The 57,671-nt window shown below is 65.2% G+C and carries 47 protein-coding genes (2 of these 47 cut by a window edge); 21 read left to right on the top strand and 26 right to left on the bottom strand.

Annotated features, from left to right (window positions below):
- Together AB6730_RS15590 and AB6730_RS15585 are read left to right on the top strand one after the other, a co-directional pair.
- Positions 1–772 carry the 3' portion of an AGE family epimerase/isomerase gene (locus AB6730_RS15590; protein WP_371024526.1) on the top strand. 449 nt of this gene lie to the left of the window's left edge, so only the last 772 of its 1,221 coding nucleotides appear in the window; its start codon lies beyond the left edge, outside the window; it ends in the stop codon at positions 770–772.
- Between the two features lie 197 nt (positions 773–969).
- Entirely contained in the window at positions 970–1,887 is a 918-nt protein-coding gene (locus tag AB6730_RS15585) for an MBL fold metallo-hydrolase (RefSeq protein ID WP_371024525.1), read from the top strand.
- Positions 1,888–2,145: 258 nt separating this feature from the next.
- Here AB6730_RS15585 and ligD read toward each other — a convergent pair whose 3' ends face one another.
- The 4 genes from ligD to AB6730_RS15565 all read right to left on the bottom strand — a co-directional run bounded on the left by ligD (position 2,146) and on the right by AB6730_RS15565 (position 6,558).
- Entirely contained in the window at positions 2,146–3,039 is an 894-nt protein-coding gene (ligD, locus tag AB6730_RS15580) for a non-homologous end-joining DNA ligase (protein WP_371024524.1), read from the bottom strand.
- Positions 3,040–3,042: 3 nt separating this feature from the next.
- Positions 3,043–3,996, bottom strand: a complete 954-nt coding sequence (locus tag AB6730_RS15575; RefSeq protein WP_371024523.1) for a Ku protein — start codon at positions 3,994–3,996, stop codon at positions 3,043–3,045.
- 95 nt (positions 3,997–4,091) lie between these two features.
- Complete coding sequence (locus tag AB6730_RS15570) at positions 4,092–5,975, bottom strand: CocE/NonD family hydrolase (RefSeq protein WP_371024535.1); 1,884 nt, start codon at positions 5,973–5,975, stop codon at positions 4,092–4,094.
- A gap of 340 nt (positions 5,976–6,315) precedes the next feature.
- On the bottom strand, positions 6,316–6,558 hold the full coding sequence (locus AB6730_RS15565) for a hypothetical protein (RefSeq protein WP_371024522.1): 243 nt from the start codon (positions 6,556–6,558) through the stop codon (positions 6,316–6,318).
- Between the two features lie 314 nt (positions 6,559–6,872).
- Here AB6730_RS15565 and AB6730_RS15560 point away from each other — a divergent pair, with 314 nt between their 5' ends.
- The gene (locus AB6730_RS15560) at positions 6,873–9,782 is read left to right on the top strand and encodes an autotransporter outer membrane beta-barrel domain-containing protein (RefSeq protein ID WP_371024521.1); all 2,910 of its coding nucleotides are present in this window, start codon (positions 6,873–6,875) and stop codon (positions 9,780–9,782) included.
- 55 nt (positions 9,783–9,837) lie between these two features.
- Here AB6730_RS15560 and AB6730_RS15555 read toward each other — a convergent pair whose 3' ends face one another.
- Positions 9,838–10,716, bottom strand: a complete 879-nt coding sequence (locus AB6730_RS15555; protein ID WP_371024520.1) for an EamA family transporter — start codon at positions 10,714–10,716, stop codon at positions 9,838–9,840.
- 246 nt (positions 10,717–10,962) lie between these two features.
- On the opposite strand from AB6730_RS15555, the gene AB6730_RS15550 reads away from it, so the two are divergent.
- Positions 10,963–12,090: an aminotransferase class I/II-fold pyridoxal phosphate-dependent enzyme gene (locus tag AB6730_RS15550; RefSeq protein WP_371024519.1), complete on the top strand. Its 1,128-nt coding sequence runs from the start codon at positions 10,963–10,965 to the stop codon at positions 12,088–12,090.
- A gap of 98 nt (positions 12,091–12,188) precedes the next feature.
- Here the strand turns inward: AB6730_RS15550 and AB6730_RS15545 are convergent, their stop codons facing one another.
- From AB6730_RS15545 to AB6730_RS15525, 5 genes are all read right to left on the bottom strand, one after another.
- On the bottom strand, positions 12,189–12,701 hold the full coding sequence (locus AB6730_RS15545; protein ID WP_371024518.1) for a hypothetical protein: 513 nt from the start codon (positions 12,699–12,701) through the stop codon (positions 12,189–12,191).
- A 60-nt stretch (positions 12,702–12,761) separates the two neighbouring features.
- Positions 12,762–13,535, bottom strand: coding sequence for a YdcF family protein (locus AB6730_RS15540; protein WP_371024517.1), 774 nt, complete (start codon positions 13,533–13,535; stop codon positions 12,762–12,764).
- A 37-nt stretch (positions 13,536–13,572) separates the two neighbouring features.
- Complete coding sequence (locus tag AB6730_RS15535) at positions 13,573–13,917, bottom strand: response regulator transcription factor (protein ID WP_371024516.1); 345 nt, start codon at positions 13,915–13,917, stop codon at positions 13,573–13,575.
- Between the two features lie 126 nt (positions 13,918–14,043).
- On the bottom strand, positions 14,044–14,682 hold the full coding sequence (locus tag AB6730_RS15530) for a response regulator transcription factor (protein ID WP_371024515.1): 639 nt from the start codon (positions 14,680–14,682) through the stop codon (positions 14,044–14,046).
- A complete protein-coding gene (locus AB6730_RS15525; protein ID WP_371024514.1) occupies positions 14,679–16,622 on the bottom strand; it encodes an ATP-binding protein in 1,944 nt (647 codons plus the stop codon). The genes AB6730_RS15530 and AB6730_RS15525 overlap by 4 nt, the downstream gene beginning before the upstream one ends.
- 252 nt (positions 16,623–16,874) lie before the next feature.
- Here AB6730_RS15525 and AB6730_RS15520 point away from each other — a divergent pair, with 252 nt between their 5' ends.
- Positions 16,875–17,444, top strand: coding sequence for a helix-turn-helix transcriptional regulator (locus tag AB6730_RS15520; RefSeq protein ID WP_371024513.1), 570 nt, complete (start codon positions 16,875–16,877; stop codon positions 17,442–17,444).
- Between the two features lie 3 nt (positions 17,445–17,447).
- Here AB6730_RS15520 and wrbA read toward each other — a convergent pair whose 3' ends face one another.
- Positions 17,448–18,047 (bottom strand): NAD(P)H:quinone oxidoreductase, encoded by a 600-nt coding sequence (gene wrbA / locus AB6730_RS15515; protein ID WP_371024512.1) that lies wholly within the window; start codon positions 18,045–18,047, stop codon positions 17,448–17,450.
- 104 nt (positions 18,048–18,151) lie between these two features.
- Between wrbA and AB6730_RS15510 the strand changes: the two genes are divergently transcribed.
- From AB6730_RS15510 to AB6730_RS15500, 3 genes are all read left to right on the top strand, one after another.
- The gene (locus tag AB6730_RS15510; RefSeq protein ID WP_371024511.1) at positions 18,152–18,424 is read left to right on the top strand and encodes a hypothetical protein; all 273 of its coding nucleotides are present in this window, start codon (positions 18,152–18,154) and stop codon (positions 18,422–18,424) included.
- Positions 18,425–18,504: 80 nt separating this feature from the next.
- Entirely contained in the window at positions 18,505–19,419 is a 915-nt protein-coding gene (locus AB6730_RS15505; RefSeq protein ID WP_371024510.1) for a hypothetical protein, read from the top strand.
- A 17-nt stretch (positions 19,420–19,436) separates the two neighbouring features.
- Entirely contained in the window at positions 19,437–19,619 is a 183-nt protein-coding gene (locus tag AB6730_RS15500; protein WP_371024509.1) for a hypothetical protein, read from the top strand.
- Positions 19,620–19,622: 3 nt separating this feature from the next.
- Here AB6730_RS15500 and AB6730_RS15495 read toward each other — a convergent pair whose 3' ends face one another.
- On the bottom strand, positions 19,623–21,191 hold the full coding sequence (locus AB6730_RS15495) for an alpha-amylase family glycosyl hydrolase (RefSeq protein WP_371024508.1): 1,569 nt from the start codon (positions 21,189–21,191) through the stop codon (positions 19,623–19,625).
- Between the two features lie 108 nt (positions 21,192–21,299).
- Between AB6730_RS15495 and AB6730_RS15490 the strand changes: the two genes are divergently transcribed.
- The 3 genes from AB6730_RS15490 (at position 21,300) to AB6730_RS15480 (ending at position 24,266) form a co-directional block, all read left to right on the top strand.
- Positions 21,300–22,955 (top strand): alpha-amylase family protein, encoded by a 1,656-nt coding sequence (locus AB6730_RS15490; RefSeq protein WP_371024507.1) that lies wholly within the window; start codon positions 21,300–21,302, stop codon positions 22,953–22,955.
- A gap of 104 nt (positions 22,956–23,059) precedes the next feature.
- On the top strand, positions 23,060–23,824 hold the full coding sequence (locus tag AB6730_RS15485; RefSeq protein ID WP_371024506.1) for a helix-turn-helix domain-containing protein: 765 nt from the start codon (positions 23,060–23,062) through the stop codon (positions 23,822–23,824).
- Between the two features lies 1 nt (position 23,825).
- On the top strand, positions 23,826–24,266 hold the full coding sequence (locus tag AB6730_RS15480) for a MarR family winged helix-turn-helix transcriptional regulator (protein WP_371024505.1): 441 nt from the start codon (positions 23,826–23,828) through the stop codon (positions 24,264–24,266).
- Here AB6730_RS15480 and AB6730_RS15475 read toward each other — a convergent pair.
- A complete protein-coding gene (locus AB6730_RS15475) occupies positions 24,263–24,892 on the bottom strand; it encodes a homoserine/threonine efflux transporter (RefSeq protein WP_371024504.1) in 630 nt (209 codons plus the stop codon). The two genes, AB6730_RS15480 and AB6730_RS15475, sit on opposite strands and share 4 nt — an antisense overlap.
- Positions 24,893–25,045: 153 nt before the next feature.
- Between AB6730_RS15475 and AB6730_RS15470 the strand changes: the two genes are divergently transcribed.
- Positions 25,046–26,350: a NupC/NupG family nucleoside CNT transporter gene (locus AB6730_RS15470; protein ID WP_371024503.1), complete on the top strand. Its 1,305-nt coding sequence runs from the start codon at positions 25,046–25,048 to the stop codon at positions 26,348–26,350.
- Between the two features lie 273 nt (positions 26,351–26,623).
- Here the strand turns inward: AB6730_RS15470 and AB6730_RS15465 are convergent, their stop codons facing one another.
- Together AB6730_RS15465 and AB6730_RS15460 are read right to left on the bottom strand one after the other, a co-directional pair.
- The gene (locus AB6730_RS15465; RefSeq protein ID WP_371024502.1) at positions 26,624–29,257 is read right to left on the bottom strand and encodes a M1 family metallopeptidase; all 2,634 of its coding nucleotides are present in this window, start codon (positions 29,255–29,257) and stop codon (positions 26,624–26,626) included.
- Between the two features lie 105 nt (positions 29,258–29,362).
- Entirely contained in the window at positions 29,363–30,622 is a 1,260-nt protein-coding gene (locus tag AB6730_RS15460) for a tetratricopeptide repeat protein (RefSeq protein ID WP_371024501.1), read from the bottom strand.
- A gap of 199 nt (positions 30,623–30,821) precedes the next feature.
- Here AB6730_RS15460 and AB6730_RS15455 point away from each other — a divergent pair, with 199 nt between their 5' ends.
- Together AB6730_RS15455 and AB6730_RS15450 are read left to right on the top strand one after the other, a co-directional pair.
- On the top strand, positions 30,822–31,829 hold the full coding sequence (locus AB6730_RS15455; RefSeq protein ID WP_371024500.1) for a zinc-binding alcohol dehydrogenase family protein: 1,008 nt from the start codon (positions 30,822–30,824) through the stop codon (positions 31,827–31,829).
- A gap of 97 nt (positions 31,830–31,926) precedes the next feature.
- Entirely contained in the window at positions 31,927–32,280 is a 354-nt protein-coding gene (locus AB6730_RS15450) for a response regulator (protein ID WP_371024499.1), read from the top strand.
- A 7-nt stretch (positions 32,281–32,287) separates the two neighbouring features.
- Here the strand turns inward: AB6730_RS15450 and AB6730_RS15445 are convergent, their stop codons facing one another.
- A complete protein-coding gene (locus tag AB6730_RS15445) occupies positions 32,288–32,680 on the bottom strand; it encodes a nuclear transport factor 2 family protein (RefSeq protein ID WP_371024498.1) in 393 nt (130 codons plus the stop codon).
- A gap of 312 nt (positions 32,681–32,992) precedes the next feature.
- Here AB6730_RS15445 and cycA point away from each other — a divergent pair, with 312 nt between their 5' ends.
- Positions 32,993–34,375, top strand: a complete 1,383-nt coding sequence (gene cycA, locus AB6730_RS15440; RefSeq protein ID WP_371024497.1) for a D-serine/D-alanine/glycine transporter — start codon at positions 32,993–32,995, stop codon at positions 34,373–34,375.
- A 212-nt stretch (positions 34,376–34,587) separates the two neighbouring features.
- On the opposite strand, the gene AB6730_RS15435 is transcribed toward cycA, so the two are convergent.
- Complete coding sequence (locus AB6730_RS15435; protein ID WP_371024496.1) at positions 34,588–35,082, bottom strand: hypothetical protein; 495 nt, start codon at positions 35,080–35,082, stop codon at positions 34,588–34,590.
- A 340-nt stretch (positions 35,083–35,422) separates the two neighbouring features.
- Positions 35,423–36,760, bottom strand: coding sequence for a lysozyme inhibitor LprI family protein (locus tag AB6730_RS15430; protein ID WP_371024495.1), 1,338 nt, complete (start codon positions 36,758–36,760; stop codon positions 35,423–35,425).
- 247 nt (positions 36,761–37,007) lie between these two features.
- Here AB6730_RS15430 and AB6730_RS15425 point away from each other — a divergent pair, with 247 nt between their 5' ends.
- Complete coding sequence (locus AB6730_RS15425) at positions 37,008–37,832, top strand: restriction endonuclease (RefSeq protein WP_371024494.1); 825 nt, start codon at positions 37,008–37,010, stop codon at positions 37,830–37,832.
- A 12-nt stretch (positions 37,833–37,844) separates the two neighbouring features.
- Here AB6730_RS15425 and AB6730_RS15420 read toward each other — a convergent pair whose 3' ends face one another.
- On the bottom strand, positions 37,845–38,801 hold the full coding sequence (locus AB6730_RS15420; RefSeq protein ID WP_371024493.1) for an AraC family transcriptional regulator N-terminal domain-containing protein: 957 nt from the start codon (positions 38,799–38,801) through the stop codon (positions 37,845–37,847).
- A gap of 169 nt (positions 38,802–38,970) precedes the next feature.
- Between AB6730_RS15420 and AB6730_RS15415 the strand changes: the two genes are divergently transcribed.
- The 3 genes from AB6730_RS15415 (at position 38,971) to AB6730_RS15405 (ending at position 40,690) form a co-directional block, all read left to right on the top strand.
- Positions 38,971–39,705, top strand: coding sequence for an SDR family oxidoreductase (locus AB6730_RS15415; protein WP_371024492.1), 735 nt, complete (start codon positions 38,971–38,973; stop codon positions 39,703–39,705).
- A 168-nt stretch (positions 39,706–39,873) separates the two neighbouring features.
- Complete coding sequence (locus tag AB6730_RS15410; RefSeq protein ID WP_371024491.1) at positions 39,874–40,302, top strand: hypothetical protein; 429 nt, start codon at positions 39,874–39,876, stop codon at positions 40,300–40,302.
- Between the two features lie 115 nt (positions 40,303–40,417).
- On the top strand, positions 40,418–40,690 hold the full coding sequence (locus AB6730_RS15405) for a DUF1778 domain-containing protein (protein WP_371024490.1): 273 nt from the start codon (positions 40,418–40,420) through the stop codon (positions 40,688–40,690).
- Between the two features lie 30 nt (positions 40,691–40,720).
- Here AB6730_RS15405 and AB6730_RS15400 read toward each other — a convergent pair whose 3' ends face one another.
- Positions 40,721–41,089 (bottom strand): DUF4879 domain-containing protein, encoded by a 369-nt coding sequence (locus tag AB6730_RS15400; protein WP_371024534.1) that lies wholly within the window; start codon positions 41,087–41,089, stop codon positions 40,721–40,723.
- Positions 41,090–41,383: 294 nt separating this feature from the next.
- Between AB6730_RS15400 and AB6730_RS15395 the strand changes: the two genes are divergently transcribed.
- Positions 41,384–41,812, top strand: coding sequence for a hypothetical protein (locus tag AB6730_RS15395; RefSeq protein WP_371024489.1), 429 nt, complete (start codon positions 41,384–41,386; stop codon positions 41,810–41,812).
- A gap of 48 nt (positions 41,813–41,860) precedes the next feature.
- Here AB6730_RS15395 and AB6730_RS15390 read toward each other — a convergent pair whose 3' ends face one another.
- The 5 genes from AB6730_RS15390 to AB6730_RS15370 form a co-directional block, all read right to left on the bottom strand.
- Positions 41,861–47,422 carry an autotransporter domain-containing protein gene (locus AB6730_RS15390; protein ID WP_371024488.1) on the bottom strand — a complete coding sequence of 1,854 codons (5,562 nt, stop codon included), beginning with the start codon at positions 47,420–47,422 and terminating at the stop codon, positions 41,861–41,863.
- Positions 47,423–47,532: 110 nt separating this feature from the next.
- Positions 47,533–48,774 (bottom strand): type II toxin-antitoxin system HipA family toxin YjjJ, encoded by a 1,242-nt coding sequence (gene yjjJ / locus AB6730_RS15385; RefSeq protein WP_371024487.1) that lies wholly within the window; start codon positions 48,772–48,774, stop codon positions 47,533–47,535.
- A gap of 115 nt (positions 48,775–48,889) precedes the next feature.
- A complete protein-coding gene (locus AB6730_RS15380; protein ID WP_371024486.1) occupies positions 48,890–49,519 on the bottom strand; it encodes a hypothetical protein in 630 nt (209 codons plus the stop codon).
- A gap of 6 nt (positions 49,520–49,525) precedes the next feature.
- Positions 49,526–50,524: an RHS repeat-associated core domain-containing protein gene (locus AB6730_RS15375; protein WP_371024485.1), complete on the bottom strand. Its 999-nt coding sequence runs from the start codon at positions 50,522–50,524 to the stop codon at positions 49,526–49,528.
- 14 nt (positions 50,525–50,538) lie between these two features.
- Positions 50,539–55,926 carry a hypothetical protein gene (locus tag AB6730_RS15370; RefSeq protein WP_371024483.1) on the bottom strand — a complete coding sequence of 1,796 codons (5,388 nt, stop codon included), beginning with the start codon at positions 55,924–55,926 and terminating at the stop codon, positions 50,539–50,541.
- A gap of 390 nt (positions 55,927–56,316) precedes the next feature.
- Between AB6730_RS15370 and AB6730_RS15365 the strand changes: the two genes are divergently transcribed.
- Positions 56,317–57,078, top strand: coding sequence for a lysostaphin resistance A-like protein (locus tag AB6730_RS15365; protein ID WP_371024482.1), 762 nt, complete (start codon positions 56,317–56,319; stop codon positions 57,076–57,078).
- Here the strand turns inward: AB6730_RS15365 and AB6730_RS15360 are convergent.
- Positions 57,053–57,671 carry the 3' portion of an AraC family transcriptional regulator gene (locus tag AB6730_RS15360; RefSeq protein WP_371024481.1) on the bottom strand. It continues 278 nt past the right edge of the window, so the window shows 619 of its 897 coding nt (coding positions 279–897); its start codon lies beyond the right edge, outside the window; it ends in the stop codon at positions 57,053–57,055. The two genes, AB6730_RS15365 and AB6730_RS15360, sit on opposite strands and share 26 nt — an antisense overlap.

The following is a 57,671-nucleotide window of genomic DNA, read 5'->3' as shown; positions in this document are numbered from 1 at the left end:
GCGCTATTGGGAGCCGTCGTACGGCCTCTATCGCGACGAGGCCGACAAGGACTGGAACTTCACCGGTTACCGCGGCCAGAACGCGAACATGCACATGACCGAGGCGATGATCGCCGCGTGGGAAGCCACGAAGGACGACCGCTTCCTCGACCGCGCGCTGCTGCTAGCCGGGAACATGACCCAGCGCCAGGCCGGCCTGACGCCGCAGAAGCTCGTGTGGGAGCACTACCACAGCGACTGGACCATCGATTGGGAATACAACCTCGACAATCCCAAGCACCTGTTCCGCCCCTGGGGTTTCCAACCCGGTCACCAGACCGAATGGGCGAAGCTGCTGATGATGCTCGAGCGCTATACCAAGGGCACGGCGCGGCATGAGCCGTGGCTCGTTCCCACGGCGAAGCACCTCTTCGACGAAGCGCTGGACAAGGCCTGGGACAAGGAATACGGCGGCATCGCCTACGGTTTCTCGCCCGAGGGCGACGTCTGCGACGACGACAAGTATTTCTGGGTACAGGCCGAATCGCTGGGCGCGGCGCAGCTGTTGTTCGAGACCACCGGCGAGAAGAAGTACGACGAGTGGTACGAAAAGATCTGGGCCTATAGCTGGGAACACTTCGTCGACCACACGTACGGCGCGTGGTATCGCATCCTCAAGCGGAACAACGAGAAGTACGACGACGAGAAGAGCCCCGCCGGCAAGACCGACTATCACACGATGGGCGCATGCTACGAAGTGATGGCGTCGCTGCGGCGGATGCAGGCCAAGTAAAGAGCGCCAGCCGGGCTCCGCTGGAAAGCAGGAGCCCGGCATTCCACGACCGCACATTCTTCCAATACGCCGACAGTCACTGCACGCGCACCTTGCCTGGTGCGTTTCAGGCAACACGGTGACGCGCTCGAAGGACCTACTGACGACATCTCCCGCGACCTAGGATGCAGACGTATCCCCCCCTGGAGGTCTCCCTCATGTCGTCCGTAGCTCCCATCGCGCGTCCCGCCGCGCAGCCCCCTCAAGAACTGGTCCCGTCCCGCTACGCGGTGAAGATCGGCGACATCGACGTGCTCGTGATCAGCGACGGTGTCATGCCGATACCGGCGGTGACCATGGCGGCGAACGCCGCACCCACCGACCTGTCGGACTGGCTGGGTTACATGTACATGCCGCCGGACACCTTCGATTGGCCGCTGAACGTGATGGTGGCGCGCAGCGGTGAACAGACGATCCTCATCGACGCCGGACTGGGCATCCAGTTTCCGGGCTTCCCGCGCACCGGCCACCTTCCGCAGCGACTCGCCTCCGCCGGCATCGATCTCGCCTCGATCACCGATATCGTGATCACCCACATGCACATGGACCATGTCGGCGGCTTGCTGGTCGAGGGCGTGAAGGAGGGCTTGCGTCCGGACGTCCGCATCCACGTGAACGCCGCCGAGGTCGCGTTCTGGGAAGCACCCGATTTCACCCACACCGCCATGCCGCCGGCGGTGCCGCCGGTGCTTCGCTCGACCGCGAAGAGCTTCGCGAACGAATACCGCGATCGCATCCGCACCTTCGACGAATCGTACGAAGTGGCACCGGGCGTCGTCGTCCGGCGCACCGGCGGCCACACGCCCGGACACTCCGTGGTCGCGCTGAACTCACGCGGTGAGCAGCTGACCTTCGCCGGCGACGCCGTCTTCCCCGTCGGCTTCGACCACCCGGAATGGTCCAACGGCTTCGAGCACGATCCCGAGGAAGCGGCGCGCGTTCGCTTGAGCCTGTTCCGCGAGATGGCGGAAAGCGGCTCGCTGATGGTGGCCACCCACCTGCCCTTCCCCTCCGTGGGCCGTGTCGCGATCAGCGGCGATAAGTTCCGCTGGGTGCCGGTGATCTGGGATTTCTGATTTTTCGGGCCGTGTGGGCCAGCCGCGATCTGGCATCGCCAGCAGGCTGGCTCCCACCGAGCCAACACGAATCGCGCCGCTTTGGTGGGAGCCGGCCCTCCGGTGGGAAGCCGCTTAAGCGGCGATAGGTGCTTGCCATAACCTGGCCCGCTGCCGCGGGATCGCCGACAAGGTCGGCTCCCACAAGGGCCCTCCTCCGGAAGCCTTCTATCACCGGAAGCCCTCCTCTCACCGGAGCCTTCTGTCACCAGGGGCTCTTCAACCGGAACTACTCGTGCGCCAGGGCAGCGACTGCTTGAGCGTCGCGATATCCGCCCACGGGTCCGCATCCGCTGAATTCGCGCGTTTCAAGGCCTTCTTCAGATCGAAGGCGGCACCGCCTTTCAACCGTGCGATCTCATCCCAGCGTACCGGCATGGCAACAGGCGCACCGTGCCGCGCGCGCAACGACCAGCCGGTGACGCTCGTCGCGCCGCGCGTGTTGCGCAACCAGTCGATGAAGATCAGACCTTCGCGCTTGGCCTTGCTGGCCTGCGCGATGTAACGCTGGGGTTTGTCCGCGACCATCGCATCGGCGATGCCTTCGCAGAACGCCTTCACCGCTTCCCAGGAAGGCCCGCGACGGAACGGGGCTACCACGTGCAGTCCCTTGCCACCGGACGTGCGCACGAAGCTCTCCATCTTCGTTTCGGCAAGACGGTCGCGGATCTCGCGAGCCGCCGCCACGATGTCCTTCCATGCCACGCCCGTGGCCGGGTCGAGGTCGAAGATCAGGCGATCCGGCTGGTCGGGCTTGTCGGCGCGGGCGCCCCAGGGATGGAATTCGAGCGTATTCATCTGCACCAGTTCGAGCACGCCGGCGACATCGTCCACATAGATGTACTCGGCTTCGCCTCCGTCCTTTTCCCTCAGCGTGACGGCTTTCACGTGCTCGCCGAGCTTGTCGCTGTGGTGCTTCTGGAAGAAACACTGGCCGGTGGTGCCCTGTGGGCAACGGACCAGCGAGAGCGGACGCCCGCGCAGTTCAGGCAACATGCGTGAAGCGACCGCTTCGTAATATGCCGCCACCTCGCCCTTGGTCGGGCCACCCTCGCCGAACACTTCGCGCTCGGGATGGGTGATGGTGACGCCGCCGACATTCTGTCCGGCCATGGCTCAACCCGCCTTCCGGCGCCCGGCCGGAGCCTTGCGCGAAGCCGTCTTCGTCGCCGCCGCTTTTTTTGCCGGCGTCTTCTTCGCGGCGGCTTTCTTCGCCGGTGCCTTCTTCGCGGCCACCTTGCGACCCGAAGCGCTCTTCGCCGCCGGCGTGCGCGTCTTCGCGCCGATGCTCTTCTTCAACAGCGCCATGAAATCGACGACGTTCGTCGTGGCGTTTTCCGGCGTGCGCTCCTCATCCTCCACCCTCGCGGTGACACCCTTGCTCTTGAGGCGTTTCTCGATGGCCGAGCGCAGCTTCTCGCGGAATTCGTCGCGGTAATCCTCTGGCTTCCACTTGCCCGACATCGACTCGACCAGGTCGGTCGCCATCTCTATCTCGCGCGACGTGATGCGGTAGTCGGCGGTGGATTTTCCTGGCAGTTCGAAGTCGTCCACGTCGACGACCTCCGACTTGTAACGCAACAGGTTGAGGACAAGGGCATCGCCTTGCGGCATGACGGCGGCGAGGTATTCCTTCGTCCGGATGACCACGCGTGCGATGCCGGCCTTGCCGGTTTTCTTCAACGTCTCGCGTAGCAGGACATAGCCCTTCTCGGCTTTCTTCGCCGGGAGCAATACATAGGGTTTCTCGTAGTAAGCCGGCGCGATCTCGGCGGCATCGACGAAGGTATCGATCTCCACCGTCTCGTGCGCATCGCTGGCGGCGTTACGGATATCGTCCTCTTCGAGGACCACGTAGTTGCCCTTCTGGTACTCGAAGGCCTTGACGATGTCCTTCCAGGGGACTTCCTCGCCGGTATCCGCGTTGACGCGTTCATAGCGCACCGGCGTATTGCTGCGCTGGTCGAGCATGCGGAAATGCAGGTCGTTGCGGCGCTCGCCGGACATCAGCCGGATGGGCACGTTGAGCAGACCGAACGATAGCGTACCGGTCCAGATGGGGCGGGCCATGCGGGCGATCCTCGGGCTCGGGTGGAGCCCGAGGATCGCGCCGGTGACGTGCAGGGAACGCAAACGTGGTTGCTGCCACCCGCCCTGCCTTGGGCTTATTTACCGCCCTGCACCACCGGAAGTTCGATCGCGCTGGCCGTGCCGGGCGCATGCCATACCTGCTGCGTCGCCTTCTGGTAGTCGGAAGGCTTGGCGAAGAAGATATTGGGCACGAAGGTCTGCGGATTGCGGTCGTACAGCGGGAACCACGACGACTGCACCTGCACCATCACCCGGTGACCGGGCAGGAAGGTGTGGTCCACCGTGGGCAGGCCGAAGCGGTACTCCAGCGCTGTGTTCGGCGTGAGCGCCTTGGGCTCGGCGAAGCTCTCGCGGTAGCGGCCGCGGAAGATATCCATGGAAACCGCGAGTTCGTAGCCACCCATGGCCGGCGTGCTGGCGTTGGTGTCGGGATAGACGTCGATCAGCTTCACCACCCAGTCGCTGTCCGTGCCGCTGGTCGAGGCGTAGAGCTTCACCTGCGGCGCACCCGCCACCTTCAGCGGCGCGGTGAGCGGTTCGGTCACGTAGGTCAGGACGTCCGGACGTCCATCGACGAATCGCTGGTCTTGCACCAGCCACGTGGTCCACGACTGCCGGTCGGCGAAACGCACCGGACGCGGCACGTACGGCACCGGCTTGGCCGGGTCCGAGACGTACTCGTCATACTTGGCTTCGGCCGCGCCGGGAGCCTCAAACGACAACTTACCGTTGGCATTTAGGTACATCGGACGGCTCGATCTGGCCTGTGGCCAGCTCTTGAAGCGGTCCCAATGGTTCTCGCCGGTGTTGTAGATCAGCACCGGCGGGGTGTTCGCCTTGGGTGCGCCATCGACCAGATACTGGTTGAAGAAGGGCAGGAGGACGTCCCTGCGGAACTGCAACGCGGTGTCGCCGTCCCACTGGAGCGCGCCCAGCGACGAGGCGTCGTAGTTCACCTGGCTGTGCCGCCACGGGCCCATCACCAGGTAGTTCTTGTCGTTGCCCTTGTCCTTGGGCTCCACCGCCTCGTAGCTGTGGATGGCCCCCCACATGTCCTCCTGGTCCCATAGGCCTTGTACCCACATCGTGGGCACTTTCAGCGGCTGGCGACCCATTTCCTTGTCCAGCGCCTGACCTTGCCAATAGGCGTCGTAGGCGGGGTGCTCGCTGAGCTTGCGCCAGTAGGGCAACTGGTCGAGGCCCGCGGCCCGCGCGTAATCCCCCGCGGAACCGGCGGCCAGGAAATTGGCGTAATCGTCGTAGCCCACGCGCGGGATGGTCGCGCCCTTGCCGCGCTTGGCGTTCTGGCCGGTGATGTAGTCGAAGTTGGTCTGCCGGAAGGCGCCGTAGTGGAACCAGTCGTCGCCCATCCAGCCATCCACCATCGGGCTCTCCGGCGCGGCCACCTTGAGCGCGGGATGGGGGTTCACCAGCGCCATCACCACGGTGAAGCCCTCGTAGGAAGACCCGATCATGCCCACCTTGCCATTGGACTCGGGCAGGTTCCTGGTCAGCCATTCGATCGTGTCGTAGGCGTCGGTGGAATGGTCGACGTCGGAGGAATTCAACGGTCCACGCAGGGGCCGGGTCATCACGTAGTCGCCTTCGGAGCCGTATTTGCCGCGAATGTCCTGGAAGACGCGGATGTACCCGGCGTCCACGAAGACCTCGTCGCCCATCGGCAGCAGGTTGCGCATGGTGGGAGCGTCCGAGCGCTCCGCTCGGCCATCGGCGTTGTATGGGGTGCGGGTGAGCAGGATCGGGGCGTGTTTCGCGTTCTTCGGGATGACGATGACGGTGTGCAGCTTCACCCCATCGCGCATCGGAATCTCGACGACGCGCTTGACGTAGTCGTTGGCGCTGGTGGGCGCGTCGTACTTCGCGGGGATATCCGGCGTCAGCGGCGCGGTCTGCGCGGCGACGAGGGACGAGGCGACGGCCAGGGACAGCGCGAGCATGGGCAGCAACACGGGACGACGTGGCATGGGCATTCCTGTGGCAGTGGGACGGAACCGTCCTAGCCTGCCGCATCCTGAACGGAAGGGCCACAGGAGAAGAGCACCAGCGGGAGAAAGTGGTGGGAGACCTGGTGAGACCTGGTGGGAGCCGACCTTGTCGGCGATCCCGCGGCAGCGGGCCAGGTTGCGGCGAGCACCCATCGCCGACAAGGTCGGCTCCCACCGGGCTTCTCCCACCGGGCTTCTGGTACCGAAAAAAAAGCCGCTGCTAAAAGCAGCGGCTTTCCTTCCGCGGAACCGCTCGTCCTTCCAGGGAAGGACGAGCGCTCGCGAGTGCGGCTTACTGACCCGAAGCGGTCGAAGCCGGAGCCGGGGCGGCGGTGCCGGCGGCAGCCGGAGCGGCCGTGCTGGCGGCCGGCGGGGTGGTGTCGGCCGGCGGGGTGGCGGCCGGAGCAGCCTCGGGGGCGGCAGCGGCGGTCGAAGCGGACGACGGCGCGGTGGCCGAGGTGTCATCGGACTTGTTGCAGCCCGACAGCATGGCAGCGGCGACAAAAGCCAGGGCAGCGATGGAAATGACCTTCATGATTTAGGGCTCCTCATTTGTTATGTATAGGGCAAGCGCTGCGGAGCATACCGCCGAAATGGCGAACCTTCCACGGCAATCGTCGCGCTTGCAGACAAAATAAAACTCGCATCCGGGGCGCACCCGTCCAAAGACGGACCCGCCTAGGGTGCAACGGCTATTGTGAAGCGTGGATGTCCGGCGGCGCATCGCAGACGGCGTTCGCAGACATTTTCAGAATAATCGCGTTCCGCCATTTGAAGCCAGTCCCTACCCTGTCACCCGGAAGTTGCTGTTGGGCACCCCTGCCCAGCCGCCTGACAAGGAGTGACGCTTTGACCATACAACACCCCTCTCCCCGCCGATACCTCGCCGCCTTCGTGGCGGCGCTCTGCGCCCCGGCGGTTTCGGCAGAGCCCCCGCCATTCGTGGCCGATGGCATCTGGCTGGATATCGACGCCGGAACCTACGAAACCAGCGAACCATCCCGCTATGGGGTGCTGGCCACCAACGGCGGCAAGGCCGAGGGCAAGCAGGTCATCCTGCGCACGCAGGGTGAATCCGCCTCGGCCATCCGCGTGACCGGCGCCTTCAGCGAAGTCACCCTCACCGGCGGCGAACTCACCACGAAGGGCGATCTCGCCCATGGCCTTTATGTCACGGGCACGCAGGGCACCGTCACCTCCCTGTACGGCGTCGACATCCGTACCGAGGGCGGCAGCGCCACGGGCGCCACCTTCGCGCTGGACGGCGCGGCCGGCCGCATCGAGGGTGGCAGCATCCATACCCTGGGCACGGTCGCCGCCGGCATCGTGGCCGAGGATGGCGGCCAGTTCCTGGTCGAGGGAACGAGCATCCGCACCGAGGGGAACAACGCCGCCGGGCTGATTGCCCGCGACGGCAGTTCCTCGCTTTCCGCGCGCCGCACGCGGATCGAGACATTGGGCAGGGAAAGCCACGGCGTCCACACCCAGGACACCGCCACCGCCACCCTGGAAGATGTCCAGGTGACCACGAACGGCGAGTGGGCGAACGCGTTGAACGTCAACACTGGCAGCGGCTTGTTCACCGTCACCCGCAGCAACCTCGTCACCCATGGCGAACATTCCGTCGGTGTGAACGTGGCCAATGGCGGGCCTCTCTCATTGGCCGACACGCGCATCGAAACCACGGGCGATTTCGCCTCGGGCCTGGACAATCGTGGCGGTTCGGTCGCCGTCGGAAACGTCGACGTCGTCACGCACGGCCAGCAAAGCCATGGCTTGCTCGCGCAAGGAGGCGATCATCCGGGTCGCCTCCCGCAGGTCGATGTCCGCGACTCACGCGTCTCCACGGCAGGCGAGTCCGCCTACGGCGTATCCGCGACCCAGGGCGGTACCGTACAGCTGCGCAATGCATCGATCGTCACCTCGGGCGTCGGCGCGCACGGCATCCATGCGTCCGGCGGCGACATTCGCAGCACGGGCAGCGCGGTCGAGGTTTCGGGCACCGGCGCCTACGGCGCCCTCGTGGAGTCGGGTGGCACGCTGCGCATGGACGGTGGCTCCTTGCATAGCCAGAACGGTGCTGCGCTCGGCCTCAACGATCCCGGCATCGTTCGCCTTGGTGGGGGTGCATCGCTGACCGGTGGAAACGGGGTGTTCGCGGAAGTGGACCCGAACTCAACGCAGGCCTTCACCGTGGTGCTGGATGACCATGCCGTCGCCGTGGGGGACATCCGCCTCTCGGACAAACCGGCTGCGCTTCCGTCGGACCAGACGAAGTTCTCGCTTTCCATCAAGAACGCCGCCGCCTGGTCCGGCGCCACATCGATCGTGCGCCACGTGTCCCTGGAGAGCGGCGGCACCTGGAACGTCACCGGTGACAGCCGCATCGGCAGCCTGCGCAACGACCATGGCATCGTCGCTTTCGCGCCGGGAGCGCCGGGAGCGTTCGGCACGCTCACCATCGACGGCGACTACGAGGGCAACGATGGCCTCTTCCGGATGCGCGGCCAGCTTGGCGACGATCACTCCCCGGCCGACCTGGTCCATGTCACGGGCAATACCTCCGGAGGCAGCCTGATCGCCATCGACATGCTCGACGGCACCGGCGACCACACCCAGGACGGCATCCCCCTTGTCAGGGTCGACGGCCGCTCCGAAGGCAGCTTTCGGCTCGCTGGTCGCGCGGTCGCCGGAGCTCATGAGTATTTTCTCTACCAGGGCTCCCTGAGCCAACCCGACGACGGCGACTGGTACCTGCGATCGAGCGTGCGTGAAGTCATCGTCACCCCTGAAACACCGGACCCGGGCGAATGGGTCGATCCTGGTGAGCCGCCCACGCCGGTGCTGCGTCCGGAAACGGGTACGTACCGGGCCAACCAGACGGCGGCGCTCGCCATGTTCCAGGCGGGGCCGGGCGCGGGTGAAGACGAGGAAGACGAAGGTTCCCGCCGTAGTGCGTGGGCACGCTTCGAACGCCAGCACACCACGTTCGACCTGCGCGACCAGATCACCACGACCACCGCCACGAACGAACTCACCCTGGGTGCCGACCTGCTTCGCACCGACGGCGCCGCGGCGTCGCATGTGGGCGTCATGGCCTCCGCGGGCCAAGCGGATACGCGTGGCCATTCCTTGCTTACGCGCTATTCGGCCAAGGGTCGCGTGCGTGGTGCGGCCGCCGGCGTCTACGCAGGAGTCCGGGCCAACAATGGCATGTATCTGCGCGGCTGGACCCAATACGCGCACTTCAACCAGCGGGTGGAAGGCGACGCCTTGCAGAACGAGCGCTACGGTAGCGGCGCGCTCACCGCCAGTATCGAAGCCGGTCACCGCTGGCGCACCACGCTGGGCACGGAATCCGATGCCTACCTGGAGCCCCAGGCACAGTTGCTCGCCACTCGCCTGCGCGGCGGCAGGCATACCGAAGCCAATGGAACCCGTGTCATTCCCGCGCATGCCAGCGGCCTCACCAGCCGTCTTGGCGCTCGTGCGGCGGCTCGCTGGAACACACCGGGCGGCCATGTCGCCTCACCGTATGTAGCCGCCAACTGGCTTCGCCGCCTCGGCAAGATGGACGCCACGCAACTCGATGGCGACGCCTTCACCGGTGGCGTGCCACGCAACAGCTACGCGCTGAAACTCGGCGTCGCCTTCCTGAGACATAGTGGCTGGCGCGTATGGGGCGATGTGGAAACCCGCTTCGGCGCACGCAACTACCGGCGTGTCGCGGGGACACTCGGAGTTCGCAAGGCCTGGTAAATCCGTGGGCGGGTCGCCCACCGCGACCCGCCTGTCACGCTTCATCCGGCCGACCTCAGCCGGCCACTTCCGCCGAAGGTGTCGCCGCACGCTTCGCCGTCACCGTGCTGCCGATCGACGCCAGCACGATAAAGCCGATCGCCAGCCACTGCGCCGATATGAGGTGCTCGCCCAGGAGCAACATGGCCAGCAACGATGCGACGGCAGGTTCGAGGCTCACCATGATGCCGAAGGTCTCGCTGGGCAGGCGCTTCATCGCCATCATCTCCAGCGACATGGGAATAGCGCTCGAAACGATGGCCACGCCGAGCCCGGCAGCCAGGATGCCGGGGTTCAGCAAGCTCGCTCCCGCATGCGCGATCCCATAAGGCACGACGACGAAACTGGCGGCGACTAGCCCCAACGAGACCGAATGCCCCGCATGCAGGTGCCCCGCCTTCTTGCCGAAGACGATGTAAAGGGCCCAACACACGGCGGCGGCCAGGGCCAGCGCGACGCCCACGGGGTCGAGCGGGCTGTCGTGGCCAAGCGGCAGCAACATGACGAGGCCTGCGACCGCACAGGCAAGCCAGACGAAATCCACCGGCCGGCGCGACGACCACATCGCCACCGCCAAAGGCCCACTGAACTCGATCGCCACGGCGATCCCGAAGGGGATCGTGCGCAGGGCGAGGTAGAACAGCAGGTTCATCACGCCCAGGGTCAGCCCGTAGCGGATCACCGATCCCGCGTCGCGGCGGCTCAATGGCCAGCGCCAGGGGCGCCAGACGATCAGCAGCACCAGTGCGGAAAAACCGACGCGAAGCGCCGACGTGCCCTCGGCGCCAATCAGCGGAAACAGCTTCTTCGCGAACGACGTGCCGATGCATAACGACGTCACGGAGCCGAGCACGGCAAGCGCCGGCAGCCACAGGGTTGAGCGCGTAGGGTTCATCGCGACACTGTATCCGCTGGCCATGCATTTCTATAGGTTCTTCACCCGGGTGGGAACCTCACGGGAGGCGGTTTACACGTGCGGTGTCCATCCTGGCGACGAGGGTGGCGGCCGACGGCTCTGCCTACCGCGCTTCCCGGACTTCCGCGAAGAACTTTTCCATAGGGAGGGCAGGCGTCTGTGGCACATGCATGGACATTATGTTTATATGAGACATATTGTCTATAGAACGGATCACGCCCGATCATGACCGCCCTTCCCGACTTCCGACTCGAAAGCTGGTTCTCGCGCTGGGAATTCGCCGCGCGGTACCACCTCACGGCGTCCGATGCGCAGAGCATGAGCCTCGCCCAATTGCTCGCCCTCGCGGAGCCCGCCGATCGCGAGGCCTTCGAGGCCTTGCACCTGGGTTACACGCAAACCTACGGCGCGCCCGCACTGCGTGAAGCCATCGCGTCGACCTACCAGCAACGCGACGCGGCGGACGTCCTCTGTTTCGCGGGTGCCGAGGAAGGCATCTATATCGCCATGCGCGTGCTGCTCGAGCCCGGTGACCACGCTATCGTGATCACCCCTAATTACCAGGCCGCCGAAACGATTCCGCTGTCGATTTGCGAGGTAACCGGCGTCGCGCTGAATCCGGACGACCATTGGTCCCTCGACATCGACGACGTGGCCGCGGCGATCCGGCCGAATACCCGCGTCGTCTCGATCAACTTCCCGCACAATCCCACCGGCAAGATCCTCGAGCGCGAGCGTTTCGACGCCCTCGTGGCTTTGTGCCGCAAACACGGCATCTGGCTTTTCAGCGACGAGGTCTACCACTCCCTCGGTCCTTCGGGGACGACACACCTGCCCCAGGCTGCCGATGTCTATGAAAAGGGGTTGTCGCTAGGCGTGATGTCCAAGGCCTATGGCTTGCCGGGCCTGCGCATCGGTTGGATCGCCTGCGCCGACCGTGCGCTGTTGCAGCGCATGGAGCGCTACAAGCACTACTTGTCGATCTGCAACGCCGGGCCGTCGGAAGCGTTGGCCTTGATCGCGCTGAAAGCACGCTCGACGATCCTGGATGGCCATCGCCAGCGCATCGACCGCAACCTCGCCACGCTGGACGATTTCTTCGCACGTTGGCCCGACCGCTTCCAGTGGCATCGCCCCGATGGAGCTTGCATCGCCTATCCGCGATACCTCGGACCAGAAGGTGTCGACGCATTCGCGACCGACCTCGTCGAACAAGCCGGCGTACTCCTGCTCCCCGCCTCCAACTACCGATCCGAACTCACCACCACCCCCACCGACCGTTTCCGCATCGGCTTCGGCCGCGCGGACTGCGCCGAGGCGATCGACGCCCTGGACCGGTACCTGGGGAAATAAGATTCAAGGTGGGAGCCGACCCTGTCGGCGATCCCACGGCAGCGGGCCGGATCGAGGCAAGCACCCATCGCCGACAAGGTCGGCTCCCACCAAAAGCATTACTGGCCGCCGGCCTCGTCCTGCGCCATCAACGCGTTGATCTGCGCCTTGTGCGCTTCATAAAAAGCGACGTTCTGCTTGTTCACCTTGGACTGGTCGACATACGCGGCCATCTGCGGGTTGTTCTTCGCTTCCGAGGCGATCGCCGCGTTGGTGACGGCCAGGTTCGCCAGCAGGAACTCGCGCGGCGTGAAGCCGTACTTCTTGATGAGCGGCTCGATCCTCGGATCGGCGGCGGTCACCTGGGCGGCGAGATCGTCGAGTGAATGGATCTTCGAGAAATCGGTCTTCGCATCCTTCGGCTTGATCCCCTGCTTCTTCGCGTCCTGCGACACCTTGACGATACGGTTGAACACGTCTTCGTTGAGGTTGTAGTTCTGGATCGCCTGCTTGTCCGAGGCGGGAATCGCGCTGGCGGGATTCGCGGCCGGGGCGGCTTCTTGCGCAAAGGCGGCGACCGGCGCGACGGAGGCGGCGGCCAGCAGGGCGGCGAGGATATAACGTGACTTCACGGGCAACTCCTGGGTTGTCGGGTCCGTGCCGGACGGTGAACCAGCATAAAGCGCCAATTGTTACGTATGCGTCGGCGCGGTCACGTTTTCTTCAGGAATCTTCGGCGCGTTCCAGCCCATCGCGTTATAGAAGTGGTAGCGGGCCACGCCGATGTATTCATGAATCGCGAAATCCGCGAAGGAGAGGTTTTCCGAGGTGGGCAACCAGTCGTAACGGGCAGTGACGTAATCGCCCCTTACCGCTTCCCCGCGGATGCCGAAGTGGGCGAAATAGAGCACCGCCCGCTTCAGATGGACCGCCGAGGACACCAGCACCACCTTGTCCGCGCCGTAGGCCATCAGCAGCGGCTTGCTGAACTGGGCATTCTGAAACGTATTCATGCTGCGCGCCTCGAGCACCAGGTCGGCGCGCGGTATGCCGAGGCGGTCGAGGGTGATCGCGTAGACATCGGCTTCGGCCTGGCGCAGCTTCATCGCATCACCACCGCTCACTTCCACCTTGCAGTCCGCGCCGGTGGCCTTGCAGGAACGGTAGAGCTCGGCGGCGCGCAGGATGCGCCCGTTCGCATAGAGGCTGGGTTCGACGGCGCCGGCCCCACTGCGCACCGTGCCGGCGCCCAGCAGGATGATCGCGTTGCGCTGGCCCCACTGCGCGACGTCGGGCGCGAAGCCCGACTGCAACCGGCCGAGCAACATGCCCGTCAGCGGACCGCAACCGGCGAAGAACAGCCATGCCAGCGAAAGGACGGCGAATACGATGCCGCTGCGCGAACGGCGCCGGACCATGAGGACGAGGCCGACGACGAGAAGGAAGAGGAACACGATGAGGGTCATGGGCGCGGAGCGTAGCAAACCCCGGCGACGAAAAACCTTACCGACCGCGATCCAGCGCCCGTTCCAGGCAGGTGACCAGCTCGTCGCCGCTGAACGGCTTGCCGATATAGCAGAAGGCGCCCTCTTTCATGGCGCGTTCGCGCAGGCTTTCGTCGGGGAACCCCGTGACGAAGACGACCGGATAGGTGTGGCCCCGTTCGATGAGTCGCCGATGCAGTTCGAGCCCGTCCATGCCGGGCATGTTCACGTCGGTGACGAGGCAATCGATGTCGTCGCCCCCGTGGCGGAGGAACTCCTCGGCCGAGATGAAACCCCGTGCCTCGTGTCCCAGCGACCGAACCAGACTCACCGTAGCCGCGCGCACGGCCTCGTCATCGTCCACGATCGCCACAATCCTGTTAGCGGCCAACCTCGAGTCCTCGCCCAGCACCTGCCAGACCTGCCGACCATACAGTGCGCCGCAGGCGGCGGAATGGGAATCATACGGAAGTGTGCGGCGAGCGCCGGGTCAGGAGCGAATGCCCAGTGCTTCCGCCTGTTTCACCAGTTCCGCCAGGGATTTCGCGCCCATTTTGCGCATGACGTTGCCGCGGTGGATCTTCACCGTGATCTCGGACAGGCCGAGCAGCCCGCCCACCTGCTTGTTCATCAGCCCGGCGGTGACGTGGGCCATCACCTCCCGTTCGCGCGGCGTCAGCGAAGCGTAGGCCTGGCGCAGGGTGGCCAGCGCGTCGGCGTCGCGTCGCGCCGCCGCATCCCGCTCGATGGCGTTGGCCACGGCGTCGAGCATGTCCTGGTCGCGGAAGGGCTTGGCCAGGAAATCCAGCGCGCCGGCCTTCATCGCGCGGACGGACATCGGGATGTCACCGTGCCCGGTCATGAAGATGATCGGCAGGTGGTTATCCATCGACGCCAGTTGCGACTGGAAGTCGAGGCCGCTGACTCCGGGCAGCCGCACGTCGAGCACGAGGCAACCCGGCGCGTCGGCATGCTCGCGGGCGAGGAAATCGGCGGCGCTGCCAAAGCTGGCCACGCTCAGTCCCACCGAGCGGAACAGCGATGCGAGCGCCTCGCGCACCGAGGCATCGTCGTCCACGATGCATACGATCGGCGTCCGCGCGGCATTGGCGATGGGTACCCGTGTCATGCCCGGAGCTCCTCGGCCACCGTGACCGGCAGCGTGAAATGGAAGGTCGCTCCCCCTTCCGGACGGTTGGTCGCCCACAGGCGGCCACCGTGAGATTCGATCGTCGAGCGGCAAATGGCAAGACCCATTCCCATGCCATCGCCCCGCGTGGTGACGAAGGCATCGAACAGATGGGGTGCGATGTGTTCCGGAATGCCCGTGCCGCTGTCCTCGACCTCCACCAGCAGGCCGTTCGCCCCCTCGGCGCGTGCGCGCACCAGCAACCGCCGCTGTCCGCATACCGCGGACATGGCCCGGATCGCGTTGCCCATGAGGTTCACGATCACCTGTTGCAGCTGGACGCGGTCACCGCGCGGCATGGGCGCGTCACGGGCGATGTCCACGTGCAGGACGATGCGATGCAGGGCGATCTCGCCGTCGAGCAACTGTGCGCATTCCTCGATCAGGGCGGCCAGGTCGAACAGCACATGCTGGCGCGGCTCCTTGCTGGCCAGGCTGCGCACGCGATGGACCACCTCGCTGGCCCGGCGGGCATCGCGCACCACGCGCTCGATGGCGTCGCAGGCTTCGCCCAGGTCCGGCTCGGGCCGGCGCAGCCAGCGCAGGGCCGCCTCGCCATGGGTGACGATCGCGGCCAGCGGCTGGTTCACTTCGTGCGCGATGGAAGCGCTCATCTCACCCAGGGCCGTGACCCGCGCCGCCTGGGCCAGCTCGGCCTGCACCGCGATCAAGGCACGCTCGGCGCGCTTGCGGTCGGTGATGTCCACGACGCTCACCAGCACGCGGTCGTACCGGCTGGGGCCCAGGGGCATGTTCATGCCGAACAACACGGTGAGCCGCTCACCGCGCAGGTTCACCAGGTGGGTTTCGCCCTCGGCGATCCCGCCGCCCTGGATGATGGTGAGCAGCACATGGGCGAACGTGCGCTCGGAAGCGGGCAGGAAACGGCTGAGCGGCCCGATCAGGTCGTCGCGGCACCGGGCCCCCAACATGCGCACGGCGGCCTCGTTGACGTCGGTGACGTAGGTGAGCGCGCAGGCTTCCGTGACGAACTCCGGGTGGGCCTCCAGGTAGGCGGCCAGGTCGGTCACGCCCTCCTCGCGCAGGACGGCGACCCGCTCCATCACCCGCGAATAATCCTCTTCCCAGAACGAGAACCGGGCCGTTTCGAACATGCTGCGGTAACGGCGCTCGCTCTCGGCCATGGCGGCGGCCGCGGCACGGCGCTCGGTCACGTCGGTGCCGGCTTCCAGGATGACCCTCGGCTTGCCCTGCTCGTCACGCAGCAGGGCGCAACGCGCCTCGACGATCACGATGCGGCCATCGCGATGGCGCTGGATCACCTCGCCTTCCCACCGGCCGGTACCGGAGAGTTCGGCGTCGGCGGCCTTGCGGTCGCCGGGGATGGCCGTGCCGAGCAGGTCGTTCGCACGACGGCCCAGGGCCTCGTGGGCCGTCCAGCCGTAGAGCTGCTCGGCGCCGCCGTTCCACAACACGATGATGTCGTCCATGTCGCGGACGAAGATGGAATCGTGGGTCAGTTCGATCAGGCTCGCCTGGCCCGCGATGGTGATCATGCGGTCGCGATTGCGCAGCGCCAGCACGGCGGTGATGGCGATCGCCACCAGGCTCACCGCGCAGCGCATCATGGCCGCGTCCAGGGCGATCCATCCGTGCCCGCGCAGGTAGGCCACGGCGGTCAGCACCATGCAGCCCACGGCGGCACCGACGATCGCACGGCGGCTGCCACTGGCGGCCACCAGGAGCACCACCACCACGTAGACCACCGCCACCGCGCTTTGCAGCGGGGTGAAGGTATCGACCAGGAAAACGCCCAGTGCCAGAAGCGCGCCAAAACCCATGAGCAGGCCGGCGACCAGCCGCCGCGGGCGGGCGGCGGGGGCATAGGCACGGCTTTGCAAGGGTATGAATAGGGACATCGGGAGGCTGGATGCGGGGTGTCTTGTAGGAATCGGCCCGAATCGTCATGGATAAACGGCATATCAGTCTTGCACGCCGGTGATGGTTTTTGACCGTTACGGCACAGCTCTTACAAGAAACGCGACATGGCGCTCCTATCCTTTGGTATGGAGCGCCCCGACCGTATGTAGAATTCAGCCCGACCCGCATCGCGCATACGCTGCCTTCATGGGCAGTCCCGCCCATGAGCCGCCGCCGTGGAGCCGATGCACATGCGATTCGAAACCAACGCTTACGCCGGGACGGGAGCCACCCTGGCTTCCGAGGCCATGCATGGCATGGCGTCCTCCAGCGTCACCCGCCTGCTGGAGCAGGCCCTCACCGCCGCCGAGACCGATCTCGCCACCACCCGTGCCTGCGTCGCCCAGGTGGCCGCGCTGCTGGAACGTGAGCAGGCGCCGGTCGAGGCAAAGGAGCCGGTGGCGGCACGCCGTCGTGCCGGCGCGGGCCTGGCCCCGTGGCAGGCACGCCGCGTGGCGGCCCACGTGGACGAGAACCTGGGGTTCCCGATCACCATCGAGCATCTGGCGACGATCGCCGGGCTGTCCAGCAGCTATTTCTGCCGGGCGTTCAAGGACACCTTCGGCGATCCGCCGCATGCATACATCATGCGCCGCCGCGTGGAACGCGCGCAGTCGCTGATGTTGCAGACCCGTGAACCGCTCAGCCAGATCGCCCTGGCCTGCGGCCTCTCCGACCAGGCGCACCTGTGCAACCTTTTCCGCCGCCTGGTGGGACAAAGCCCCAGCCACTGGCGGCGCTCGCGCTGGCAGGAAGCCTGAGCCTCAGCCGAAGAGCTTCGCGGCGACTTCGGCGATGTGCCTGCCCTGGAAACGGGCACCGGCGAGTTCGTTCTCGGTAGGTTTGCGGGAACCGTCGCTGGCCGCGATGGTCGTAGCTCCGTAGGGGCTGCCACCGGTGATCTCGTCGAGTTTCAACTGGCCCTGGAAACTGTAAGGCAAGCCCACCGGGATCAGGCCCAGATGAAACAGGTTCGTAATGATCGAGAACAGCGTCGTCTCCTGGCCGCCATGCTGCGAGGCCGTCGAGGCGAAGGCACCACCCACCTTGCCGTTGAGCGCGCCACGCATCCACAGGGCGCCGGTCTGGTCGAGGAAGTTGGCCATCTGCGAGGTCATACGGCCGTAACGGGTACCGGTTCCGATGATGATGGCGTCGTAGTTCTCGAGTTCGTCCACCCGTGCCACGGGCGCGGCCTGATCGAGCTTGAGACCGGATTTTTTCGCGACGTCCTCGGGAACCAGTTCGGGAACGCGTTTGATGTCGACGCTGGCACCCGCTTCACGGGCGCCCTCGGCGACGGCGTTGGCCATCGTTTCGATGTGGCCGTACGCCGAGTAGTAGAGAACGAGGACCTTGGCCATGAGCGGAATCTCCGTCGGGAAAGGATCAGGACAGGAAAGGTAGGCACGTTGCCGTCTATGCAACGTGTCGGCGCACCATCGCCGCCGTACAGAGGTTGAGCCGTATGCCGCACGCCCGGATCGTCGATATCCACTCCACCGTCGCAGGCGCCGTGCGCAAGTCGCACGCCTGGCAAGTGCTGCGCGAAGCCGCCCGCGTCGAACCGGACGAATCCGCCCGCATCGCCTGGTACCGCGACGACCCCATCGCCGGCCTCGGCCTGCTGACCGCCGAGTCGCTCGTGGCCGCCGGCCGCTACGAGGACGTCCTGGCCTTCCTGCGCGGGGTGAAGACGGATCTCGGGCTGGAGCCAGCCCGAGGGTTCGGGAGCTTCTGAGCCAGCCTGGTGGGAGCCGACCCTGTCGGCGATGCGAGCTCGCGGTAAAGTCCGGATCGACAGCACCCCGGAACCCCATCGTGTCGATCGAAGAAGCGATCACTCCCCAGCGCAACGAACGGCTCACCGCCGAGCGTGCCTACGAGCTCTATTGGGCCGACCTGCTCGGCCACGACGCCACGTTCACCTGCGTCGGCACCGGGTGTTCCGCGCCGCTGATCTGCGCCTGCCTGGACAAGCCCGAGCAGAACCTGCGCATTCGCCCGTATTTCCGATCGCGCCGCCTGGAAGACCATGCGGAAAGCTGCGAGGTGGCGCACGGCCGGGGTGAACCCGCCGCCGGCAAGTCACCGGATGTCTTCGAAGCGGAACGACCGGCCGATCATTTCCGTGCCACCGCCGCGGCGGCGAAGGCGGACCCGGCCGCGGGACCCGCGCGCCGCGTGGCGAGCAACACCAGCCCTGGCCTCAAGCCGCGTCCCAGCCATTACTACCGGCTGTCCTCGCTGGTGCAGAAGTTCCTCGAACACCGCAGGGACAAGGACCTCGCCGAGGCCACCGTCGAGATCGGCGGCGAGACGGTGACCTACGAGACGCTCTTCCGCAACATCTACCGGCAGAAAGCGGCCGACCAGCTCGGTACCCGCGCCGTGTGGTGGGGCACGGCCTCGTTGCGCGCCACGAAGGAAGGCGGCTACTACCTGCGCTTCTCGCGCCCCTTCCGCCACGACGATAGCGAACTGCGGCCAACGATCACCCTCACCGCGAAGGACATCGACGCCTATCCCGTGCGCAAGCTGCTGCGGGCGCGGCTCGACAAACTCATCGCGGAAGCGGACGGCTATTGCGTGGTCTTCGTCTGGGCGAAGCCATGGATGCCGAAGGACGCGGAGAAACCCTTCGTGCGGTTCTACGTGAACAACCTCGACCACATCGACGTGCGAGGCCCGGAGATCCTCGAGGAACTGAAGAACACCTCGCGGATAGGTACCTGAATCGGTAGCATGCCGATATGCCAGCCAAACGCCGCAAACGCCTGCGCCTGCCTTTCGTCCGCCACCCGCGCGATGCCTCGCACGACTATGACGATGCCAGTTACGACGGTGGCGTGTCCGGCGGAGCCTACCTGCGCCATGTGTTGATCGTGGTGCTCGCGCTCGCCGTGGTGGCCGCCCTCGCGCGCTGGGTCCTGTAACGGCTAGCCCCGGTAGATCCGCGCTTCATCGGCGCGCAGGTCGCCACTGCCGGCGCCCGGGTGCGTGGACAGCACGCAGGCATCGGCGGGTTCCGTCATGGGCAAGGCGGCCGGTTCGCCGGTGAAATTGAGCATCACCACGAAGCGTTCATCGCCATCGGTACGCTCGAAGGCCAGGACCGCGTCGCTCACGCCGAGCACGCGTATCGCACCCCGGCTGAGCGCGGGAGAGCCCCGCCGCATGCGCAGCAACATCCGGTAGAGCGAAAGCAGCGACGACGGATCGTCCGACTGCGTGGCCACGTTGCGCGAGGCCACGTCGTCGCCGATGCGCAGCCACGGCACACCCCTCGTGAAACCGGCCCCCTCGCGCGGGAACCAGCGCATCGGCGTGCGTTGCGGGTCCCGGCCCAGGCCCTTGCCGGGTTCGTTGCGCTCGAAGGGATCGCGCACTTCCTCGAAGGGAATCGGCACGTCGTGCATGCCGATCTCGTCGCCGTAGTACATCGTGGGAGTGCCCCGCAGGGTCAGCAGCAACACGGCCGCGACACGCGCCTGCGCGTCACCCACGCGCGAAGCGATACGCGGCTTGTCGTGGTTGCCCAGGACCCAGTTCGGCCAGCCGCCTTCGGGAAGCGCGGCTTCATAACGCTCTACCAGGTCGGCGACGAAACGCGCTTCCCACGGCGCACCGATCAGCAGGAAGTTGAACGGCAGGTTCGCCCCCGCCAGGCCCTCGCCGTAGTAAGCCACGATCCGTTCCAACGGGAGGTACAACTCCCCGATCAACACACGTTCCGGAAATTCGTCCACCACCGACCGCATCGCGGCGACGACGCCCTGCGCTTCCGGTAAATCGGCCGTGTGCAGCGGCAGCAGGCGGTGGGCTTCGGAATCGATGCCTTCGCGGTAGTCCGGGTTGGGCGGGTTGTCGCGAAATTCGGCATCCTTCATCACGTGGTAGACCACGTCCACGCGGAACCCGTCGACACCGCGCCGCAACCAGAAACGCATCGCGTCGTACATCGCCTCGCGCAACACGGGATGGCGCCAGTTGAGGTCCGGCTGCTTGTCCAGGAACAGGTGCAGGTAATACTGGCCCGTGCGCGCATCGAAGGCCCATGCGCTGCCACCGAAGTTCGACAGCCAGTTGTTCGGCGGCCCACCGTCGGGGGAGGGATCGCGCCAGATGTACCAGTCGCGAAATGCGCTGTCGCGCGAGCGGCGGCTTTCACGGAACCACGGGTGCTCGTCGGAGCTGTGGTTCGGCACGAAATCGAGGATCACCTTCAGGCCGAGCGCATGCGCGTCGGCCAGCAAGGCATCGAGCACGTCGATATCGCCGAACAACGGATCGATGCCACGGTAGTCGCTCACGTCGTAGCCGAAATCGGCCATGGGCGAGGGGTAGATGGGCGAGATCCACAAGGCATCCACGCCCAGGGACGCGAGGTACTCGAGCTTGCCGCGGATGCCTTCCAGATCGCCGATACCGTCGCCGTTCGCATCGGCGAACGAACGTGGATACACCTGGTAGACGACGCCGTCGCGCCACCATAGCCGTTCTTTCACGAATCCTCCGGTGCCTTGCAACCCTGCCGAGCTTCACGCCTGGCACGTATACGAAATGCCTTCACGCGCCATCGCCTAGCCTCGCCCCATCCCGTGGACCGAGCCGCCATGATCAACGACCTCTGGTACAAGAACGCGATCGTCTACTGCCTCTCCGTCGGCACCTTCCAGGATTCCAATGGCGACGGGACCGGCGACTTCCAGGGTCTCGGCCGCCGCCTGGAATACCTCCAGGGCCTGGGCGTGACCGCGATATGGCTGATGCCCTTCCAGACCTCGCCCTGCAAGGACGGCGGCTACGACATCGCCGACTACTACAACGTCGATCCGCGCTACGGGACGCTGGGCGACTTCGTGGAGTTCACCCACGCCGCCCGCCAACGTGGCATGCGCGTGATGATGGACCTGGTCGTGAACCATACCTCGGACCGGCACCCCTGGTTCCGTGACGCCTGTCGCGATCCGTCCTCCAAGTACCGCGACTGGTACGTCTGGTCGGACACCCGCCCCGACGGCGCGAAGGAAGGCATGGTGTTCCCGGGGGTGCAGAAGAGCACGTGGAGCTACGAGAAAACGGCGAAAGCGTGGTACTTCCATCGCTTCTTCGATTTCCAGCCCGACCTCAACACCTCGAACCCGCACGTGCAGGCGGAGATCCTGAAGATCATGGGCTTCTGGATCCAACTCGGCGTGTCCGGTTTTCGCATGGACGCCGTGCCCTTCGTGATCTCCACGAAAGGAGTCGACGTGGCACGCCCGAAAGAACAGTTCGACATGCTGCGCTCGTTCCGCGAACTGCTGCAGTGGCGACAGGGCGACGCGATCATCCTCGCCGAGGCGAACGTGTTACCCAAGGACGACATGCAGTACTTCGGTTCGGACGGCGACCGCCTGCAGATGATGTTCAACTTCCAGGTGAACCAGAACCTGTTCTACGCCCTGGCGACGGCGGACGTCCGTCCGCTAGCGAAGGCACTGGAAAAGACGAAGTCGCGTCCGGCTACCGCCCAATGGGCGCAATTCCTGCGCAACCACGACGAACTGGACCTCGGCCGCCTCACCGCCGGCCAGCGCGAACGCGTGTTCGCCGAGTTCGGGCCGGACAAGGACATGCAACTCTATGGACGCGGCATCCGCAGGCGCCTGGCGCCGATGCTGCGCAACGACCGTCGCCGCATCGAACTGGCCTACAGCCTGATGCTCACGCTGCCCGGCACGCCGGTGCTGCGCTACGGCGACGAGATCGGCATGGGCGACGACCTCACCCTGCCCGAACGCGAGTGCGCGCGCACGCCGATGCAATGGTCCACCGAACCCTTCGCCGGCTTCACCGCCGCCCGCCGCGCGTCCGCCAGGGTCATCTCGAAAGGGCCCTTCGGATACAGGCACATCAACGTGGCCCAGCAACGCCGGGACCCCGGGTCCCTGCTCAACTGGATGGAGCGGGTGATCCGCATGCGCAAGGAGATCCCCGAGGTGTCCTGGGGCGACTTCGAGGTATTGCCGCTGGACGACAACGCCGTGCTGATGATGCGCTATCGCTGGCGCGGCAACGCGACGCTGTTCCTGCACAACCTGTCGGAAGCCCCCTGCGAAGCGGCCTTCTCGCTGCCCGACCGCTTGACCAACGTCCTTTCGGAGGACCACAGCGAGCCGGACGGCCACGGCCGGCACCACGTGATGCTCGAACCCTATGGGTACCGCTGGTTCCGCGAAGGGGGGCTGGGCTACATCCTCGAGCGCAAGGAAATCGACGAGGCATGAGGCCAAAAGGCCTAGTTGCGTACCCTACCTCTTAAGGGTGTAGGCTGGATTCCTTGCATGCGCAATCCTTGGCTCGTCATCCGATACCTCGAGAGGATCGGCCCATGTACCGCGCCGAACCAGCCTGCACTACCCGTCACGTGGGTTTACCCACCGTCATCGTCGATCTCGCCCAACGATCCGCCGCCGTGGATCGTGGCGACCGGCAGCGGGGGGTCAACCTCATCGCCGACCTGCGCGGTCGCGCCCAGCTCACCGAGATCCTGCTCGACGACGCCGACGATGCCGAGGACGACCTCCTCCTGATCTATCGCGCCGCCTACGCGGCCGATACCGAGGGGGCGGGTGCCATCCTGTTTCGCCGGCAGACGGAAGGCGATGTATGCGCCCCGCACCCGCCTGCCGTGCGCACCCTGGCCCAGGTGCTGTTCGACAGCCTGCGCGCCGAGGCGCCCAACGCTCCCCTGCTCGCCCACGTCGCCCTGGCCCTGCGTGCCATCCTGACCTTCCGCCCCTGCCGGGAGGAGGCCACCCCTCGCGGGGGCCTCGCCACCTGGCAGGAACGCCGGGCCATCGCCTATATGGACGAACGGCTGGACCAGTCCTTCCCGGTGGCCGCCGTGGCCGAGGCCTGCGGCTTGTCCGTCAACCATTTCTCGCGCGCGTTCCGCCGCAGCCTGGGCAAGCCGCCGCACCGCTGGCTGCTCGACCGGCGTATCGAACGCGCATGCGAACTGCTCCGCACCACGGAGATGTCGCTAGCCGACATCGCGCTGGGCTGCGGCTTCGCCGAACAAAGTCATTTCACGCGGGTCTTCACCCGCACGATAGGCATGCCTCCTGGCGCATGGCGTCGAGCGGCCGATTGACATGACCGGCGACGAGACGACGCCCTCGCCCCTGGGCCTGGGCCGTGACCTGATGCTGGCGGGATCGCGCCTGCGCGATGCCGTGCGCCGCCGTGCCCAACGCGAATTCGGGCTCACCGCCTTGCAGAGCGACATCCTGCTGATGCTGGCCTCGCGCGGCAGCATGATCTCCACCGAACTGGCCAGCGCCTGCGGCGTCAATGCCAGCACGGTGACCCATGCGGTGGACGCGGGCGTGGAGCGCGGCCTGGTGTTGCGCGTGCGCAACGAGGCGGACCGTCGCCTGGCCGACATCGCCCTCACTCCCGCCGGCAAGCGCATGGCCGAGCGGGTGCGGGCACTCATCGCCGACCTCGCCCGCGCGGCGCTGGAGGGCGTGGACCAGCCCGGCCTGCTGGCTGAAAGCCTGGCCCAGGTGACACGCAACCTCGAGAAGGGCTAGATCGCCCGCCGGCCGAAGATCAGGTGCAGGCCGAAAAGGGTGAAGATCGCCCCCGCGCCGCCGTCGATCCAACGGCTCGCACGCACGTAGCCGCGGCGCATCGCGGGCAAGGCGAAGATGCCCGCCACCACGGCGAACCAGAGCAGGGTTTCCACGGTGACCATGGCCCAGAGGCCCCAGCGCGTCGTGGCGGACATGCCGTCTCCGACGAAGGCCGAGAAGATCGAAGCGAAGTAGATCGCGGCCTTGGGGTTGGCCAGGTTGGTGGCCAGCCCGCGTACCAGCGCGCGCCACGGGCTGGAGCCGCGCACGTCGACCACCGGCACGGCGGCGTCCGGTTTCGCCCTCCACGCCGACCGGAGCATCTGGAATCCCATGAAGCAGAGGTAGGCACCACCGGCGATGGCGATGCCCCGCTCCAGCCAGGCCAGCCGGTGCAAGAGGATCTGCAGGCCGAGCAGGGCCAGCGCCGCCCAGACCGCCACGCCCAAGGCGATGCCGACCACGCCCGCGAAGGCCTCGCGCCGCGAGCGGCTGGCGGCGAGTTGGGACACGAAGAAGAAGTCCGGGCCGGGCGTGACCAGGGCCACGATCTGGACCAGGGCGATGGTGAGGAAGAGATTCATGCGTCGAGGGTAAGCCCTGACAGGGGGCCTGCGAAAGACACCGGCCCATCCCGATTCCGCAGCGCGCCTTGCCCCACAAGGCCACCTCCCGTAACCTCGCGTTTTTTAAAGTGGTCACGGGGCTGCCCCCGGCCTTCCAAGGGGTAAGTCACGATGCTGGGTCTGCTAGGCCACGTCCTTTTTGGCCTGTTCGGTTTGGCGGTGCTCGTCGGCATCGCGTTCTGCTTCTCCAACAACAAGCGCGTGGTCGACTGGAAGCTGGTCGCCACCGGCGTCGCCTTGCAGATCGCCTTCGCGGCCATCGTGCTCAAGGTGCCGCTGGGCCGCGACGTCTTCGACGCCATCGCCACGGGCTTCGTGCGCCTGCTCGATTACGTCGACGTGGGCTCGCGCTTCATCTTCGGCAGCCTGCTCGACAGCAGCAAGTTCGGCGTGATCTTCGCGGTGAAGGTGCTGCCGACCATCGTCTTCTTCGCGGCGCTCACCGGCGTGCTCTACCACCTCGGCGTGATGCAGCAGATCGTGAAGGGCATGGCCTGGGTGATCACCAAGGTGATGCGCGTGTCCGGCGCGGAAACCACCAGCGTCTGCGCCAGCGTCTTCATCGGCCAGACCGAAGCCCCGCTCACCATCAAGCCGTACATCGAGCGGATGACCCAGGCCGAGCTGATGACCGTGATGATCGGCGGCATGGCGCATATCGCCGGCTCCGTGATGGCGGCCTACGTGGCCATGCTCGGCGGTGACGATCCGGCGCAGCGCATGTTCTATGCGAAGCACCTGCTCACCGCGAGCGTCATGGCCGCCCCGGCCACCATGGTGCTGGCGAAGATCCTGGTTCCCGAGACGCAGGAACCGCTCACCCGCGGCACGGTGAAGATCGACGTCGAGAAGACCACGACCAACGTCATCGACGCCGCGGCCACGGGCGCGGGCGACGGCCTGAAGCTGGCGATGAACGTCGGCGCCATGCTGCTCGCCTTCATCGCGCTGATCGCCCTCATCAACGGCCCGGTGCAGTGGGTGGGTACGATCGGTGGCGAGCACAGCCTCAATGCGTGGCTCTCCGCCAGCACCGGTCATCCGGTGGTGCTGAGCCTGGAGACCATCTTCGGCTGGGTGCTTTCCCCGGTGGCGTGGTTGATCGGCGTGCCCTGGCAGGACGCCACTCTCGTCGGCAGCTTCATCGGCCAGAAAGTCGTGATCAATGAGTTCGTGGCGTATGCGGACCTCGCACGTCACCTGCCCGACCTGCTGCCGGAAAGCCGCCTGATCGCGACCTATGCGCTGTGCGGCTTCGCCAACTTCTCGTCGATCGCGATCCAGATCGGCGGCATCGGCGGCCTCGCACCCAACCGTCGCGGCGACCTCGCCCGCCTTGGCCTGCGCGCCGTGCTGGGCGGTTCCATCGCCACCTTCATGACCGCCACCATCGCCGGCGTACTAGAACGCTTCTAAACCTGATGGGCCCGTCTACCTGTGGGACTTGGAGCAGACCGGGGGACTTGGAACTGACCCTTAGGACTTGGAAAAGACCTGTGGGACTTGGAGCAGACCTGTGGGAGCCGACCTTGTCGGCGATCCCGCGGCAGCGGGACAGGCTACGGCAAGCACCCATCGCCGCTGAAGCGGCTCCCACAAGAGCCGCGGCCGGAGTCGGACAAAAAAAACCCGCCGGTCTCGCGACCGGCGGGGCCATCACTCAAGCGATGTCGATCACAGCGGTATCGATCAGCCGTTCTTCTTCAGCCACGCATCGATCGCCGGCAGGCGTTCCTTGCGGACCATGGCGCGGTAGCGGATGTTCGCGATGCTGGTTTCCGCGTCGCGGCGCGAGGTCGCGGCGATGTACTTGTCGGCGAAGGCCTTGATCTTGTCGATCGTGGCCAGGTCGAGCGAGCCACCTGCAAGCATCGGGTAGTAACGCGCCGACGAGGTCGAATCGACGAAATGATCGACCGTGTCCTTATGCTCCACCGCGAAATCGAAAGCCAGTTCCGGATGCGCACGCGAGACGGCGGAGATCATGCCGGCGCTGTTGGTCGCACCCGGCTCGTCGGTGAGCGCGAGTTCGAGTGCCCGCTTCGCCAGCGCCTCGTCTTCCGTCGTTCCCAGCAGGGCGTACAGGCGATCCTTCACCAGCGGGGTCTTCTCCGCCTTGGCTTCCGCGTGCAACTTGTCCCAGGTGGCGGCGTCCGCATGCGAAGCGACCACGGCGAGGATCGACTTGCGCAGCTCGGCCGGCATCGTGTTCGTCTCGTAGCGACGACGCGCCTCGGCGATGACCTTCGCGTCGCCCAGGTGGGCCAACGTACCGATGAGGTGCGCACGCAGGACCGCCACCGGGGCTTCCTCGCCCGGCTTCGCTTCCCAACCGACCTGGTCGAACTTCGGCGAGAGGCGGGAGATCGCGTACTTGCGCAGCGCGGCCTGGCGCTTCACGTCGCCCTGGTAGTAATCGTCGAGCGTGGAGAAGTCGCTGGCGATGCCGTCCCACAGCAGCGGCGTGGCATCCAGCGGGGCGGCCTTGATCAGGTCGAGCACGTCGGACGCGGGCTGCAAGCCGCCCATGCCCAACGCCCAGACGTCGGCGGTGAGGCCGAGCTGGTCGATCGGATCGAGCTTGGCGAACGCGCCCTGCAACGCCTTGATCTGCGCCGGCGCGTACAGGGTGCGGTAGTAGCCGGTCTGGCCCGCGTTGACCAGCACCGGCGTGCAACCGGCGACGGTGAGCGTGCCGGTGCCGTCGGAAAGCAACGTCGACGAAGGCGTACCGCCGACCGTCTTCGCGATCACCGGCACATGCCACGCAAGCGCCTTCTTCTCCGGACGATCGCGGGTGAACTCACCCTGCGTCAGCTTCAGCGTGGTGGAGCCGTTCGCGCACGACACCGATTCCACGCGCACCAGCGGGATGCCCGGCTGCAACGTGAAGTCGTGGGCGATGGTGCTGACCGGCTTGCCCGCCGCCGCGTCGATCTCCTTCCAGAGATCGTCTGACACCGTGTTCGAATACGCATGCGCCTTGATGTACGCCTGCACGCCCTTCTGCCACGTATCCGCGCCCACATAGGCTTCGAGCATGCGGATCACCGACTCACCCTTGGAATAGGTGATCGAATCGAAAGCCTGGCTGGCCTGCTCCACGGTCGCCACGTGCTGCACCACCGGGTGGGTGGTGGCGACGGCGTCGCGCGACATCGCCGCTTCGCGGATGAACACCGCTTCGAGGTTGGTATGCCATTCCGGATGCAGGCGCTCGGTGGTGCGCGAGGCCAGCCACGAGGCGAAGCCTTCGTTGAGCCAGAGGTCGTCCCACCAGCGCATGGTCACCAGGTCGCCGAACCACTGGTGCGCCATTTCGTGCGCGGCGGTGTTGAAGACTTCCTGCTTGTCGGACTGCGTGGAGATGGACGGGTCGAGCAGCAGCGCGTATTCGAAGGTGTAGATGGCGCCCCAGTTCTCCATCGCGGAGAAGAACTGGCTCGAACCCGGGGAAGCGATGTTGTCGAGCTTGGGCAGCGGATACGGCACGCCGAAATAAGCGTTGTATTCCTGCAGCACGGCCTTGCCCGTGTCGAGCGTGAACTGTGCCTGCGAGGTGAGGCCCTTCTGCGTGATGACGCCGATCTCGACGCCGTCGCTCTTCGTGGTGGCGCGATCGAATTCGCCCAGGCCGAAGAACAGCAGGTAGGTGGACATCTTCGGCGAAGGCTGGAACGAGACCTTCGTCAAACCATTGCCGAGGTCCTTCTTCGACGCGGCCGGCATGTTGCTCACCGCCATCTGGTTGCTCGGCACCGTCGCCGAGAGCGTGAAGGTCGCCTTGTAGGCCGGCTCGTCCCACGAGGGCACGAAGCGGCGCGCATCGGAGTTCTCGAACTGCGTGTACAGCGCGCGCTTCTTGCCGTCGGACTTGGTGTCGTAGTCGATCGCGAACAGACCGTTGGCCTGCGTGCCGATCTTGCCGGTGTAATCCATCGACAGCGTATAGCTGCCGGCGGGAACGGCATGGTCGAAGGTGAAGGTCACCGTCTGCGCGTCCGCGTCTATCGCGACCTTGGGCGCCGTGAACTTCGCCTTGCCCTTCGCCGGGACCAGGGTCACGTGGGCGAAGGTCATATCCATCGCGTTGAGCGTGATGGATGCGGTGGGCTCCAGCACGTCGATGCCGATGGCGACCTTGCCGTCGAAGGCGAGCTTGTCCGCGTGCGGTACGACGGAAACGTCGTAATGCGTCGGGCGCACGCTGCGGGGCAGCTGGGTGGTGGCAAGCTGGCTGGCGTCGTCGGCCGGGGCGGCGACGGCCACGGCGGATAGACCGGCGAGCGCGAAAGCGATCGCGCTGACGAGAGGAGTACGCATTCGGATGGGCCCTTGGGTTCGATCGATTCGCCCGATGGTCATCCGAGTACGGCGGGAAAGGAAGCGCCGGAAGTCACGGCCGCAGGATGTTGCGGCGCGGGGAACCTACCAGACGCGCCACCAGGACCGCCGCTCCAGCTTGCGCAACGCCTTCAGGTGTCCGCGCGCGGCCGCCTTGCGGAACCAGGCCCGGGCGATCGCCTGGTTGCGTGGCACCCCGTCACCCCGGCCGTGCAGCACGCCCAGTTCGAACTGGGCATCGGCATGGCCGGCACCGGCCGCGCAACGAAGCAGGCGCAGCACTTCCTCGACGTTGCGGGGTACGCCGCGACCGGCGTCGATCATCCGCGACAGCGCGTACTGGGCGGCCACATGGCCACGCTCCGCCGCCAGCGCCAGCCAGCGGACGGCTTCACGATCGTTGCGCGCCACGCCGTCACCGGACGCCAGGCGCTGGCCGAGCAGGAACTGGCCCGCCGCGTCTTGGGGTCCGAGTTGGGCCAGCCGTTCCGGCGCGGGCGCGGTTGCCTGAACGCCTTCCGCCGGGGCGAGTTCGGCGTCCAGCATGGCGAGGTGACGCCGCGCTTCAGCGTCGCCCTGCTCGGCGGCACGGCCGAGCCAGTAGCGGGCCTGCTCGCGGTCTTCCGGTTGCGCGCTGGCATCGAGGTACAGCTTGCCCAGGGTGAACTGGGCGATACCGCTACCCAGTTCCGCCGCGCGACGGTAGTAATGCGCGCCCATGGCCGGATCGCGGGCCACGCCGATACCGTCGCAGTACATATGCGCGAGGCTGCAAAGCGCATCGCTATAGCCACGCGCGCCCGGCGCGCCACGTTCCACGGCCCGGCTGTAGAAGGCGAAGGCGAGTTCGGCGTCCCGAGGAACACCGCGACCGAAATAATGCGAGACGCCCAGGTTCACGCACGCCTGCACATGACCCTGGTCCGCCGCACGGCCCCACCAGCGCAGCGCTTCCCTCCGATCCAGGGCGACGCCGTGGCCGCGCGCGTAAAGCGTGCCCAGCGCACCCTGCGCGTCGGCCGAGCCGGCTTCCGCCGCGCGCCGGTACCAGCCGGCCGCTTCGAACGGATCGCGCGGCACGCCGAGACCTTCCGCGTAATGCGCGGCGAGACGGCATTGGCTTTCGAGATGGCCTTGCTCCGCCGCGCGGCGAAACCAGTGGGCCGCGCGCAGCCGGTCCTGGGCGACGTGGTCGCCCTCGGCAAACATCTGCGCCACCACGAACTGCGCCTGGGCATCGCCCAACTGCGCTTCCCGTTCCATCCGGCCGAACTTCTGCAGGGCATCCATCTCGGCGACGAAACGACGGTCGCCGAGCACGCTGCCCGTTTTCCCCTCCGACATACCGTTCCCCCTGAAACGCTGTCGATCGTGGGGCGCATCATAGGGGCAGAAGCGGAACCTGGGTATCAGCCTTTTTGGCGGGGTCCATACCCAAGGATGCACGATCTTCAACGCAGCGCGGAAACTGATGGCGCGATCCATGGGTTTTTCGCCCCGGCCGAAGGGAGGACGATGGGGCATTCCCAACGGAGAGCCCCCTGTGAAAGCGATCGTCTACACCCAGCACGGCCTGCCCATCGACGACCCGGACGCCCTGGTCGAGATCGACCTGCCGCAGCCCGTGCCGGGGCCGCACGACCTGCTGGTCGCCATCCGCGCCGTGTCCGTGAATCCTGTCGATACCAAGGTCAGGAACAACATGCCGGTGACGGCGCCGCGTGTCCTCGGTTTCGATGCCGTGGGTACCGTGGCCGCGGCCGGTGCCGACGTCACCCTGTTCAAGGAAGGCGACGAGGTGTTCTACGCGGGCTCCCTGCTACGTCCGGGCGGCAATGCACGCTTCCAACTCGTCGACGAACGCATCGTGGGCCGCAAGCCTCGCAGCCTGGGCGACGCCGACGCGGCCGCGCTGCCGCTCACCGCGATCACGGCATGGGAGATGCTGTTCGACCGCCTGAAGATCGTCGAAGGTGGCAACCACGGCGAGTCGATCCTCATCATCGGTGCCGGCGGTGGCGTCGGTTCCATCCTCGTGCAACTGGCCCGCCGCCTGACCGGGCTCAAGGTCATCGGCACCGCCTCGCGCGAGGAAACGGCGCGCTGGGTGCACGAACTCGGCGCGCATCACGTGATCGATCACGGCAAGCCGCTGGCGCCACAGCTGGAGGCGCTCGGCATCGGACAGGTCGACCACCTCGTCAGCCTTACCCACACCGACGCGTACTACGAACAGATCGTGGAGATCGTGAAGCCGCAGGGCCAGTTCGGACTCATCGACGATCCCGCGTCGCTCGACGCGACCAAGCTCAAGCGCAAGTCCATTTCATTGCATTGGGAATCGATGTTCACGCGTTCGACGTACGAGACGCCGGACATGGGCAAGCAACACGACCTGCTCGACCGTGTGGCGGAACTGGTCGATAACGGCGTGTTGCGCACGACCGTTGGCGAGCACTTCGGCGCGATCACGGCGGAGAACCTCCGTCGCGCGCACAAACTCATCGAAAGCCACAAGGCGAAGGGCAAGATCGTGCTCGAAGGATTCTGAGCGCGCGCCCGCCATGGCGGTGTCGATTCTTGACACCGCATTCACGCGTGGCGGAGCTATCTGCATTGCAGACATTCCTCTTCGCAAGCGGAACGCCATGGCTACTGCACGCCCCCTCGTCGTCCTTCTCGTGGAGGACGACGACCTCATCCGCGAACTCACCGCGATGATCCTCGAAGGAGAGGGTCATCGCGTGCACACGGTACCCGACGGCGACACCGCCGAACGATGGTTGCAGACGGAAAAAGCGGATGTCCTGTTCACGGACCTGCGCATGCCCGGCTCGCTATCAGGCCAGGACCTGGCCCTGCGGCATGCGGACATGCCCGTCGTGGTGACCTCGGGCGAAATGAAGGAACAGCATCCGTGGCTGGGCGAGAGCATGGCCTACCTGGCCAAGCCTTACGACCGCAAGACGCTGTTGGCGGCGGTGGAACGCGTGGTGGCTTGAGTGCCGCTCAGGCCTTGTCGATCACCCTGGATATCTTCCCGGCCGCGAAGCGGAATTCCGATGTACCACGCATCTCGATGACCGTGCCCGCGCCGGGACCATCGGGAATGTCGTCGGCGATCTCGCCATGGAACTGGATGTCCGCGATCACCGTGTCGCCCGCGGTACCGACCTCGCGCAACTCGGTCACGAATTGCTGGCGCGAGGCGAACATCGCGGCACCGACCCGTGCCAGCTTCTCGAAATCCGCCTTGCCATCGGTCGCGACGCTCAACTCGCCGCCGCTGTGGTGCTCGAAGCGCACGTCGTCGGACAGGGTGGCGAGCATGCCCTCGATGTCGAAGCGGTTGTACGCGTCGAGGTAAGCCTCGATCAGCGCGATATAGGCGGGGTCGATCATGCGGGGCGGCTCCGGGGTGGGGGAAAGTGTCGCGTTTCGCCTGGATAGTACAGGGCGCTGCGCGCCAGGTTGAGGCAAGCACCCATCGCCGCTGAAGCGGCTTCCCACCACAGCATCGAGTAGACCGGTCAGGAATACACCTGTGGAACTTGGAACAGACCGGTGGGACTTGGAACAGACCTGTGGGAGCCGACTTGTCGGCGATCCCGCGGCAGCGGGCCAGCTGCGGCAAGACCCCGAGCCTCGAACCCCGCCTTGCCGTCACCCCACCCCTGCCCGTATGGTGCCCGCTTCCGTCCCAAGCCGAGCCGAATGCCGATGAGCCACGCGCCTGAGCAGTCACCCGAGCACCTCAGGCGTAGCCTGTCGAACCGCCACCTGCAGCTGATCGCCATCGGCGGTGCCATCGGCACCGGGTTGTTCATGGGGTCGGGGAAGACGATCAGCCTCGCCGGCCCGTCCATCCTTTTCGTCTACCTCATCATCGGCGTGATGCTGTTCTTCGTCATGCGCGCGATGGGCGAACTGCTGCTCTCCAACCTCGGCTACAAGTCCTTCATCGACTTCTCCACCGACCTGCTCGGCCCGTGGGCCGGGTTCTTCTGCGGCTGGACCTACTGGTTCTGCTGGATCATCACGGCGATCGCCGACGTCATCGCCATCGCCTCGTACGCGCAATTCTGGTTCCCCGGCCTCGCGCCATGGATACCCGCGGTGCTCTGCGTACTCCTGCTGCTGACGCTGAACCTCACCACGGTCCGGCTCTTCGGCGAACTGGAATTCTGGTTCGCCCTGATCAAGATCATCGCCATCTGCGCGCTCATCGTCACCGGCTTCGGCATGGTCGCCTGGAGCTTCCGCTCGCCCGATGGCCACGTGGCCTCGTTGACCAACCTGTGGAGCGACGGCGGCATGTTCCCGATGGGCATCGGTGGATTCTTCGCCGGCTTCCAGATCGCGGTGTTCGCCTTCGTCGGCATCGAACTGGTCGGCACCACCGCCGCCGAGACGGCCGATCCGGAACGCAACCTGCCCAAGGCGATCAACTCGATCCCGGTCCGCATCATCCTGTTCTACGTGCTCGCACTCGTGGTGATCATGGCCGTGACGCCGTGGCGCCAGGTGCTGCCGGGCAAGAGCCCCTTCGTGGAACTGTTCGTGCTGGCGGGCATTCCCGCCGCCGCCAGCCTGATCAACTTCGTCGTGCTCACCTCGGCCACCTCGTCGGCCAACAGCGGCATCTTCTCCACCAGCCGCATGCTCTACGGCCTGGCCGAGGAAGACCACGCGCCGTCGACCTTCAAGCATCTATCGAAGGCGGCCGTGCCGTCGCGTGGCCTGCTGTTCTCGTGCATCTGCCTGCTCGGCGGTGCCATGCTGGTGTACGTGATCCCGAACCTGGTCACCGCGTTCACCCTGGTAACGACGCTCGCCGCGATCCTCTTCATGTTCGTCTGGTCGCTGATCCTCATCGCCTACATCGCCTACCGGAAGAACCGGCCGGAGTTGCATGCGGTGTCCAGCTACAAGATGCCCGGCGGCGTGGTCATGTGCTGGGTCTGCCTGGTGTTCTTCGCCTTCGTGCTGGTGTTGCTGGCCCTGGAAAGCGACACACGCCAAGCCCTGATCGCCAGCCCGGTATGGTTCGCGATCCTCGGCATCGGCTACGCACTACGCCGCCGCAAGGCCCGATAGAACAGGCGGACTGACACACGACCCTGGCGGAAGCCGCTCCGGTGGAAGCCCCCTTATTTTGGGGGAACCGCCCTTGCGGAAGCCGCTCTTGTGGGAGCCGCTTTTGTGGGAGCCGACCTTGTCGGCGATCCCGCGGCAGCGGGCCAGGTTGCGGCAAGCACCCATCGCCGACAGGGTCGGCTCCCACCAGAGCCGACCATCACCAGCACCCTTCAGCCGCCGCGGTTAGAAGGAGCGGCGGCAGCCAACTCGAGCCGCTGTTGCACGGCCGGCAACCCCGACAGATCGAACGCCAGCGGGAAGAACGACTGCGTACGCACGTGCAACACCTTCCGCTCGGCCAACAACGCCGCGAAAGCGCGCTTCGCCGGTACGTTGCGCGGGATATAGGTCAAGGTGCCACGCACGCATTCCTTGCTGAAAGATATCCGCGTGCCTTCCACGTCATAGACCTGCCCCCGGCCCAACGTGGCAGGCGCGCAGTTCATGCGTTGTGGAATGTCGCGGAAACCATAGGTGACGCGATGCGTCGCCGGGTTCACGAAGGCGACGAGCGCCAGCTGTGCGCCATCCTGCGCCGGCAGGATGAAGCTGCCGCGGCGTTCCATCCACGATGGCGATGGCGATGCAGCAGGACTCGCCTGCGCGACGGTCGTCAGCAGGAGAGCAGGAACGACGATCCGGAACATCCGTGATACGAGGAACATGGGCAACCTCCTTGGCTGGGTGTCACTCGCGGCCCCGCAACCGGGTGACGCCGCCGATATAGCACCAATTTCGAGCGGATGCCATGGAGCCTGCGGAGTAGGTGCTTGCTCCGCGACAAGCGCCTTTCGGTGGCAGGCCGCTGTTATGACGGCCGCTGTGGTGGGAGGCGGCTGTTGTGGGAGCCGCTTCAGCGGCGATGGGTGCTTGCTCCGACCTGGCCCGCTGCCGCGGGATCGCCGACAAGTCGGCTCCCACAAGTTCGTGGCGGACTGGACTGTCTCTCTCCCACCAGTTGGTGGCGGACTGGACTGTCTCTCTCGGGAGGCCCCAAAAGTTTGGTCAGTGTTGTTCCGGCGGTGGCGGCGGCACGAACGACGACAGCAACAGCGGTCCGCGCTTCACCGCGATGTATGCCGAGGCGACCGGTTCCAGCTTGCCGTTTTTCAGGCGCCATGCGGACACCAGCCAATCATCGTTGATGCGCCAGCCGATATGGCCGTGGCCGATGAAGCCCAGCAAGGGTTCGCCGTGGAAGGTCATCGGGAAGAACGTCGCCTCGGGGCCGTAGCCGGTCATCTGGTCCGACGCGATGCCGGTGCCGAAGGCCGGCAGGTCGGGATAGCTCGACGTATCTCCCTTGGGGGCGATGCCGGAAGGTCCGCGTGCGGCGGCAACCAGCGCATCGTAGGCCGACTTCTCCGCACCCTTGAGCGGCCGGTCGAGCGTGCCCTGCATCGGGCTGCGCTCGTAACGGGTGACGGCGGCCATGGCCGCGGTGGTGAAGTCGTCGCAGGGCGATTGTTTAGGCGCGCAGGCACCGCCCACAGGCGCCAGCGAATGGTCGAAGCGCAGGGTGAGTTGGGCATCCGGCCCGAACGCACGGCCTTCCCAGCGGCCGACTTCGATGTTCATTTCGTCCGGCGACGGATTGGACAGCACGGTCGCGATGAAATCGCTCCCGACGCGGGCCATGCCATGCAGAGACATGCAGTCCGATGCCCATGCCCCGGGTGCTTCGACCGTGATGGCTTTCTTGCCCTCGATCCGGAACGGCGCCTCCGTCCAGCAGTGCGCCGTTCCGCCGACGGAGAACAAGGAACTGACCGGCGAGCCCTGCAGCTTCCGGTAGCCGGAGGATGCGTCGAGCCCGGCCAGGGCTTCACGCAAACCCGCGTCCGGTTCGTAAGGAAAGGCCTTCGCGTCTTCCACCGGCACGTCGGTGGCGATGGCGATATCCACGCCCGCCTTCGCCAGGTCGCCGAGCACGTCGTGTGAGCTGGGAGGCAGGCGCGACAACGACGCTTGGACCATGTCCAGCGGCTTCGGCGCCTTGCTGTCGAGGCCACGCAAGAAGGCGATGCGCGACGGATACGACGCCACGTCGGCGGACAAGGGCTTGCCTGGATGATCGCCGAGGAAGGCGGCGACCGCCTCGTCACGTTCGGCGAGCCAATGGCGCTGGTCGAGTTTCAGCGCATCGGCCTTATCGGGGTGTTTCGCCACGGCGCTCCGGAAGGCATCGCCGAGTTGCCCATCGAGGGCGGAGACCTTCGGCGAGGCGCAGATGGCCTTCTCGACCGTCGTGGACGCCTTGGCGCAGTCGAAACCAGCCGCGTGCGACCCGAGGGGAAGCGCCAGGAGCAGCGCCGCGGAAACCGTTCGAACCGTCATCGTCATGGGCAGACCTTCCATTGCGCCGGGTGCCGGCTAGCGGTGGGCATTCTAAGAGTTGTCGATGAACCGCGCGGATTTAGATCGAGATGTAGTCTTTCGCCTACAGGAATCCGTCCGAGCTTTCGATATATTCGGCCGGTTCCGACCAGCCAGCCGGGGGGCCGCGCCGCGTCGGGGAAGGGAGAACCATGGCAGTGCAGACATGCATCCACCAGGACCGGCAACCGCTTCACGCGCCGGAAGCCGTCCGATGAGCGGCTTCAAGCCGGTCAGCCATCGCCACGACGATGCCTTGAGCCGCGTCTCATGGGAGGCCTTCGAGCGGCTTGTCGCCGACCACTACCGCGGCGCCGGTTTCCGGGTAGAGCACGTGGGCACCGGCGGCGCCGGCACGAACCGCACCGACGGCGGCATCGACCTCAAGCTGTTCCGCGACCAGGAAATCGTCCTGGTGCAATGCAAGCACTGGAACTGCTGGAAGGTGCCGCACAACGACGTGCACCAGCTTATCGGCGTGATGCACACCGCGGGCGCCACCGGCGCCATCGTCGTCACGTCCGGCGAATTCACCGCGGCGGCGATCGAGGCGGCGGCGAAGTTCCGGCACATCCGCCTGATCGACGGCAAGACGATACGCGCCATGCTCGGTCCGGTGGAGGAGCCGGCCATGCCGCATGCCTCGCTGGAGGACATGCCAGCCTGGATTCGCGAGACACCGCGGGCACCGACATCCCGCACGAATCGATCGCCGGCCATCGCCGCCGTGGGCGCCGTCGTCACCATGGCGGTGGCGCTGGCGGTGCTGTACAGCTATTACATCCGCGAGATCCACGTGGCCCAGGTCGAGGCATTGCGGGCGACGGTGGGACGCACGGTCAACGAGATGACACGGGCAAGAGCCACCCCGACTGCATTGCCCGCACTCACCTCCCAACGTCCCATGAGCACGATCAACGGGCGACCGGCGATCGTCCACGACACACCGATGAGCAAGACCGACATCGCGGCATGGGAAGCGAAGAACGCCGAGTCGATGCGCATCATCGAGAAGACGACGCCTTCGCTCCCGCCATGAGCGCGGAAGCGCTCAGGAGATCAACGCATGCCGCACGACAGGCACGCGTTGAACCGAGGGCGCGAGGTCGAGCAGGTCCTTCAACTGCCGCGTCTCGTCTACCGGGCTACGCCCGAACAGGCGCTTGAACTCACGACTGAACTGCGAGGCGCTCTCGTAACCGACACGCTCGGATGCCGTGGCTGCATTGAGGCCGCTGCGCACCATCAGCAGGCGCGCATGATGCAGCCGCATCGCCTTGATGTACTGGATGGGCGACGTGGTGGTCACCGCCTTGAAGTGCGTATGGAAGGTCGGCACGCTCATGTTCGCCTCGCTGGCGAGGGTGGCGACATCGAGCGGACGCGCGTACTCCGTATGGATGCGGCGCAACGCCTTCGCGATCCGCCCGAAGTGACCGCCCTGTGTCAGCGCCGCGCGTAACCCGCCACCCTGTTCGCCGGTCAATACGCGATAGGTGATCTCGCGCACGATGCCCGGCGCCAGCAGACGCGCTTCCACGGGATCGGAAAGCACTTCGAGCAGCCGCAACGCGGCATCGCCGAGACGGTCGTCCAGGGGCGTGGCGAACAGGGTGGCCGGCGGAACGTCCGCTTGCGGGCGGAGATCGTCCACGGCGAGCACCAACTCGGCGATCGTCGCAACATCGATGCGAATAGCAACACCCAGCATCGGTTCCTCCACGCTGGCCTCCGTCTCGATCTCGAAGGGCAACGGCACCGCCAACGCGAGGTAATGCTGCGCATCGTAGACGTAGGTCTGCCCGCCATGGAAACCACGCTTGCGGCCTTGCGCCACGATCACGATGCTCGGCTCGTACAAGGCCGGCGTGCGCACCAGGGGCCGGTTGGAACGCATGAAGGCGACACCGTCCACGGCGGACAGCGTATAGCCCTCCGACGGCGCCAACCGGACGATCAGGTCGGCCATGCGGGCACGGCGGGCTTCGATGGAAACGGGCTTGGACATGACGAGGCGGCAGAGTCGGCGGCGATAGGAATGGGATATACGCCCGCGCCTCAAATGCGTCAATCTTTGGCAATCCATAGGAAAAGGCAAGAACAGGCAAGGATCAGGTCTTAGCGCCGGCAGCCCTCCTTCCTAGCATGGCTTCCTCGAAAACCAGGGAGCCACCGCCATGAACACGCAAGCATCCAAGGTCATCCTCATCACCGGCGCCAGCAGCGGCATCGGCGAAGCGACCGCCCGCCACCTGGTCCGCCAGGGTCACCGCGTCGTGCTCGGCGCGCGCCGGATCGAACGCCTGCAAGCGCTCGCGGAAGAACTCGCCGGGGAGCCCGGCCGCGTCGCCTACCGTGCCCTGGACGTCACCCGCTTCGACCAGATGCAGGCCTTCGCCGATGTCGCCGAATCGACCTTCGGCCCCGTCGACGTCATCGTCAACAACGCCGGCGTCATGCCACTCTCGCCGCTCAACGCCCTGAAGCTGGGCGAGTGGAACCGCATGATCGACGTGAACGTGCGTGGCGTGCTGCACGGCATCGCCGCGGTGTTGCCGGGCATGGAAGCGCGGCGCCGCGGGCACGTGATCAACGTCTCGTCCATCGGCGGCCATGCCGTCTCGCCGACGGCCGCCGTCTACTGCGCCACGAAGTACGCCGTCCGCGCCATCTCCGATGGCCTGCGCCAGGAAACCGACTGCATCCGCGTCACGGTGGTGTCACCCGGCGTCGTCGAGTCCGAACTCGCCGATACGATCTCCGATGAAGCCACACGCGATTTCGTGAAAGCCTACCGCCGCATCGCCATCCAGCCCGACGCCATCGCACGGGCTATCGGCTACGCGATCGAACAGCCGGACGACGTGGACGTGAACGAGCTTATCGTGCGGCCGACGGCGAGCCCTCATTGAGGGCTCGTCCTCATGGCGGCTATAGGTTCAGTACATGCGCAACTACCGATTCGGCAGACGAGCCGTGCCGTCATGTAGGCCAAGGCCGCTTCGCGCGCTGCACCGCTCTTCAAGGCATCGCCCTTGCTTCCCTTAGAGGCCGCATCAGCGGCGTCAAGGAGACAACGTATGTACACGAAGATGCCTGCGTCCGTTCCACCCAGTCCGTCACTCGAACCATCCACAAACTGGGCGGAAAAAAATAAAGCGCTTCAGAAAGAAGAGGCCACGACACCGGATGGTATCGAGCGTATCGACTTCGCGCACATGACACTGAAGACAGTGGAGGTAACCCTGAATGATCTATATTTCAGCGGACGCATAACCTTCGAAGAGCTTTCGGCGCTCGCGCAAGTCGTGGTCCTCCCTGACGGCGGGATAGCCGGATCGGACGAATGGAACGCCACGCCAGCCCATATCAACCGTAACGATATCGACGCATGGATCGATGCCGCGACCAAGCGTGGTTCTCATCAGGAGGCTGCGACGTATCAACGAGCGAGAGCGCTCATCGATGCGCTCGATGGGCAACCGCTGCGGTTGTCGGTGACGACTTGATCGTTCACGGCAAGGGGGACAAGCACTGATAAAAAATAAGCCATACGACAGAAGATGTTCGCAATCGTCGCGATGCTATGTAGGATAAGCCGTTTTCTTACACTGAGGTGCGGCCATGACCGCCATTGTCCTCCGAACCACCATCGCTGTGCGCGTCAACGTTTCGCAGCGCCGCCTGATCGACCAGGCGGCGCGAGTGAGCGGAGAGAATCGCTCAGACTTCATACTGGAAGCCGCTTGCGAGAAGGCCAAACAGGTGATCGATCACACCGACCTTACACTCGACACCACTCAGTTCAAACATTTTTTGGCGCGGATTGACGCTCCGCTCGAACAGGATTCCGTACTGCGCACCTTGCTGCTCCGACAAGCTCCGTGGGAGACCTGAATCGGCTGAAGGGTCAGCGCGTGCACGTGCTCAGCGAATGCTGACCGACGTCGTGGAGGTGCTTTTCGGCCACGCCCACTCCGTGACACGAATGGCGAACGTTCCATTTCCCTTACCGGTCGCATCCCATACCCGCTCTTCGCCTTGCGCCGACTGGCCGTTCCTACAAGTGGCCCAGCCGCTACCGTTTCGGCAGACGAGCCGTGACGAGACCTCTCGAAGCTGAGCCCCGTTCATGGTCGCGTACGCCTGACCGCGCCCCGCTTCGCGCGTGGTCACGAGAACGGGACTTCCTCCATGATGTCTCGCCGTAGAACCGCTCCCAGCTATCGGTTCGTGTCCACCCGAGGCAGACTGCACCTGGATGACCTGCACACTAGCCGCACAGGGAAGTGCCATGGCACCGAACAACACGAGACAGAGCATCCTCTTCATATACTTCTTCCAGAACCGCAGCCGTTTGCTGCGCTGGCACTCTATTTGCCCTGACTGCGGCGACAATTCAGCGATCTTCTTGTTCGACCGACCAATGGGCCGGCAAGTAAGGTAAGCCTCATCCGACAGTACTTCCGATGCTCCATATCGTCTCGCTGTCATGTAGGTCCACGCCGCGCTCGACGCCACATCATCCTGCAGGGCATCGCCCTTGCTTCCCTTTTTGTCGCCGCATTCGCGGCGTCAAGGAGACGACATGTGTACACCAAGATGCCTGCATCCGTTCCGGCCAGCCCGCCGCTCGAACCTTCCGCGCTGCGGCCAGAACCGAGCAAGGAAGTGCCGAAACACGTGACTGCCACACCGGACGGAATCGAGCGAATCAACTTTGCAAGTATGACGCTAGGGATGATCGACGCCGTCTTGAACGATCTCTATTTCAGCGGACGGATCACCTTCGACGAAATGTTCGCCATCGGCCAGGTCATAACCCTTCCAGCTGAAGGCGTTGCCGGCTCGGACGAATGGAACGCAACGCCAGCCCATATCAACCGTGACGACATCGACGCTTGGATCGATGCCGCGACCAAGCGAGGTTCACACCAGGAGGCTGCGACGTATCAACGAGCGAGAGCACTCATCGATGCGCTCGATGGACAACCGCTGCGGTTGTCGGTGACGGCGTGATCGCTCGTGCCAAGAGGCGGCGCCATGCAGGCGCCGCCTCCTTCAACGTCAGAACGTCCAGCTGAGACTCAACCGCGCCGACTGGTCCTTCGCATCGCCCGCGAACTGCCCGCTATACGTCGCATCGACCGTGACGCTCGGCGCAGGCCGGAAACGCAGCCCCGCGGTGACCACACCCGCATCGTCGGCGATGGGAGCGCCCTGGATGTCGAAGCTCGTTCCGGTGCCGGCGAAGCGCATGCGTGCGGTGGAGTCGACGTCACCCCAGGCATGGCGCCAGCCCAGGCTGCCGAAGACCGCCGTGCCGGTGTCACCCAGCTTCGCCTCGCCGCGCAGTCCGAGCGTGCCGAAGGTCTGGTGCGAGCGGTCGGCGTCGACGTCGAGGGCGCCGATCGAAGCACGCTCATGGATGGTCGGCGTGCGCAGTTGTTGGTAAGCCACGTTGACGAACGGTGCCCAAGAGCCGCGCGTGCCGTCGATGACGTACGCGCCTTCGACATAGCCTTGCGCGGCGTGCGCATCGTCATCGCTGCCGATGCGGGTGGAGAGATCGCCGATGGTGGCCGTGCGATGCGTGCGGATCTTCTGCTGGCCGTACAAGGCGCCGGCCTGCCACTGGAACGCATCCTCACGCCCACCGGCGTACAACCCGGCGGTACGTGTGCGCACGTCGGCGGAAGCATCGCGCGCGGGCGTCGAGGCCGAGATCTGCCCCGTGCCCAGCGCGAAGCCGACACGCGTGGTCGAACCGACGACGGTATCCGCACCCACCAGCAAGCCGCCGCCATTCGCGCTCATGCGCGCGGCGTTGCCATCGCCGTCGTGATTGCCCCAATGTCCCCAGGCGGATGCCCAGGCCGAGACACCTTCGCCGTCGCGGGCCGCATCGGCATTGAGCAAGTGGTTGTTGATGGCCTCACGCTGGTAACGCTGGTCGTCCGCGATAGCCGTACGCACACTGGCGTGGATTTCGCCGGAAAGGCTGTCGAACGCGGCACGTGCGTCGGCCGCGTCGAGCCGGAGGATGGCGTCGTAGACGGACGCACCGGCACCGAGCGCTTCCGTCGCACCCGCGGCGGCACGCTGGTTGCGCGTGAGCGCCACATCCGGGAAAGCCACGGCATTCCGGCGAAGCGTGAGGTTCACGGCATTCGCCGTATACGCCAGCGATGGCGTGAGGAAGGCGAGGTCCGTGGAGACGGCACCGAACGTGCCGCTCACGCCATGGGCGGCGGAGAGGATCGTATACGTGGTGGACGTGCCCCAGTTACCACCCGTGCCCAGGCTCACCACCGATCCGCCCGCGAGGCTGGCGTGGCCGGCGACATCGATGCGATCGCCCTGCCCCGCATCCGTGACATCCACGGTGTAGCGCGTGCCGGCGGCCATGGTGAGATCACCCGTGAACGAAAGCGTCGCAGGCACACCTGCGCCGCCGGGCGACACCTCGGCACCCGACTGCAATGCGACACTGCCACCCGTACCCGTGCCGGTAAGAACGGTGCCACCGGCCATCGACAGGACACCGCCGAGCTTGCCGTCCAACTGCAGCGTGCCGCCGGTGAAGTCGGTGTTGCCGGTGAATGCGCTGCTGTCGCCGGTAAGGTGCAACGCACCCGCGCCAAGCTTGCCGAACGCACCCTCGCCGGACAACGCCCCTGCATACGTCACATCGTCCGAGCGATCCAGCAGCAAGATGCCGTGGTCGACGACGTCACCGACGACCGAACCGTGCGTGCTGCCATCGCCGACGTGCAACGTGCCGGCGTCGATCGTCGTGGTGCCGGTATAGGTGTTGTCGCCGGTCAGCCGCAATGTGCCCGTGCCGGTCTTGGTGAAGCCACCCGCGGCCGTGGCATCGGCGATGACGCCGCTGAGCGTGGCCGTATCCGTACCGCCGACATCGATCGAGGCGGTGCCGGCAAGGCTCATCGCGTTCGTCAGCGCAAGGCCATCCGTCGCGAGCGCGAGCGTGCTGCCGGTACCCAGCGACAAGGCACCCGCGCCGATCGCACCGCTATCGCCGAGGCGCAAGGTTCCCGCGCTGACGAGGGTGCCGCCCGTAAAGGCATTGGCATGGTCGAGTACGAGCGTGCCCGCACCCCGCTTCTCCAGTACACCCGCACCCGTGATGTCGCCGTTCCACGTGAATGCATTCGAGGCATCGGCGATGTCGACGGCACCACCACCGGTCAAGGCGAGGTCGCGATCGGTCGCTGCATAGGCGGTGCCCGTGACACGCAAGGCACCGCCATTCAAGGTGACGTCGTTCGCCACATCACCGAGGTTACGGTCGTCCGCAGCGGACAGCGTGCCACCATTGACGATCGTATCGCCGCTATACGTGTTGATGCCGCCGAGCACCAGCGTACCCGCGTCGTTCTTCGCCAAACCCTGCGTGCCTTCCAGCACGGAGTCGATGGTGGCGACGTAGCCGGCACTCGTGGCGCTGCCGTCACCCACGCGGATGATGGGCGTGCCACTGGACGACGTGAGCAGGATCGGATCTCCGCTCAGGCGATAGCCGTCGCTGAGGAACTGCATGCCCGTCGCGCTCACCTGGCCCGATCCACCGTCGATGGCGACCGCTCCCGCGGCACCGCCGAACACGGCGAAACCCGGCTGCGGCGACATGGCGCCCGTGAGGCTACCGTCCTGGTCGGTCCACGTCGGCGACGTGGTGGACCAGGTGCCGTCACCACCGCCCATCTGCGTGGGACTGGCCAGCCCGTTGGCGTTCCAGAACTGCAAGGTGGTGTTGCTGACGTCGAGGATATTGATCTGCTTCGCACCGGTCAGCGTCTGCAATTGCAGCGCGTGGCCGGCCGGTGTCGTACCGAACGACAGGCCACCATTGCTCGTCGTCAACGTGCCGGAGTACGCGAAGATGTTGTAGACACCCGGCCCCATGCCACCGGCATCGGCCACGTCCAGCGCGACGCCATTCAAGGCGAGGTCACCGTTCACCACCACCTTGTCGCCGTTACCCGCTGCGCCGAGCTCGACATCCATCCGGGTGCCCTGCGCCATCGTCAGGTCGCCGTCGACGGTGAGCGTGCCGATGGAATTGCCCGGCGACAGCACCGAGCCGGTGTTCATCGTCACGTCGCCATCGATGCGTCCATGACCACCGAGGATGGCGCCATTGGCCACGCTCACGCCGCCCGCCAGCACGGCGTTGCTGCCCGCGGCGCTACCGACCACCAGCTTGCCGGCCTGTACCTGGGTGCTGCCGAGGAAGGGCGTGGCGTCGCCGTCGAACAGGAGCGTGCCGCTGCCCTGCTGGATCAGTTGGCCGCTGCCACCCAACGCACCCGTGAAGTTGACGGTGCCCGTGCGATTGAAGGTCAGCACGCCATTGTTGGCCACGTCGCCATTCAGCGCGCCGGTCAGACCGCCGTTGCCTATGGCGAGAGAGCTTCCGGCATCGATGTCCGTTACCAGGCCGGCGTCGATCGAGCCGGCCACCACGACGCCCGAGGGCACGGCGAACGTCACGCGCTGGGCGACGAGGGCACCGGCCACCGTGAGCGGGCTCGAACTGGCAAGGCTGAAGTCGCCGGCGGCCACGTCGCCAAGCACGCTGATCGCGTTGCCGGCGGACGACAGATTGATGTTGCCGGCGGTATTCGCGGTAAGCGTGGTCGCCACGATCGAGCCCGCCGTCTGGGTGACACTGCCCTGGCTGCCGTTCAGCGACAAGGAAACAGGCGCCGTGATGTCGCTGGTCAAGTTCATCCCGCTATCGCCGGAAAGATCGGCCGAGACGGTCGCGGTGACGGTGCCGACGGAGAGGTTGCCCGTACTGGACAGGCTGATCCTGCGAGCTTGCGCGGTGACGCCGCCGCCGAACGAATTCCCCGCGTTGGTCAGCGTCACATCGCCGTTCGCGAAGAGGGTCGTCGCGCCCGATACGACGAAGGCTCCCGATTGGGTGATGCCACCCGCGGCAGTGGACAGGCTGAGCGCCCCCGCGCGGATGCTGTTGGCAGCAAATGTGCCTGAGGTCACTATCAGGCTCGACAACGCCTGGGTGCTGCCGACGGCGCCCTGCAGGGTCGCGGCGCCCTGCGTGACAATCGTCAGCGCTTGCGCGCCATCGATGCTGCCCTGCACGTCGATGCTCGCTGTGGTCATGCCCCAGAGTGCACTGTTGCCAGCCAACGTGATGGGAGACACGTACGTTTGCGCCCCGGTCGATCGCACGGTGCCGTCGAGGGTCGTGCCACCGGTATGATCGAAGGTCAGCGAGCCATCGACATTGGCGTCGTGCAGGCTCAATCCATTTCCGCCATTGCTGGTGACGTTGCCGGTACCGACGATCGACGCGATGTCGAGCACGCCGTTGTTGGGCGTCAGCGTGATCGCCGCGTTGCCAGGCGTGATGCCGTCGAGCTTCACGGCGTCGATCGATACGTCGGCTGCCGCGATCACCTGCGCGTTACCGCCATCGGCCACCTCGAGTGCGCCGTGGACGATCGAACCGGGTTGAAGGGTCAGCAGGTTACCGGTGCCGTTGAAGAGGACCGCCGTCGCATATCCGCCGCCAGCCGTGAGGCCACCGGCGATCGTTCCGGAGTTCTGGATATGCGCATCCTGCTGGGTCACCACGCCGATACCGGCGGCACCGTTGCCGGTGGCGTTTCCGCCTGCGATGAGTGCGCCGCTGAGGTTGGCAAGCCCGAACCGGACATTCTGGGCACGGATGCCGGCGCCGGAATCACCGTCCAGACCGCTCGTCTGCGCCGCGCCGCCGGCGCCGCCGGCCCCACCGCGGATCGTGCCGCTGTTGGATACCAAGGCGTCGGCGCCGAAGAGCAGTGCACCGTCGCCACCACCGCCACCGCTACCGCCGAACGCGATTCCCGTGGCCTGCGATCCGCCTGCACCGCCAGCGCCGCCCACGATCGACGAACCCGGAACGACCTGGAGCTGGTTGCTGTCCCCGAGCATGACGACGCCGGTACCGCCACCACCGCCGCCACCGCCACCCGCCGCGCTATTGGCAGCGGGGACTCCCCCGGTGCCACCCGCGCCGCCAGTGACCGGAGCATTCAACAGAACCGAGTAATTGGCGTTCGCATAGACGCCCGCGCCACCGCCACCGCCGCCGCCGGGAACGTGAATATCGGGCGTGCCGTCGCCGCCGCGGCCTCCCACGATGGGCTGCGTCGTGGAAACGGTACCGACCGCGCCCCCGGCACCACCGGGGACGAACACCGAGCCGTTATCGTTACCCGTGCCACCGGCGCCACCCACTCCGCCGCTGGCCATGCCACCGGCGACCGGGAGGATGCCGGAACCGCCCGTGATCCAGCGCGCGAAGCCGCCCTGGCCGTTACCCGCGCCACCCGCGCCCGCCCGGTCGATGACGGCCACGCCTCCCTGGGCGCTGCACGTCGTCGTATCGGCCGGCTGGCAGACCTGGGCCATGGCCGGGGATCCCACGGCCCAAAGGCCGGTGGCCAACATCACACCCCACAGCGGGCGCAAGCGAGGGGCGATCGCGCCGCCTCCCTCCATCCTGCCGGCACGCGACGACGAAAGCTCGGAAGCGACCTGCACGACACGCAGCGTTCCGTTCCATACGAGATGGTAAATGCGGTTCATTGGATTCCCCCATGACGCCAGCACCCCCTGCGGGGCTGGCGCGATGGCGCATCTTACCGTCGTTTGGGGTGCGGGGTAGCCCAGCGCCTTGGAGTGCGGGGCGGCTTAACCTAGGGAGCGAAGCGTTGCCGCAGGCGTGACACCACCGCATGGTTCGCTGCTGCCATTTCGCGGAAGCCGCCACTTATTTCCGCGTGTACCGCCACGCGCTGCCAGTAAAGCTCGGCCCACTCCGCCGCCTGTAGCCAATACTGCAAATCGGCAGGCGTGGGCATGGCCGGCTTGTAGTCACGCGGAACCAAGGCCCCGTTGGTGCCGGGCCGGTAGAGCATCGGCAACATGTCGTAATTAGGAGTGAGCTGAAACGGAAGTTGGCCGTCGATGAAGAAGCTCAGGTTGCCGAAGTGCATGTCGGTATTGCCGATCAGGCGACCGAACCACCACCGTTGCCGAACCTGATCAAGGGCACTCTCGCCTAGCCAGCCGCCTTGCACCATGCGAGCGGTCGCACGAGGCCAATCGTCGCGCTCGCCATCGTGCGCATCGCTCCACGCCGCCAACGTCACGCAACCGCGTCGGCCGTATGTACCCACGCGATCGAAGCGGGCTACCTCAAGGCACAGGCGACCCTGTGACCAGACAAGCTCCGTGCGGGCACTGGGATTGCCATGTTCGGCCAATAGCTCACCGGCGATGTGTTCGCAGATCAACAAATCGGCCCAACGACGCGCGGCGGGATGGTCATCTACCGGCTCGCTGAACTTCACGATGACGTGGCGGATGGTGCCGTCCTCGTCCTTCACCGTCGCGGTGAACTTTGGTTGTTCACCCGCCGCGGGTGAGCCCACGACCTCACCCGTGAGCACCGTCCTTGCCAATTCCGCGTAATGCACATGCCGGGAAGCGGAAGTGATCGGCTGAGGTTCCCATTGCAGTGCACGTTCAAGCGCAGCGTCCCCCAGGATGAAGTCGCCTGGTCCGTCTCCGCCACGAAGCAAGAGCGCCGCGAGTACCGCGTCGTCGTTCCAGCGCAGGATGTCGGACGGCAAGTCGAGTTCACGCGACCATCGCTGGGCGAACTGACGCCCCAGGAAGCCTTGCGGCCGCTGATCGTCGAGGAACCATGGCACCCCGGGGAACAGCCCGTCGGCGAATTCATCGCGGAGCCAGTCAACAGGATGGGCCACGGTCACCAGGCTGCCGGCGCCATAGAGGGCGGTCAGGTGACCGAAGGCGATGGGCTGCCCTCGCGTGTCCAGACGGAACAGCGGCCATTGGGTGCCGAGCCCACGCACATCGCGCAGGGCGGCGCACATGCCGCATCTCGCCTTATCGCCTTCGGTCGACAGCACTTTTTACCTTGCCTCACAGCACTTATGTGCGGAACATTTTCGATGGGGCCGCAGCGGGTTAGACATCGGCGACCGCTGGATCTGCATAGACCCCTGGCCTATCCGACTGTCAACACTAACCGGCCTGGAAGGATCGTATTTCCTCGAGCTCAGATTCTGAAACCACGGGAACCGCTATGGCGCGTGCTCGGAGTACATCAATGAGCGCGTCCAAATTTATAGCAGTCCTCGCGTCCTGGACATCAGCAGTCTGGCTATCTAGTTCACGGGAGACCCACGGATGAAAAGAGATCGCTTGTTCCAACTCGAGGGTGAGCTGTCCGTTGTAACCTGGTGCCGAGTATTGAATGGTGGCATCTCCGGCCGCGTCATACGCCATGTTGTAGGCGCCTTGTCGAACCTCAATGAGCCGCATCGGCTCGCGAGTAGCTGCAAAGTCCGTGAAGAGCTGAAGCGCCTCTAAAAATGACTCCGCATACGGCAACTCGAAAGTCACCGACTCATCCGGCGAGGGATATAAACGCTCAACATCGGCCATTTCAGGAAGATGACTGCCGTGCGACACGAAGCCCCAGATGTTTTGCAGTATCCGGTCGGCAGAGTCACGTCCATCCGCGCGAAGCGCCCATAAGCGGTATCCGATACTCATCCGTTCCAAGGCGGCGGCGGCCACAGCAACTCTGCGTTCGGGACGGAGACCGTCCAGAATCATTAGATCGTGTTGTTTGTCGAACCGATTAGCCATACAGCGTCACCAAGTGGCATTGTTCTTGTCGAGCAAGGCGCCCCCTTGCTGTGTGATTTCATTCTGGCACATTGGGCAGATAGCCCGGTTGCCCTCAGTAGAAATATGCTTAACATTGACTCCAGCAGCTTCAGCGTACTGCATGATCTTCTGCTCGGCATGCAGGCCGCCGCCGTACTGTGCTGCTTCACCGCCAAGCGAGCGAACCACCGATAGCTGACCTCCAGTAAGATTTCTCGTGCCACCAGCGAAGACCATTTGTCCATCACTCAATAGTGCACCCGCGGTCGCTCGTCGCGTTTGAGCGATTGAATCCATCGCTCCATGGACCTCCTTTACGGCAGCCTGTAGACGCTGGACTTGAGACGCTGCGTTGGCTGCGCGTGCGACGGAACCGATCCTGCCGGCTACCCCGATGGCTGAGACGCCCGTTGAAGCAACAGCAACGACCCATCCTCCTCCGGAGCAGCCGGACGATGCGCAGGAATACACGCCGTAACCGGGCACCATGTTAAGCGCGTACTCCGTCGCCGCCGTACGCGTCTCCGGATTTTGCCAGTCGATCTGGTAGACCGAGGCGGGCAGCGTCTGCCGACCGTCCGGATCAATGTTCGTGACCGGATTCAAATTGGCGTAGCTGTAGCGGGCGAACGAATTGACATCGCCTGCGTCGGCGCCGTGCGGGTCAACGGACAAAAAACGTCCCACCTGCGGGTCGTAATACCGGGCCTGCATGTACACCAGTCCGGAGTCGACGTCGTTCATGTGGCCCGTGTAGCCGGGCCCTTTCTCCGGGGTGCCCAGCGCCTGACTGCCATACGGTCGGTAGTCCGTATTGCTGATAACGTTGCCCGCACTGTCCGTCGTGGCAAGCACGGTTCCCTGCGGGCTGGTGTAGTAGTACGTCACTGTCTCTGCGGCATGCAGTGGACCTGCCGACATCGACATTCCGAAGAGAAGACCAAGAAAACACATGGTCATGCGCGAACACCACGTCGAACTCATCGCCACCTCCCTCGTCACTGCCATGCCGAGCACCCCACCGCGTTACAGGCGCGCACGTCGTAGCCGTACAGCGGGATTTCACCCACTGGGCCTGTTTCCACCAACTGCTTTGTTGTCGGGGCATTTACGTACCAAACCTGGCCTGTCTGTCTGCAACGCACCTCATAGCGAGTGGCACCGGGCGTTGCGTCCCAGTAGACAGTCAAGGTCTCGCGGCTTCCGCTGAACCCGTTGACGCGCCGAACATTCGTCGGGTGCGGTGGAATATTAGTCACAACGACCGTCGCAACGCCGCTGTTCGGACCACATCCGCCGGCATTGCATGCGGTTACATAATATCCGTACGAACCGTCACCTCGTCCTGACGTGCTCCAACTACCCGAGGCGTTGTTCTGAACGAGGGTCCATCCACCGCCATTGACTTGTTCGTAGAGGGCATAGGTGGCCGCACCCGCGACCCCTGTCCACGTCACCGTCCAGGCACCATTGCTAACGGTGGCAGGCGCACTGATACCTGGCGCCGACTGCGGTGCGATCGTCACCGCCACTCCGGCGCTGGTCTGGTAGGGGCCGCAGGCGCCGCCGTTGCACCCGCGCACTCTGTAGACATAGGTCCCCGTGGACCCGACATTGAATGCCGTGGAAGTCGCCGGGCCCGCATATATCGCCCCCCAGGCTCCGCCGTTAGCGCTCTGCTCCAATTGGTACGAGGTAGCGTACGTGGTCGCTGACCACGAGACCGTGATCGGACCATTGCTCGTCCCCGGCACGGAGATAGTGGCTGGCGCTACCGGAATATGGGTGACCGTGACCGTATTAGACATCCGCTCGATGCTGCAATTCGCCGCTACGCACGCACGAACACGGAAGGTCCATGTGCCGTCGGCCGGGTTGTTCACCACCGTCGAAAGGTTCAGGCCGGTATACAACGATGTCCATGCACCGCCGTTGTATTGCCTATCGACTTGATAGGCCGTCGTTCGCGCCGACGATGCCCAACTCACGGTAATGGTGGCCAGATCAGATGCGAGCGTGGCTGACGCGTTTGCTGGAGAATCCGGCGCCGATGCGGAAGCGGGCACCATGGCGACGCCGGAATTATCGAGCAGCTTGTCGACACCGCCGATATTGGAATGGGCTACCGCGAAAAGGGGTGCTCCCGGACGGGCCAGACGCGTCGCCTCGGGGATGGTGATGGCGAAGCCATACGCTGTCCCAGCGGTACCGCAAGCGGCTGTCGCCGTAGCGCTGCTAGGTTTATCCGCAAGGGTCGGCGTGCCCATCGACGTCCCGGTACCGGGAGGGCCGCCGACGAATACTTCCACGGGTACGGCTGCCGTCGAGCCCTGTGAACAAGCCCAGCCATTGAGGGTGGCGACCACACCGCTCTCCGTCACACCCGACACCAGACCGAGAAGGGTTTCGTGCACATTCTCTGCCATGGCCACCAGTTTCTTGCCGAGATAGATATAGTCCTTGGCTTTCTGCGTCGCCGGGTCGTACTCCCACATCAGCTGGCCCGACGCACTGTATGCGTAGTATCTAGGCAGTAGTGCTCCCGCGGGCGTCTGCTTCACGCGGCGGCCATTCGCGTCGTAAACATAGGCGGCAATGCCCGCAATGCTCCTGAGCCGATCCGCCAGGTCGAAGCTGAGCACCTGGCTATCGCGATTCGTCATATTGCCGCGCACGTCATACCCATAGGACGAGGTCGCGCCTCCCGTGGTCGTGATCGAGTCAAGCCGATTCGAAGCGCCGTAGTTATAGCTGCGCCCGGTGGTCACGCCACCACTGAGGGTGTCGACGCCGGTGATATTATTGAGTTCGTCGTAATGGTAGGTGTCATCACCCCACAGAGGGGAGGACGCCGTGGCAAGGCGGTTCACAGCGTCATAGGTGAAGTTCTTGCTGCGCTGTCCCCCAGCGGTACGATCGACGATGCTGGCGATGTTGTCTGCCGGGTCATACGCCAGGGATTGATCGATAAGTGCGGTGCCTGCCGTACCGTACGCAAAGTCTTGCAACGTGCGACGCCCGTTCTCCGTCGCCGCATAGGCAGCACCACTGCCGAAGGCAAACGATGCGAGGTTACCGTCGGGGAAATAGCTGACGGCCGTGGCGTATGCACCAGCCTGGGTGGCACGACCCAGGGCATCGGGCGCGTAGTAAACTTCCTTGCCGTCGGGGTACGTAATCTTGGCGAGTGTTCCCTTGGGGTCGTAATCATAGGCGATATCCCATTGCCGCCCATCCACCTGCAAGCGCTCGAGCTTGACCAGGTTGAGATTGTTACGCGCATAGGACCAGATCGTATCCGCGCCTGATTGGGCAGTTTCGGGATTACCAAGACCATCGTAGGTCATCGTCACGGATGGAGAACCGTCAGGGTATGCGACCGACGTAAGACGGTTCAGCGCGTCAAACCCGCGCACGATCGTCGCACCTGTAGGCATATCCGCGGCAGCTAGGCAATCCGCACTTGTAACGGTGATCCCTCGCGCCGTCTGGACGACGTTGTCTGCACCGTCGTATTGCATCACGGTGTTACCGGTTTCTGGTTCGCTTACGCGACACACGCGATGAAAAGCATCGTAAAAGTACCGTTTATCGCCACGAGGATCGCCGGCTTTCTGATGGATAGCCTCGACCTCACCGAATACATTGCGATCGATCGTCTGATCAATGCCCGCGCCCGGTGCCTGGACGCGAAGAGGCTGTTCATAGGAAGGGGCATCGAAGACCTGGTACGTAGTCGTAATCGCGTTGCCGCGGGGGTCGGTAATCGTTCGACGGGCAGCGCTCTGATAGGCCGCGACCGTCGTAAGGACACCATCGCTTCCAGCATCCCGCGCAGCGGTGATTTCCCGCCCCAGAGCATCGAAGGTGTGTCGCACACCGTCGTGGGCTACGTCATAAGCAGCAGATCCATCGATCGGATAGGAAGCGTATATCTGGTTGCCCCGCCAATCGTAAGCGGCGAGGTTGGTGATAGCCAGCGCTCCATCGGCCACCCTGTGCTGCTCGATAGAGAGGGGCCGAAGCAGTGCGTCGAAACGCTGGATGTCGGCGCGATCGAACTGAGTGGCTGTGCGACGCCAGTGCGAACCGGCGATACCGGGCTCAGTTCCGATGAACTCGTACGTGAAGGTCTTTGGTTCCCAAGCACCCCCGGCCTCTGCTTGGTAGTCAATCTGGGTCAGCCGGCCGACACCATCGTAGTGATATCCCGTGGTCACGCCACGCTGGTCGGTCGCGGACACGATCTGCCCAAGGTCGTCGACGACCGCCGTCTGGGTGCGCGTATCGGGGTAAGTCACCAGCTGCGGGATACCTCGGCGGTAGTTGGCCAAGCTGGTGGTGTGCGCGTTGCCATCGGTGAACGACGCCAGGTCGCCTCCGTTCCACCCGTAGGTCATGACAGTGCGGCCAAAACTCTTACGCTCGGTCGGCCGAGCCAACGCATCGAAGACTGTTTCCGACACTGCCGTTGTCTTCGACGGTTCGACGATCTCGAGTTTTGCAGGCTGTCCGAGCACCCAGTAGGTGAGGTTGTCGGTGTAGGTGGTGCGTTCTGTGCGACTGGCTTGCCCCGCTATGAGGCCGCCACGTACTACCGTCGTTGGACGGGCAAATGTGTCAAAGCCGCCTGGCACCACTTCCCAAAGATAGGTATCGCCATCCTGGCTGATCGTCCTTTTCTGAACCGGCGAGAGCATCTCGGTCTGATCGTGGTTCATCAGGCCCTGCAGGTTATCGCCAAGGCGCGCTGGCCACGGACCCGACGTCGCGGCGGCATATTCCGTCACCTCAGAGCGAATCGCGATCGAGCTACCGAACGGAAAGGTGTCCTCCTGGCGGAGGAGGGTTTCCGTCGCTCCCCATTGATTGGAAAAGGTGCGCCTCACCCGGCTGCCGTCCGGATCCGTTTCCTCGGTCCATACCGTGTTGATACAGCCACTCGTGCACTCGGTATTCCAACTCGCATTGGCAGGTGAGTAGGCAAAGGTCCAAGTCTGGGATACTCCCGCACCTGAGTACTGCTTCTGGGAGATGGCGGACGATACGTAAGCGTGCGGAATCTGAATGATGTTCACGCCACGGTCGAGGATGCAGCGGCGGGGAACATTGGAGCGACCGCGCACGACCGAAGTCAGCGTAAAGCTGCCGGTGAGCCCGGAGGGATGCGTCAGTGTAGCGGTGCCTGAGACTGGCGTTCCCCCGGCCGTGTACACGCAACCCTCGTAATCGACACGCAACTCATTGGGCTGCGCGGATTGTCCCGTCGAAAGCGCCTTCATGTTGTCGAAGGACCACGTCGAGCCGTTGGGTAATGTCACCCCCGCAAGGATCGGCTCGTCGGCCGTGCCACCATACGTATAGTTCCAGGACCGATCGCCCGTAGTACCGTGCTGGGTTACCGTCGTGATGCGTTCGCCGACCGGGAAGAGGCCAGAAGAGTGTTGCCATTGCGCGTACGTAAACGTGACGCTCCGTCCATCGTCGGCCGTGATGGAGGTCAGGCGGTTGGTTGCGTCGTAGCCGTAGGTCAATGTCCTGCCGAAACGGTCCTCAGCGTGGCTCGCCTGCAACGTGACCACCCGGCGCTTCAACGCACCGCCACCAGGATGCGCAAGCGTGGAGGTTGGGCGCCAGGACAGCCGATCCAGCCAGTACCGTGTGCCATCCGGCGCTACGGCTACGAACGTTTCGCCCACGCCCGCCGTATTCACGCATCCCAATGCCCAGTTCTGCCGCGTTACAGCCGTAAAGGGCATGGCCGTCCCGTCTGAACGGGTCATCTGCGGCACGTTGTTGTTCGCTGGATCCCGCTCAAGTACGTCCTGTGTACCCGCGCCTGGAATCTTGAGCTGGATGCCATGCCACCACTGGCTAGGTTCCCACATCACCCCCTCTTCGCCGGGTTTCGTCGGGACGTCGATGGTGCCGGCGCCATAAAAGCGCGTGCAGCGCTGCTGTTCGTCGAGGAAATACCAGAATGACGATTCATGGCCGGACGTATCGGTGAGGCGCGTCTCGGCCGATAGAGTCTCGAGTTGCGGAACCGTCATATCCCAGTCGGTGAAGCCCTGGGCAGCGAGTTCGAACACATACGCGTTAGGTCCGCCTTGCGGTCGCGCGTGGATCGTGCGCTCGACGATGATGGGCAGACCGTTACCCTTTGCCTCAAGATCGACTTGCCGGAATGAAAGTGAGCCATCGTACGTGCTTATGGACTCACCGAAGGCATTAGGTCCGAGCGGCTGTATGTCCTCATTGACCCGAAGGAGCTTCTTCCATTCGGACTCGATTGAAACCGACTGCGCTGTCACCGTCGCCGCCGTCATCCCCAAAACACATGCAAACGCCGCATCGCGAGCGCGCGACTTCCATAAACCACCCATTCGTCATCCCCTGTCGAACTGCTGGTCAAGACGAGGCCGGATCAGGTAACCGATCTCATTCCGTAGTTTGTGCCGCAGGTTTATACGATCGCGACGACATGAAGCGCAATAGTTTGCGAATCCACCTAAGTGATTCCCATACGACGGCATCCCGCTATACAACCGGTCTCCCGCGCACTTGCCGAAAAAGCGTATGGGCAGCCTCCACCGCCGTGAGTTCGCTGCCGACCGCCTGCCCCCAAACGGCACAGGACTCTCCTTGCCAGCGGGAATCGCAGAACAATTGGGGATGACTTACGACACACGCCAACCGCTCGCCGCCTTCCTAATCTTGGATCCACCCTCTTCCGGAGCATCCGGATGCCGCCCCGCCCCGCCTGGTACGTATGGGTGTACTTCGCCGTCATCGCCATGGCCGCGTTCGGCGGCACGTTCCTGGCAACCGTGGTGTCGGGACGCCACGCCGATCCCGACCTCGCGTGGTTGCTGAAATGCATGCTGGTGATGACGTCGGTGGTGATCCTGACGACGGTCTACCTGCGCCGGGATGGTTTGCTCTGGTCGCGCTATGGCGTATCACTTACGCCTCAAGCCCTGAAACATTGTGCGCTGGGACTCGCATGCGGCTTGGTGCTGACGTTGGCCTGGATCGTCATCGTGGCGTGTTGGGCACCCTTTCAATGGCGGGCCAATCCCACCCTGCGCTGGGAAGCCGTCATCACGGGCACCCTCGCCTCGTTCGCGATGGGCATCGCGGAAGAGGTGGGTTACCGGAGTTACGGCATGGAGCGCCTGCGTCAGGATCATGGCTTCATCGCCGCGCTGACGATACCGACGGTCATCTTCGTGCTCGCGCATAAGGTTGGTGGCGTTCCGTGGCTGCCCGCTGTGCTGGTGATCGGCAGCAGCGGACTGCTTTATGCCAGCTTGATGTCGATGACACGGAGCTTGCCTTTGGTCGCCGGCTTCCACATCGCGAACAACCTTGCACAAGATGCGCTGCTGAGAACCAGCGACGGATCACTGTGGATGCCCGTCTTCCGCGATATAACGCTTGCCGAGTCGCACGGGCCGGGCATCTGGACATGCATGGCACTCCTGAATCTCTCGATCGCCGCGTGGGCAATCAAGCACCGCGCGCAAACCGCGTAGGTGGCATCCCCACATACCGCGTAAACGCCACGCTGAACGTACTCGCCGAGCTATACCCCACGCGCTCCGCCACCTCCGCGACATTGCCTTCCTTGTCACGCAGTAGCTTCTTCGCCAGGGCCATTCGCCACGCGAGCAGGTATTCCATCGGGGCGACGCCCACCGCACGGTTGAAACGTTCGAAGAATGCCGAGCGCGAGAGTGCCGCTTCTTTCGCCAACTGCGCCACCGTCCATGAACGGGTCGGGCTCTCATGCATCAGCCGGATGGCCGTGGCGAGGCGCGTGTCGGCGAGGCCGCGCAGGAGGCCCGGCGATGCGGACGTGCCCGCCGTGGATCGCAGGGCTTCGATGAAGAGGACTTCGAGAAGCCGCGCGAGGATCACGTCGCGTGCCGGACGTTGCGCGCGAGACTCTTCGCCCAAGAGGCGCACCAGCGTCGCCAGTCTCCACTCGCCGCGCACGAGCACGAGTTCCGGCAGGAGCGAAACCAACAGGGCCGCGTCTGGCGAGCCGAAGACACAATGGCCCACCATCATGCGCACCTCGGCGGGCACGCCCGTGTCGCCGAGCCGATATTCGCCATCGTCCCCT

Origin of the sequence: Luteibacter sp. RCC_6_2 (assembly GCF_041360655.1) — a bacterium.
Classification (GTDB): domain Bacteria; phylum Pseudomonadota; class Gammaproteobacteria; order Xanthomonadales; family Rhodanobacteraceae; genus Luteibacter.
Note: the sequence above shows the minus strand (reverse complement) of the source record. Positions and strands in the feature narration are given on the sequence as shown.

Coding starts and splice junctions, on each gene's coding strand:
- AB6730_RS15490 (WP_371024507.1), top strand. CDS start 21,300: ATGATCAACGACCTCTGGTACAAGAACGCGATCGTCTACTGCCTCTCC.
- AB6730_RS15550 (WP_371024519.1), top strand. CDS start 10,963: ATGACCGCCCTTCCCGACTTCCGACTCGAAAGCTGGTTCTCGCGCTGG.
- AB6730_RS15565 (WP_371024522.1), bottom strand. CDS start 6,558: ATGAAGGTCATTTCCATCGCTGCCCTGGCTTTTGTCGCCGCTGCCATG.
- AB6730_RS15510 (WP_371024511.1), top strand. CDS start 18,152: ATGCCGCACGCCCGGATCGTCGATATCCACTCCACCGTCGCAGGCGCC.
- AB6730_RS15410 (WP_371024491.1), top strand. CDS start 39,874: ATGTACACGAAGATGCCTGCGTCCGTTCCACCCAGTCCGTCACTCGAA.
- AB6730_RS15555 (WP_371024520.1), bottom strand. CDS start 10,716: ATGAACCCTACGCGCTCAACCCTGTGGCTGCCGGCGCTTGCCGTGCTC.
- AB6730_RS15570 (WP_371024535.1), bottom strand. CDS start 5,975: ATGCTCGCGCTGTCCCTGGCCGTCGCCTCGTCCCTCGTCGCCGCGCAG.
- AB6730_RS15375 (WP_371024485.1), bottom strand. CDS start 50,524: ATGAGTTCGACGTGGTGTTCGCGCATGACCATGTGTTTTCTTGGTCTT.
- AB6730_RS15430 (WP_371024495.1), bottom strand. CDS start 36,760: ATGACGATGACGGTTCGAACGGTTTCCGCGGCGCTGCTCCTGGCGCTT.
- AB6730_RS15470 (WP_371024503.1), top strand. CDS start 25,046: ATGCTGGGTCTGCTAGGCCACGTCCTTTTTGGCCTGTTCGGTTTGGCG.
- AB6730_RS15400 (WP_371024534.1), bottom strand. CDS start 41,089: ATGGCACTTCCCTGTGCGGCTAGTGTGCAGGTCATCCAGGTGCAGTCT.
- AB6730_RS15540 (WP_371024517.1), bottom strand. CDS start 13,535: ATGACCCTCATCGTGTTCCTCTTCCTTCTCGTCGTCGGCCTCGTCCTC.
- AB6730_RS15445 (WP_371024498.1), bottom strand. CDS start 32,680: ATGATCGACCCCGCCTATATCGCGCTGATCGAGGCTTACCTCGACGCG.
- AB6730_RS15405 (WP_371024490.1), top strand. CDS start 40,418: ATGACCGCCATTGTCCTCCGAACCACCATCGCTGTGCGCGTCAACGTT.
- AB6730_RS15585 (WP_371024525.1), top strand. CDS start 970: ATGTCGTCCGTAGCTCCCATCGCGCGTCCCGCCGCGCAGCCCCCTCAA.
- AB6730_RS15475 (WP_371024504.1), bottom strand. CDS start 24,892: ATGAATCTCTTCCTCACCATCGCCCTGGTCCAGATCGTGGCCCTGGTC.
- AB6730_RS15435 (WP_371024496.1), bottom strand. CDS start 35,082: ATGTTCCTCGTATCACGGATGTTCCGGATCGTCGTTCCTGCTCTCCTG.
- cycA (WP_371024497.1), top strand. CDS start 32,993: ATGCCGATGAGCCACGCGCCTGAGCAGTCACCCGAGCACCTCAGGCGT.
- AB6730_RS15520 (WP_371024513.1), top strand. CDS start 16,875: ATGCGATTCGAAACCAACGCTTACGCCGGGACGGGAGCCACCCTGGCT.
- AB6730_RS15525 (WP_371024514.1), bottom strand. CDS start 16,622: ATGTCCCTATTCATACCCTTGCAAAGCCGTGCCTATGCCCCCGCCGCC.
- AB6730_RS15415 (WP_371024492.1), top strand. CDS start 38,971: ATGAACACGCAAGCATCCAAGGTCATCCTCATCACCGGCGCCAGCAGC.
- wrbA (WP_371024512.1), bottom strand. CDS start 18,047: ATGGCCAAGGTCCTCGTTCTCTACTACTCGGCGTACGGCCACATCGAA.
- AB6730_RS15420 (WP_371024493.1), bottom strand. CDS start 38,801: ATGTCCAAGCCCGTTTCCATCGAAGCCCGCCGTGCCCGCATGGCCGAC.
- AB6730_RS15425 (WP_371024494.1), top strand. CDS start 37,008: ATGAGCGGCTTCAAGCCGGTCAGCCATCGCCACGACGATGCCTTGAGC.
- AB6730_RS15480 (WP_371024505.1), top strand. CDS start 23,826: ATGACCGGCGACGAGACGACGCCCTCGCCCCTGGGCCTGGGCCGTGAC.
- AB6730_RS15460 (WP_371024501.1), bottom strand. CDS start 30,622: ATGTCGGAGGGGAAAACGGGCAGCGTGCTCGGCGACCGTCGTTTCGTC.
- AB6730_RS15485 (WP_371024506.1), top strand. CDS start 23,060: ATGTACCGCGCCGAACCAGCCTGCACTACCCGTCACGTGGGTTTACCC.
- AB6730_RS15380 (WP_371024486.1), bottom strand. CDS start 49,519: ATGGCTAATCGGTTCGACAAACAACACGATCTAATGATTCTGGACGGT.
- AB6730_RS15390 (WP_371024488.1), bottom strand. CDS start 47,422: ATGAACCGCATTTACCATCTCGTATGGAACGGAACGCTGCGTGTCGTG.
- AB6730_RS15530 (WP_371024515.1), bottom strand. CDS start 14,682: ATGACACGGGTACCCATCGCCAATGCCGCGCGGACGCCGATCGTATGC.
- ligD (WP_371024524.1), bottom strand. CDS start 3,039: ATGGCCGGACAGAATGTCGGCGGCGTCACCATCACCCATCCCGAGCGC.
- AB6730_RS15575 (WP_371024523.1), bottom strand. CDS start 3,996: ATGGCCCGCCCCATCTGGACCGGTACGCTATCGTTCGGTCTGCTCAAC.
- AB6730_RS15500 (WP_371024509.1), top strand. CDS start 19,437: ATGCCAGCCAAACGCCGCAAACGCCTGCGCCTGCCTTTCGTCCGCCAC.
- AB6730_RS15450 (WP_371024499.1), top strand. CDS start 31,927: ATGGCTACTGCACGCCCCCTCGTCGTCCTTCTCGTGGAGGACGACGAC.
- AB6730_RS15370 (WP_371024483.1), bottom strand. CDS start 55,926: ATGGGTGGTTTATGGAAGTCGCGCGCTCGCGATGCGGCGTTTGCATGT.
- AB6730_RS15465 (WP_371024502.1), bottom strand. CDS start 29,257: ATGCGTACTCCTCTCGTCAGCGCGATCGCTTTCGCGCTCGCCGGTCTA.